General features: G+C 42.6%; 60 protein-coding genes, 1 other RNA gene, 1 pseudogene and 2 riboswitches (2 of these 64 cut by a window edge). Of the genes and pseudogenes, 11 read left to right on the top strand and 51 right to left on the bottom strand.

Translation table 11 applies throughout. The annotated features are described in order from the left end of the window. The 3 genes from ACPUYX_RS13865 to ACPUYX_RS13855 form a co-directional block, all read right to left on the bottom strand. A protein-coding gene (locus tag ACPUYX_RS13865) for a hypothetical protein (protein ID WP_426380230.1) crosses the window boundary here: on the bottom strand, positions 1-5 show its 5' portion. The gene continues 343 nt to the left of window position 1, outside the view; only the first 5 of its 348 coding nucleotides appear in the window; it begins with the start codon at positions 3-5; its stop codon lies off the left edge, out of view. 12 nt (positions 6-17) lie between these two features. Beyond that, positions 18-269 (bottom strand): hypothetical protein, encoded by a 252-nt coding sequence (locus ACPUYX_RS13860; RefSeq protein WP_426380229.1) that lies wholly within the window; start codon positions 267-269, stop codon positions 18-20. 654 nt (positions 270-923) lie between these two features. Next, positions 924-1,124 carry a hypothetical protein gene (locus ACPUYX_RS13855; RefSeq protein WP_426380228.1) on the bottom strand — a complete coding sequence of 67 codons (201 nt, stop codon included), beginning with the start codon at positions 1,122-1,124 and terminating at the stop codon, positions 924-926. A 430-nt stretch (positions 1,125-1,554) separates the two neighbouring features. On the opposite strand from ACPUYX_RS13855, the gene ACPUYX_RS13850 reads away from it, so the two are divergent. Together ACPUYX_RS13850 and ACPUYX_RS13845 are read left to right on the top strand one after the other, a co-directional pair. Next, positions 1,555-1,779, top strand: coding sequence for a DNA-binding protein (locus ACPUYX_RS13850; protein ID WP_426380227.1), 225 nt, complete (start codon positions 1,555-1,557; stop codon positions 1,777-1,779). Between the two features lie 35 nt (positions 1,780-1,814). Next, positions 1,815-2,003 carry a helix-turn-helix domain-containing protein gene (locus tag ACPUYX_RS13845; RefSeq protein WP_426380226.1) on the top strand — a complete coding sequence of 63 codons (189 nt, stop codon included), beginning with the start codon at positions 1,815-1,817 and terminating at the stop codon, positions 2,001-2,003. A 120-nt stretch (positions 2,004-2,123) separates the two neighbouring features. Here the strand turns inward: ACPUYX_RS13845 and ACPUYX_RS13840 are convergent, their stop codons facing one another. The 8 genes from ACPUYX_RS13840 to ACPUYX_RS13805 all read right to left on the bottom strand — a co-directional run bounded on the left by ACPUYX_RS13840 (position 2,124) and on the right by ACPUYX_RS13805 (position 7,441). Next, positions 2,124-2,828 carry a hypothetical protein gene (locus ACPUYX_RS13840; RefSeq protein ID WP_426380225.1) on the bottom strand — a complete coding sequence of 235 codons (705 nt, stop codon included), beginning with the start codon at positions 2,826-2,828 and terminating at the stop codon, positions 2,124-2,126. Between the two features lie 81 nt (positions 2,829-2,909). Continuing rightward, positions 2,910-3,404, bottom strand: coding sequence for a hypothetical protein (locus ACPUYX_RS13835; protein ID WP_426380224.1), 495 nt, complete (start codon positions 3,402-3,404; stop codon positions 2,910-2,912). Between the two features lie 410 nt (positions 3,405-3,814). After that, positions 3,815-4,192 carry a hypothetical protein gene (locus tag ACPUYX_RS13830; protein WP_426380223.1) on the bottom strand — a complete coding sequence of 126 codons (378 nt, stop codon included), beginning with the start codon at positions 4,190-4,192 and terminating at the stop codon, positions 3,815-3,817. Beyond that, positions 4,189-4,710: a putative metallopeptidase gene (locus ACPUYX_RS13825; RefSeq protein ID WP_426380222.1), complete on the bottom strand. Its 522-nt coding sequence runs from the start codon at positions 4,708-4,710 to the stop codon at positions 4,189-4,191. The genes ACPUYX_RS13830 and ACPUYX_RS13825 overlap by 4 nt, the downstream gene beginning before the upstream one ends. 404 nt (positions 4,711-5,114) lie before the next feature. Next, entirely contained in the window at positions 5,115-5,816 is a 702-nt protein-coding gene (locus tag ACPUYX_RS13820) for an ATP-binding protein (RefSeq protein WP_426380221.1), read from the bottom strand. A gap of 417 nt (positions 5,817-6,233) precedes the next feature. Then, positions 6,234-6,551 carry a hypothetical protein gene (locus ACPUYX_RS13815; protein WP_426380220.1) on the bottom strand — a complete coding sequence of 106 codons (318 nt, stop codon included), beginning with the start codon at positions 6,549-6,551 and terminating at the stop codon, positions 6,234-6,236. Between the two features lie 4 nt (positions 6,552-6,555). Next, on the bottom strand, positions 6,556-6,798 hold the full coding sequence (locus ACPUYX_RS13810) for a hypothetical protein (protein WP_426380219.1): 243 nt from the start codon (positions 6,796-6,798) through the stop codon (positions 6,556-6,558). A 319-nt stretch (positions 6,799-7,117) separates the two neighbouring features. Then, positions 7,118-7,441, bottom strand: coding sequence for a hypothetical protein (locus ACPUYX_RS13805; RefSeq protein WP_426380218.1), 324 nt, complete (start codon positions 7,439-7,441; stop codon positions 7,118-7,120). 92 nt (positions 7,442-7,533) lie between these two features. Here ACPUYX_RS13805 and ACPUYX_RS13800 point away from each other — a divergent pair, with 92 nt between their 5' ends. The 4 genes and pseudogenes from ACPUYX_RS13800 to ACPUYX_RS13785 form a co-directional block, all read left to right on the top strand. Continuing rightward, on the top strand, positions 7,534-7,785 hold the full coding sequence (locus tag ACPUYX_RS13800; RefSeq protein ID WP_426380217.1) for a hypothetical protein: 252 nt from the start codon (positions 7,534-7,536) through the stop codon (positions 7,783-7,785). Positions 7,786-7,893: 108 nt separating this feature from the next. Continuing rightward, complete coding sequence (locus ACPUYX_RS13795) at positions 7,894-8,307, top strand: ImmA/IrrE family metallo-endopeptidase (protein ID WP_426380333.1); 414 nt, start codon at positions 7,894-7,896, stop codon at positions 8,305-8,307. Between the two features lie 102 nt (positions 8,308-8,409). Then, the gene (locus ACPUYX_RS13790; protein WP_426380216.1) at positions 8,410-8,808 is read left to right on the top strand and encodes a recombinase family protein; all 399 of its coding nucleotides are present in this window, start codon (positions 8,410-8,412) and stop codon (positions 8,806-8,808) included. A 105-nt stretch (positions 8,809-8,913) separates the two neighbouring features. Further along, positions 8,914-9,402: pseudogene (locus tag ACPUYX_RS13785) on the top strand (recombinase family protein); the annotation flags it as partial. Between the two features lie 520 nt (positions 9,403-9,922). Here the strand turns inward: ACPUYX_RS13785 and ssrA are convergent. The 15 genes from ssrA to cbiE all read right to left on the bottom strand — a co-directional run bounded on the left by ssrA (position 9,923) and on the right by cbiE (position 24,090). Then, positions 9,923-10,273, bottom strand: a transfer-messenger RNA (tmRNA) gene (gene ssrA / locus ACPUYX_RS13780). Positions 10,274-10,692: 419 nt separating this feature from the next. Continuing rightward, positions 10,693-11,763, bottom strand: coding sequence for a threonine-phosphate decarboxylase CobD (cobD, locus tag ACPUYX_RS13775; protein WP_426380215.1), 1,071 nt, complete (start codon positions 11,761-11,763; stop codon positions 10,693-10,695). 7 nt (positions 11,764-11,770) lie between these two features. Beyond that, complete coding sequence (locus ACPUYX_RS13770; RefSeq protein WP_426380214.1) at positions 11,771-12,688, bottom strand: GHMP kinase; 918 nt, start codon at positions 12,686-12,688, stop codon at positions 11,771-11,773. Next, positions 12,688-13,245, bottom strand: a complete 558-nt coding sequence (locus ACPUYX_RS13765; RefSeq protein WP_426380213.1) for a cob(I)yrinic acid a,c-diamide adenosyltransferase — start codon at positions 13,243-13,245, stop codon at positions 12,688-12,690. The genes ACPUYX_RS13770 and ACPUYX_RS13765 overlap by 1 nt, the downstream gene beginning before the upstream one ends. Before the next feature lie 5 nt (positions 13,246-13,250). After that, positions 13,251-14,741, bottom strand: coding sequence for a cobyrinate a,c-diamide synthase (locus tag ACPUYX_RS13760; protein ID WP_426380212.1), 1,491 nt, complete (start codon positions 14,739-14,741; stop codon positions 13,251-13,253). A 287-nt stretch (positions 14,742-15,028) separates the two neighbouring features. Next, entirely contained in the window at positions 15,029-15,988 is a 960-nt protein-coding gene (gene cbiB, locus ACPUYX_RS13755; RefSeq protein ID WP_426380211.1) for an adenosylcobinamide-phosphate synthase CbiB, read from the bottom strand. Positions 15,989-15,998: 10 nt separating this feature from the next. Then, a complete protein-coding gene (locus ACPUYX_RS13750) occupies positions 15,999-17,567 on the bottom strand; it encodes a cobyric acid synthase (protein WP_426380210.1) in 1,569 nt (522 codons plus the stop codon). A gap of 51 nt (positions 17,568-17,618) precedes the next feature. Continuing rightward, complete coding sequence (locus tag ACPUYX_RS13745) at positions 17,619-18,245, bottom strand: precorrin-8X methylmutase (protein WP_426380209.1); 627 nt, start codon at positions 18,243-18,245, stop codon at positions 17,619-17,621. After that, on the bottom strand, positions 18,242-18,607 hold the full coding sequence (locus ACPUYX_RS13740; protein WP_426380208.1) for a sirohydrochlorin chelatase: 366 nt from the start codon (positions 18,605-18,607) through the stop codon (positions 18,242-18,244). Before ACPUYX_RS13740 ends, ACPUYX_RS13745 begins: the two co-directional genes overlap by 4 nt. Further along, the gene (gene cobK, locus ACPUYX_RS13735; protein ID WP_426380207.1) at positions 18,604-19,386 is read right to left on the bottom strand and encodes a precorrin-6A reductase; all 783 of its coding nucleotides are present in this window, start codon (positions 19,384-19,386) and stop codon (positions 18,604-18,606) included. The genes ACPUYX_RS13740 and cobK overlap by 4 nt, the downstream gene beginning before the upstream one ends. Next, positions 19,383-20,072: a precorrin-3B C(17)-methyltransferase gene (gene cobJ / locus ACPUYX_RS13730; RefSeq protein WP_426380206.1), complete on the bottom strand. Its 690-nt coding sequence runs from the start codon at positions 20,070-20,072 to the stop codon at positions 19,383-19,385. Before cobJ ends, cobK begins: the two co-directional genes overlap by 4 nt. Further along, entirely contained in the window at positions 20,069-21,337 is a 1,269-nt protein-coding gene (locus ACPUYX_RS13725) for a cobalt-precorrin 5A hydrolase (RefSeq protein WP_426380205.1), read from the bottom strand. Before ACPUYX_RS13725 ends, cobJ begins: the two co-directional genes overlap by 4 nt. After that, a complete protein-coding gene (gene cobM, locus ACPUYX_RS13720; protein WP_426380204.1) occupies positions 21,334-22,122 on the bottom strand; it encodes a precorrin-4 C(11)-methyltransferase in 789 nt (262 codons plus the stop codon). The genes ACPUYX_RS13725 and cobM overlap by 4 nt, the downstream gene beginning before the upstream one ends. Continuing rightward, positions 22,109-22,840: a precorrin-2 C(20)-methyltransferase gene (cobI, locus tag ACPUYX_RS13715; RefSeq protein ID WP_426380203.1), complete on the bottom strand. Its 732-nt coding sequence runs from the start codon at positions 22,838-22,840 to the stop codon at positions 22,109-22,111. Before cobI ends, cobM begins: the two co-directional genes overlap by 14 nt. Then, on the bottom strand, positions 22,837-24,090 hold the full coding sequence (gene cbiE, locus ACPUYX_RS13710; protein ID WP_426380202.1) for a precorrin-6y C5,15-methyltransferase (decarboxylating) subunit CbiE: 1,254 nt from the start codon (positions 24,088-24,090) through the stop codon (positions 22,837-22,839). Before cbiE ends, cobI begins: the two co-directional genes overlap by 4 nt. Positions 24,091-24,224: 134 nt before the next feature. Beyond that, a riboswitch (cobalamin riboswitch) is annotated at positions 24,225-24,404 on the bottom strand. 322 nt (positions 24,405-24,726) lie between these two features. Here cbiE and ACPUYX_RS13705 point away from each other — a divergent pair. After that, a complete protein-coding gene (locus tag ACPUYX_RS13705) occupies positions 24,727-25,149 on the top strand; it encodes a YtxH domain-containing protein (protein ID WP_426380201.1) in 423 nt (140 codons plus the stop codon). Positions 25,150-25,435: 286 nt separating this feature from the next. On the opposite strand, the gene cbiD is transcribed toward ACPUYX_RS13705, so the two are convergent. The 6 genes from cbiD to ACPUYX_RS13675 form a co-directional block, all read right to left on the bottom strand. Continuing rightward, on the bottom strand, positions 25,436-26,566 hold the full coding sequence (cbiD, locus tag ACPUYX_RS13700; protein ID WP_426380200.1) for a cobalt-precorrin-5B (C(1))-methyltransferase CbiD: 1,131 nt from the start codon (positions 26,564-26,566) through the stop codon (positions 25,436-25,438). A gap of 317 nt (positions 26,567-26,883) precedes the next feature. Continuing rightward, positions 26,884-27,696 (bottom strand): energy-coupling factor transporter transmembrane component T family protein, encoded by an 813-nt coding sequence (locus ACPUYX_RS13695; protein ID WP_426380199.1) that lies wholly within the window; start codon positions 27,694-27,696, stop codon positions 26,884-26,886. After that, positions 27,690-29,492: an ABC transporter ATP-binding protein gene (locus ACPUYX_RS13690; protein WP_426380198.1), complete on the bottom strand. Its 1,803-nt coding sequence runs from the start codon at positions 29,490-29,492 to the stop codon at positions 27,690-27,692. The genes ACPUYX_RS13695 and ACPUYX_RS13690 overlap by 7 nt, the downstream gene beginning before the upstream one ends. 26 nt (positions 29,493-29,518) lie before the next feature. After that, on the bottom strand, positions 29,519-30,034 hold the full coding sequence (locus ACPUYX_RS13685; RefSeq protein ID WP_426380197.1) for an ECF transporter S component: 516 nt from the start codon (positions 30,032-30,034) through the stop codon (positions 29,519-29,521). A 238-nt stretch (positions 30,035-30,272) separates the two neighbouring features. After that, on the bottom strand, positions 30,273-31,058 hold the full coding sequence (locus ACPUYX_RS13680) for an alpha-ribazole kinase (RefSeq protein ID WP_426380196.1): 786 nt from the start codon (positions 31,056-31,058) through the stop codon (positions 30,273-30,275). 53 nt (positions 31,059-31,111) lie between these two features. After that, positions 31,112-31,286: riboswitch (cobalamin riboswitch) on the bottom strand. A gap of 787 nt (positions 31,287-32,073) precedes the next feature. Beyond that, entirely contained in the window at positions 32,074-32,892 is an 819-nt protein-coding gene (locus ACPUYX_RS13675) for a flavodoxin family protein (protein WP_426380195.1), read from the bottom strand. A gap of 168 nt (positions 32,893-33,060) precedes the next feature. Here ACPUYX_RS13675 and ACPUYX_RS13670 point away from each other — a divergent pair, with 168 nt between their 5' ends. Further along, entirely contained in the window at positions 33,061-33,228 is a 168-nt protein-coding gene (locus tag ACPUYX_RS13670) for a DUF1540 domain-containing protein (RefSeq protein ID WP_426380194.1), read from the top strand. A 236-nt stretch (positions 33,229-33,464) separates the two neighbouring features. Further along, entirely contained in the window at positions 33,465-33,656 is a 192-nt protein-coding gene (locus tag ACPUYX_RS13665) for a PspC domain-containing protein (RefSeq protein ID WP_047810693.1), read from the top strand. Positions 33,657-33,793: 137 nt separating this feature from the next. Here ACPUYX_RS13665 and ACPUYX_RS13660 read toward each other — a convergent pair whose 3' ends face one another. From ACPUYX_RS13660 to ACPUYX_RS13595, 14 genes are all read right to left on the bottom strand, one after another. Continuing rightward, entirely contained in the window at positions 33,794-35,545 is a 1,752-nt protein-coding gene (locus tag ACPUYX_RS13660; RefSeq protein ID WP_426380193.1) for an ABC transporter ATP-binding protein, read from the bottom strand. A gap of 1 nt (position 35,546) precedes the next feature. After that, positions 35,547-37,301 (bottom strand): ABC transporter transmembrane domain-containing protein, encoded by a 1,755-nt coding sequence (locus ACPUYX_RS13655; protein WP_426380192.1) that lies wholly within the window; start codon positions 37,299-37,301, stop codon positions 35,547-35,549. A gap of 276 nt (positions 37,302-37,577) precedes the next feature. After that, positions 37,578-38,351, bottom strand: a complete 774-nt coding sequence (locus ACPUYX_RS13650) for an ABC transporter permease (RefSeq protein WP_426380191.1) — start codon at positions 38,349-38,351, stop codon at positions 37,578-37,580. Then, positions 38,348-39,103 carry an ABC transporter ATP-binding protein gene (locus tag ACPUYX_RS13645; RefSeq protein ID WP_426380190.1) on the bottom strand — a complete coding sequence of 252 codons (756 nt, stop codon included), beginning with the start codon at positions 39,101-39,103 and terminating at the stop codon, positions 38,348-38,350. Before ACPUYX_RS13645 ends, ACPUYX_RS13650 begins: the two co-directional genes overlap by 4 nt. A 15-nt stretch (positions 39,104-39,118) precedes the next feature. Further along, the gene (locus tag ACPUYX_RS13640) at positions 39,119-40,105 is read right to left on the bottom strand and encodes an ABC transporter substrate-binding protein (protein WP_426380189.1); all 987 of its coding nucleotides are present in this window, start codon (positions 40,103-40,105) and stop codon (positions 39,119-39,121) included. A 119-nt stretch (positions 40,106-40,224) separates the two neighbouring features. Beyond that, positions 40,225-41,370, bottom strand: coding sequence for a M20/M25/M40 family metallo-hydrolase (locus tag ACPUYX_RS13635; RefSeq protein ID WP_426380188.1), 1,146 nt, complete (start codon positions 41,368-41,370; stop codon positions 40,225-40,227). Positions 41,371-41,798: 428 nt separating this feature from the next. After that, positions 41,799-44,027, bottom strand: coding sequence for an S-layer homology domain-containing protein (locus ACPUYX_RS13630; protein ID WP_426380187.1), 2,229 nt, complete (start codon positions 44,025-44,027; stop codon positions 41,799-41,801). A gap of 516 nt (positions 44,028-44,543) precedes the next feature. Beyond that, entirely contained in the window at positions 44,544-45,299 is a 756-nt protein-coding gene (locus tag ACPUYX_RS13625) for a carbonic anhydrase (protein WP_426380186.1), read from the bottom strand. Between the two features lie 331 nt (positions 45,300-45,630). Next, positions 45,631-45,951, bottom strand: coding sequence for a hypothetical protein (locus ACPUYX_RS13620; protein ID WP_426380185.1), 321 nt, complete (start codon positions 45,949-45,951; stop codon positions 45,631-45,633). Between the two features lie 213 nt (positions 45,952-46,164). Beyond that, the gene (locus tag ACPUYX_RS13615) at positions 46,165-49,971 is read right to left on the bottom strand and encodes a phosphoribosylformylglycinamidine synthase (protein WP_426380184.1); all 3,807 of its coding nucleotides are present in this window, start codon (positions 49,969-49,971) and stop codon (positions 46,165-46,167) included. A 314-nt stretch (positions 49,972-50,285) separates the two neighbouring features. Next, entirely contained in the window at positions 50,286-50,735 is a 450-nt protein-coding gene (locus ACPUYX_RS13610; RefSeq protein ID WP_426380183.1) for a C-GCAxxG-C-C family protein, read from the bottom strand. A 338-nt stretch (positions 50,736-51,073) separates the two neighbouring features. Then, a complete protein-coding gene (locus ACPUYX_RS13605; RefSeq protein ID WP_426380182.1) occupies positions 51,074-51,418 on the bottom strand; it encodes a toprim domain-containing protein in 345 nt (114 codons plus the stop codon). A gap of 81 nt (positions 51,419-51,499) precedes the next feature. Further along, positions 51,500-53,449 carry an ATP-binding protein gene (locus ACPUYX_RS13600; protein ID WP_426380181.1) on the bottom strand — a complete coding sequence of 650 codons (1,950 nt, stop codon included), beginning with the start codon at positions 53,447-53,449 and terminating at the stop codon, positions 51,500-51,502. Next, complete coding sequence (locus tag ACPUYX_RS13595; protein WP_426380180.1) at positions 53,415-54,107, bottom strand: response regulator transcription factor; 693 nt, start codon at positions 54,105-54,107, stop codon at positions 53,415-53,417. The genes ACPUYX_RS13600 and ACPUYX_RS13595 overlap by 35 nt, the downstream gene beginning before the upstream one ends. Before the next feature lie 165 nt (positions 54,108-54,272). Here ACPUYX_RS13595 and ACPUYX_RS13590 point away from each other — a divergent pair, with 165 nt between their 5' ends. Next, positions 54,273-54,713: a DUF2680 domain-containing protein gene (locus tag ACPUYX_RS13590; RefSeq protein ID WP_426380179.1), complete on the top strand. Its 441-nt coding sequence runs from the start codon at positions 54,273-54,275 to the stop codon at positions 54,711-54,713. Between the two features lie 167 nt (positions 54,714-54,880). Here the strand turns inward: ACPUYX_RS13590 and ACPUYX_RS13585 are convergent, their stop codons facing one another. Next, entirely contained in the window at positions 54,881-55,075 is a 195-nt protein-coding gene (locus ACPUYX_RS13585; RefSeq protein ID WP_426380178.1) for an immunity protein, read from the bottom strand. A 105-nt stretch (positions 55,076-55,180) separates the two neighbouring features. Next, a complete protein-coding gene (locus ACPUYX_RS13580; RefSeq protein WP_426380177.1) occupies positions 55,181-55,660 on the bottom strand; it encodes a hypothetical protein in 480 nt (159 codons plus the stop codon). A 621-nt stretch (positions 55,661-56,281) separates the two neighbouring features. On the opposite strand from ACPUYX_RS13580, the gene ACPUYX_RS13575 reads away from it, so the two are divergent. Further along, the gene (locus tag ACPUYX_RS13575; protein ID WP_426380176.1) at positions 56,282-56,491 is read left to right on the top strand and encodes a hypothetical protein; all 210 of its coding nucleotides are present in this window, start codon (positions 56,282-56,284) and stop codon (positions 56,489-56,491) included. A gap of 64 nt (positions 56,492-56,555) precedes the next feature. Here the strand turns inward: ACPUYX_RS13575 and ACPUYX_RS13570 are convergent, their stop codons facing one another. From ACPUYX_RS13570 to ACPUYX_RS13560, 3 genes are all read right to left on the bottom strand, one after another. Then, positions 56,556-56,813: a hypothetical protein gene (locus tag ACPUYX_RS13570; protein WP_426380175.1), complete on the bottom strand. Its 258-nt coding sequence runs from the start codon at positions 56,811-56,813 to the stop codon at positions 56,556-56,558. 30 nt (positions 56,814-56,843) lie between these two features. Then, a complete protein-coding gene (locus ACPUYX_RS13565; RefSeq protein ID WP_426380174.1) occupies positions 56,844-57,164 on the bottom strand; it encodes a heavy metal-binding domain-containing protein in 321 nt (106 codons plus the stop codon). Between the two features lie 63 nt (positions 57,165-57,227). After that, positions 57,228-57,671, bottom strand: the 3' portion of a protein-coding gene (locus ACPUYX_RS13560; protein ID WP_426380173.1) for a DUF3786 domain-containing protein. It continues 360 nt past the right edge of the window; 444 of the gene's 804 nt are visible here — the last part of the coding sequence; the start codon falls outside the window, past its right edge; it ends in the stop codon at positions 57,228-57,230.

Here is a 57,671-nt window from a genome sequence, read left to right as displayed (position 1 = left end):
CCCAAATCATCACCTCCTTAGCAGATAATCACCGGCAAGTCATCAAATCCTCCACCCATATCCTCAAGCTCATTTTCAATACACATAGAATGAACCACGGCCATCCATGGGTCTGTCTTCCGGCTTTTCGCTTCAATCTTGGCATAATAATAATTCCCGGTATCTGTTCCCTCTTCACGACCGCGCCTGACCTTCTTCGTATTCCATGCGGCCCATCGAAGCGGCGGATAGTCTCCCCATATGAACTGTTGATTTGTAAATACGCTCATTGTTCATTTTATAAAGCAATGGGCAAAGACCAATTTATTTAATCGTTCCCTTTAAGACGTCTTCCGCCAACCGCAAATCATCGTCCAGTACTCCATCACGAACATAACCATTCTTTATGATCTTAAAAATTCGACTATGCTTACGCTTACCGAAACCGGACTGGAACACGCCGATAGTTTTTGCATTCTCGTATTCATGTTCTTCGTCAAAAATCAAACACGCCGAACGCTTACCATCTTTGGTACGGGCATTCGACGTGTTGAATTTAATATAGGACCTGGTATTGAGGTTTGTAATCTCAATCTTGGACTTATGAATGAATGAAGGTTGTTAGCGTCGATAAGACTTTGTATCCATTGACCAACTTCATCTTGATTGTTGATATTCAAATCTATGTCCCCTCGTAACACTTCTTGGACATACTGAATAGCATGTATTAGAAATCCATCTTGCACTTATGAAAGTCTAGAAATAAAGGAGTGAACTATTTGATTATAACAGCGTTAATAGTCATTATCGTCTTATTACTGATTATCATTGGAGAACTGCTTAGGCTTATAAGATTATCCAAACCACCTCATCCACCTTGCCCACCTCATCCATGCCTCTAAGATTATTTAGGAAACATTAGCCTAGGTTTAAGCCTAGGCTTTTTACATGAGCCCTTGAATCCCCTTATTCTTCCGCATCATCCAATCAATCGCCTTAAACCTCTCGGTCTCGGCATACAACTCATCAAGGATATAACGAACAGAACAACTCTCATTCTTCCAGTTCATACAGTTCCCGCAGTTAGGATTCAGCCCAGCCTTCCTGGGTTCAAATCCTACGCATGTGAAAGCTGGTTTCGTCAACCCAATCACCACCTTATAGAAATAGAAAAAGAGCCAATTGCTTAGCTCCTTTTGGAAAAAATACCACATTTATTCATTTTGCTACTTGACATTCGCATAGTATTATGGTATTATATTTAACAGAAGGGAGGTGAAAAAGTGAAAGACTTACTTAAAATCTTAGTCCTGATCCTGACAACCTGCAAGCTAATACAGGAACTAAGAAAAAAGTAAGCCCCACGGGGAGGAGAAATCCTCCCCCACCACTTACAATATTATACCACAACCACTGGGAATTTATGAATCTGATCAAAATAATCCTAATCGCTTTAGTTATCCTCAACATCATTGACGGAGACTTTATCAACCCAAGCATTTTGGACGTCGTTAAACTTGTCTTACTGATTGTTTGCTTCGTCCTAACGTTCATAGTTGAAAGAAGGGAATCTTAATGTATCATTTTGAAACCAAAGAAGAATTAACAAAATATCTTGCTGAAGAAATCATTAACACTGCCGAAGCTGTTGAAATCCTTGGATGCACCCGGCAAAACATTGACGATCTTGTTAAACGTAAGAAACTCGTTCCTATTAAGGTTTTTCCACGTGATCGAATCTTTTTTAAAAGTGATGTAATATCCAGGAAAGATTTATCAGAGGTTGAAAAGCCCAATTAATAGCTAATCATTAAGATCAAGAAAGAAGAATCGGTATGCAACTCAAGAAAATAAGATTAGACAAAGGATTAAGTATTCCTAAGCTATCAGAAGTCTCCGGGATTCCCGTCAGAACTTTGGAGGATATCGAAAGGCGTGGGGACTGTAGAGTCTCCACTGCCCTAAAACTTGCGCAGACATTAGAAGTTAGTATGGATGAATTATGCCGGCCAGGAGACGAATAAACTCCTGGCTTCTTTTTGTGCAATAGAAAAGCGCCCCTCTCGGAACGCCCTCTTTATATCATGTTACCATGAATAGCTAACAATAGAATGCGTGCTTTATGCCAAATAACTGCCAAATATTTAGTAATGATAACCACAATCTTTTATTTGTGTTATTAAATCTTTTTTTACAAATATCCTTTTATGATCCCTTTGATAAATCCCTAAAAAACAAACTAGTTGTTTGTTTTCACCTAATAAATATCCTGTTACTTCGTTCAAGTTCTGATTTTCATAAAATGCGATTTTCTGAAGTCTAACATTTTCTATTGACTTAACACATAAATGAGTTCCAAGGCATAGTAATGTAATGATATAAAAAATAACTATAATTCCCATTACGGAATAATCTATAGGAACTTTTTTCAATACTAATATACAATTCAAAAAAGATATTATTGATACCAAATAAAAACCGCATTTAGTCTTACACAATACCTTAGCATCAGAAGATGGTCCGCTTGAAAGAAATTTTTTTCGATATTTTATTGTTATCTCAGACATAAATAAATATATCATCATTACAATTATAACCGATATCAAAATAATTAAGCTTATTATTGGATGGAGTAATATTAAATCTACCGTTGTAATTTTTAGAATTATTGCGGCAAATGCGAAAGTCATTAGCCATATACCCGCATAGGTCTTTCCTTCATCTATTAGATCCATAGTACTTGATATTGTAACCAGTTCTCTTGTAGGAACAGCAATTGCTAAACCACCAGCTGCGATTAATACAGATAACAATGCAATAATTCCAGCAATTTGTTTAATTATTTCCAAAATCTCACCTCTAATTATTATTGTTTTAGATATTCGACAGTGTATTTATTCATCCTTCTATAAGTAACTAAATAATTATCTTCACCACTCTAACTCCTCAAAACTAATCTGCTCCCTCTTCACATACCCAAACAACTGTGCAGCCACAACAATCAATTCATCTTTGAGTCTGTAATAAGACCTCAAAGATATCCCAATTTCCCCAGCTATCCAAAAATCCTTATTAAACCTCTGCATATACTTGAGCACAATTAATTTTCTTTCCGTAGATCCCAGAGAATCAATAATCATATCTACCTCACGGATCTTAAGTCTTAAATCCCTGATTTCAATTTCAAGCTCTAATCTCCTCTCAGCATATCCCCCGGTTTGATTACTTGTACTTCCAATAGAACGGCCAGGACTTAGACTAAGCTGAGCCGTGTTGCTCGGAAATTCAATCTCAAGCTGTACAATAAGTATTTGTAAACGAAGTTTATCCTGCGTGTAAGTCATGAACCGGCGGATCGTTTGTCGGTACCATAACGGCTTTACACGCTTTTTCTTTTCTGATGTTACAATTTCAGCCTCGCCCAAGCCCTTTCCCTCCCTATTTTTTGAGTGAATACAGGACTTCTCCTTACCTCATAGAATAAAACATTACAAGGGAAAACGTAGAAAGGATGAATTAATACGGAAAATACATTCTTAATCTTTTTCATTGGATTAGCCGTGTTTATTGCAGTCATCAACTCTGTAAGACGCAGGCCAGACTCGTATCGTAACTTCGATACCTCGAATAACTCAGACTTTGTTTTTTGGGGTTCTGATGATGCTAATCATTCTCACCACCATGGACATGTTGATCACGGCGGGTTTTCAGATTTCTCTCATGGCGATTCTAGCTCTTGTGATTCAGGTGACTCTGGCGGAGGTTGCGATGGAGGCGGATGCGGTGGGTGCGACTAAAGAAAAGTTTCATATCTCCAGAAGAACATTCTCCTCACTCACATACTTGGATCCACTGAGCCAGACCTCTTGACAACCGTATTCCTCACGGCAAAATCTTGACCAACTTCCCACTCGCGAAAAATCCTAAACCAATCTTCTACATCCATACAAATTTTCCACTTCTCACGATTTCGGCGGAACGCTACAATTGGCATTTCGCCTTCTTTAGCATCCCTGCGACTTTGAATCATTGCCTCTTCAACATTCCGTTTTTCAACCCGTTTAACTTCAATATGAATCCCAGGGAGCCCAACGACTTCTTCCCCCTCGATCCCACTAAACTGTTGACCTCGCCTGCAGCTATATCCTTGATCTCGGCAGAGACGGGAAAACTCGCGCTCGCCTTCTGCTCCTTTTGCTCGACTGTTTATCATTGGGCCATCTTCATCTCCTGTTCACGTTCGGCATCATAGATAGTCATTTGGTAATCTGCTTTTCTTACGGCCTCAGCAAACTTCTCGATTCCATAATCCCAAAGCCCATGGCGATGAATGACATCTGAAAACTCCTCAACGTCGTGTTCACGAATATACCAGCTGTCGGGATCGCTTTTCTTGGCCCATTCCTTTCGAATAACTTTTCCTGTTTCCGGATTAATAACTTCCATTCCGGTTTTACGCTGAATGTGGCATAGTTCATGATCAACCAAAGCCTCAAGCCTGTCCATGGACCAATTTTCAAGGGTTGCATCGATAATAAAAACATGAAACATCATGCCCGTTAAGAAACGTTCAAAACTTGAGCATTTCTTGCATTTGCCTGCCCAATCCACTCCACTGTCATCACGGGTGTAATATTCTATAAGTTCCTTAGCATCCCTAAGATGTGGATGGTGTTCGTCAATAAGTCTCTCAACTATATCTCGAATTCGTGGTGATTTTTCGTAACCCATTGCATATCCTCCCTTACGTATAACACTTGTCCACTGTCATTCATAAGCTACTCTGAGGTGATGAAATGACAGTGATATTACGTTGTCCCAGTTGTCAGAGTACGAACTACTTAAGCAAATGGATCAACTGTACAGCTAGAACTTTGAAAATGGGCGTTCTTTCAGCTACTAAAAATCCTGCTTTCGTCTGCCCGAAGTGCAAAAGTCAATCACACCGTTCAAATATTCAACGCATTAATCATTAAAAGTTTAACTTAGCGATTTAACCCCTGCTCCATTATTCACTTCACAAATAGAAATTGTCATACTTGTCAGAGGGTTGCCTCGGAGGTTTATCTCCGGGGTCTTTATTTCGCTTGACTTTTCTGTTTCGCTGTAATCAATGCCAGCCTCACGGTTTAAAATCATAGTTTGCTCATCGATCCGGGAAGGTATATCGTCCTGCTGTTTTTTAGGAGCTTTAATCGCTCAGCAACGATTTTTTTAAAGGCATCAATCGACTTGCCATCAAGGGCGGTTTTAAGCCTTTGGAGTTCTGGATCAGAATTCAGGATTTCCTCATCCGAGAGCCCTCCAGCCATTTCCATAAGCAGTTTTCTACGCTTGTCCCAGGGGAAATATTTATCATTATTAAAGAAATATGGATCGGTTAGTAATCGAAATAGATCATCTTGGATGATGCCTGCAATTCTGGCCAGATATTCCTTTTGGTTCATGGATTCATCGTCTATCCAGTAACTTGTGGTATGTCCTGTCAGTTCTTTTTCAAGGGCTCCGTGTTTTTTCGTCCATTTCTCGGCATAAAGGCGCTTGAACTTAATCGACTTACTGTTAACCAAGAGTGCAACCTCGACAACATGGTCAATGCCATGGATCGGCTCGTTCGTGCCAGGCTGGAATGTTTCAATGTCAAACCCACCTTTACCCTCAGTTCGATTTTGACCATCCTTGCCTGCCAGGCACCATAGACATGCGTCTCTAAGGGTTGACTTTCCCTTGCCGTTTCTGGCAAAGATAAATGCATTTTTATCCTGGGTATCAAGGGTAAACTCTCTTATTCCTTTGAAATTCTTTATCTCCATTTTGGAGAGTAATATTTGTTTCATTCTCTTCTTATCTTTAAACAACTACCTTAATCGGCACATAAGCCCCGCAATTTGGCCGGGATGTACAGTAATCTCAATTTAGGAAACACGCTTCTTCACCACATACCAGTATGGCTAGACCTTCGCAATTTTCTTTCCAAGGCTGAGCGCAACTTAGGCACTTACAAGGTTGCTTGGCTTTCGTCCGAGAGTTTCGAGTTTTCCTGTTTGGCATAACAGAATTTTTAATTGTCATACCAAACACCTCTCAACATGATAATTACAAATACGCTTAGCCGCCGATCCTCTGCATTCGTTATAACAGTGATAAACTGTAGAGGGCAAATCAAGATGGCAATCCCCAAGGAATTTGCATTTAAAGCAAAGACAGTTTTTGCAATAAGGGCCAAGTTCAATTAAGGGAAAGGAGACTAACGGTTAAATTTTTGAGGAATCCATGTTACAATCTTGGTGAGAATATTGTTTAGCGGTCTCTGTTGGCGCAGAGGCCTTTTTTGTGTTCATGACGGCCATTTTTTCTTCCATCATCTTCTCTAATGCAACCCATTCTAGCGGAAATACTACTTTTCCGTCTAAGGCATGAACCACACAAAAATCACTTTCATCCGTTATTCGGACCTCGGGGAAGAGTTTTTTCTGAAGAGTAACGTACGAATAAACTTCGTTAGCGTCCTTAAGATCAACTGGCGGGCAATACTGCCCGTCTTTCTCTATGAAACAATAGCCCTTAAACATCCTTTCACTCCCTCTTTAAGCCAAATGGCCTAATAATCGTTGGATTGACACCAATATGACCAATCCTTTGCGTATCAAGATAGTCGACGATAACTTCAGCCTCTTTCTCATTAGTGCGAACAGAATTACTGATCCGCATAAACTCAGAGAACTTTTTTCGTTCCTGGCGCTTCTTCCATTCATCGCGGTAGAACTTAAGCTTACAGTGAATCAAGTTGCAGATTGACTTAGTGATCTTTTTAATCATCGTCTCCCTCCTTTTCCCTTTCTTTTGTTCCTTCTGGACATATACCGTTCATAGCGGCTTTGTTTCGTTTTGGTTGTTTGAGTAACGGATCTAGATGAGTACCAATAACCTTCTGGGCCTAGAACCCAAAGAGCGCCACATAAGCATTTTGTCTTGACTTCAGCATCTGGGAATTCCATGGGTAGACCACAGTAACATGTTTGGGATGCTTGCTTGAGTACCCTGGGGCTTACCTCCTTAAGCAATGACTCCGACTATCAAGAGAATGCGTTGAGCTTTTAAATAGCGCCTGAAGTCCGAAATGCTACCGCGAAAGCTGTCAGATCGGCACTCTGCAGAACCAACAGTTATTTGGGCATCCACGAGACGTAATTACATAACCTTTCTTGATATACATTCCTGGGATAAAATCCCCGCCTGGAGCGTCGAAGGCTGGTCCGCCAATCTTCACCGGTAACCCTGCTGCCTCCCATTGTTTAGCTAACCATTCTGCCTTAGGAACGTCATAGGTGAACGCCACCGAAATGTGAACTTCATCTATGTCCGGTATGAACATTGGAGGGCAATCATAGAAAGCTAGTTCATCGTTTGGGGTTGCTTTGGTGATTCGCGGGAATACACGTGCTACTTTTATCTTTCTCACCTCACTTTCGCTAAATATTTACAGGATAATTCCTTTTTTGCGTCGAAGTTGATATTAGACAAGCCAATCCATACAGGAAGGAGATGAAATCAATGAGTCTGATAGGCAACAATCTGTCCGATCCAATTGAACAAGATGAAAAAGGAAAACATGTTTATAAACAGGATTGTCATAATATCAATATCTGCAAGTCCTATGGGGAAATCAGCTTTGCATGTTTAGCAGGAGCTATCGCGAATACAAGGTGCTCATTAGGGGAAAAGATGCGGATAAGAGTATTGAATGACTCTAACCCAAACGCTACCTACAAGCCAAAGAAACCTAAACCCGAGAAACCAGATTAAGTCGCAAATTTAGACTGCATGATAATAAGTTCAGCACTTTTTAATATCGAGATTGCTCCGTTGAAGGTAAGTTGTTCTTGACAGAGAACGCTTACAAAATTTGAAGCAATCTCTTCTTTTTTTATACATACATTAATTCGTAAGTATAAAACCAACACCCCCTTCACCATTGCCGAACATCTAGGTGTTCATATCCGATATGCTGATCTTGGTGAACATACGCGTGGGATTTATTATAGTAAGCTCAGACGACGATTTATCGTGATTAACTCTAGCCTTAATAATCATTGGCAGCGCTTCATATGTGCTCACGAGCTGGCGCATGATAGGCTCCATAGAGGATTGAACCGATTTTTTATAGATGAATATTCATTTTTAAATGCCGATAAATTCGAAAGTCAAGCAAACAAATTCGCTGTTCAATTGCTTTTATTCAATGGAGATATAAACTCAGGCGAGACTATTGAGCAGTTTTTCCTTAAAAATAAAGTTCCAATTGAAATGACAAGATACTACTCATAAATGCATTAGAAAATAGAAATTTGCAGAACCCATCTGCGCCTATATTTTTTTACCCTTTTTATAGAACTTATGTTCTATAAAGCTAGAAAGGAGGCCAATTCAATGAATAGAATTATCCGTGCAGCATCTTATACCCGATATAGCAGTGACAACCAACGTGAGAAATCTATCGCGGCTCAAGAAAGAGCCATCGAAGAATACTGCAACAAAAAAGGCTATGTATTGGTCAAAAGATATGCCGATGAGGCCAAGAGTGCTACAACGGATAATCGTTCTAACTTCCAATGCATGATTGAAGAAAGTATGTTAGGGGCTTACGAGGTGTTGATTGTCCACAAGCTAGATCGTTTCGCAAGGAATCGATATGACTCAGCACATTACAAAAGAAAGCTAAAACTTAATGGGATCAGGTTAGAAAGCGTTTTAGAACAATTGGACAATTCCCCTGAGTCTGTTATTCTTGAATCTGTTCTAGAAGGCATGGCTGAATACTATAGCTAAAACCTCGCTCGTGAAGTTCGAAAAGGACTCAAGGAAAATGCGATAAATGCAACCCATAACGGCGGGCGTCCGGCTTATGGACTTAAGGTTAACCCGGAAACGCGTATGTATGAGATCGACGAAAAGAGATATAAGGCAGTTCAAATGTATTTTGAAGGCCTTGATGCTGGCTTAACGCGAGCTGAGATCGCTCGAAGGATAAATCACGCTGGATTTAGAACCTCCACGGGTGATGAGTTTAAGATTACAAGTTTTGATACGTGGGCGGCTAATCCCAAATACAAGGGAGATTATGCGTGGAATGTTAGCTCCTCCAAGGACGAATCAGGCAAAAGAAATACCCATCTAAAAAAACCTATTGAAGAGCAAATTATACTTAAAGGTGTTATCCCGGCTATCATGCCAGAGGATCTCTGGGAAAGGGTGAACGCAAAATTGAAGAAAAGAGAAAGCAATAGCGAAAAGGCCCGATTGAGGGCGAAAGAAGTATATCTTCTAAGCGGCTTAGTTTTCTGTTCTCAATGCGGTAGTCAAATATCTGGGGAATCTTATACAAGTCGTGGTAGAAAATATGCTTATTATAAATGCTCGGGTAAATGCGAAAACAAAGGAATTCCCAAAAAACTTCTAGAGAATGTTATCATTGAAAAATTAATTGATATTTGTTTTTCTCCTGAAGCAATCCAGCGAATCGTAGAAAAAGTTAAAAAGTTATATCGAGAAAAACAAGGCGAAGTATCTAATGATGCTACTCCAATTAAAGAGGAAATTACCGCTCTTGATTCTAAGATAAATAACTGGATCGATGTTATTGGGGATGGTATTCTTGATCGAAATATCTTGGCGTCAAAAATAAAAGAAGCCAATGATAAGAAGGATTTCCTTGCTTCTCAGTTGGCTCAAATTGAAGTTATTCAGCGAACTCCAGAAATTGATGATGCGGCAATTATAAAAGTCCTGGAAAATAGAAAAACCGACCTTCTGTCTGATAATCCAAAAGATCAAAAGGCGGTCATTCAGGAATATGTTGATATTATTAAAGTCTTCTTTTTCTCTGAAGATAAAAAGCTTGACATTAACATTAAAGTCAAGTTCGATATGTTAGGTGTGCCATTGGTGGAAGCGAGGGGAATTGCACCCCTGTATCGAAGAGCAACCACAAAAGCGTCTACGCGTTTAGCCTTTATTTTAAACTTCGCCGGTCATAACTCCTAAAGGCAAGGATTCATTTCAGGCTAGCTCGATGATCTTAGCTAATGTCTCCGAGCATTGACATTAGAGCGTCCTACTAATTTGACACCCTGACCCTTCACCGTAGGTCAGAAGGCAGGATGCTAGCGGCACTTAGGCAGCTAGAGCGAAATTATCTTCGTTAACTATTTGTGTCCACCGTTTAACGAGACCAGGTGGAATCTCGACGCGCAACCTTTGCTATCGCTTCCCCGAGCGAGTCTAAAACGCCCCCGTTTGAATGTTACTTGCACAGTATAACACATTTAAGCTTAATTCCAAGCTAAAGATTTATGGTTTTAAAACATTTTTATACCAATTAAACCATTTCATTTAAAAATATAATTATAAAGATTACTTTAAGCCCTATAAATTACGATACAAAATAAATAAGAATTAAAGATAAACGATTAATCTCAATTATGTAAAGAATCAGGTAAACAAAACATATTTTAAGTTTCTCAACCATTATTTAACGGAGAACAACCGTAGGCAGTTTACTTTAAAAATTAAGACCTTTACTACAAGTAGAGCTTAAACTCAAAAGAATACGTATCCAGAATAGGATAACAAAATCTTAAGGGTTTTTTCGCCTGTGATTCTTCCAAGGCATCTTAATTATTCGCTAGAACTACTATCACGGAAATCCTTTAACTATAGGTAGAAACCTTTAAGAGCTTCAATCAATTTCTGCATGGCTGAGATATCCTTAATAGCAACTCTGATAAAATCCCCCTTCAAACCGGCAAAATTGCGGCAATCGCGTACAAGAATTCCTCTCATCCCAAGATAAGGGATTAATTCAGAAATGGAAGAGTCTAGAACCTCAATCAACGCAAAATTCACTGTCGAGAGATAAATCCGCAGATAAGGGAAACAAGCCGCTTCAAATTCGTGATAAAAATAGGATCGGCTTTCTTCGATCTTATTTCGTACTTCTTCCGAATACTTCTGATCCTTAAGTGCTGAAATCCCGGCTTTTTGAGCAAGGGTATTAACCGACCAGGGATCGCGAAAGCCTTCAAATTGGGCTAACAATGATCGATCAGCAAATGCAGCCCCTAAACGCAATCCGGGGATGCTGTAGAACTTTGTTAAGGAATATAAAACAATGAGATGTTTATAGTTGGTCAAATAAGTGCGAGCAGAGGTATACTGCCCAGATGGTAGAAAATCAAAAAAGGACTCATCGAAGAGAATTTTACAATCAATCTCTGCGCACAGCTTAAGGATTCGTGCAAAGTGTTCCAGTTGCAAGACACTTCCGGTAGGATTATGAGGAGAACATAGAAATAATAGATCACAGTCCTTTAACGTTTCGGACCATTGTTCTTCAGTGAATTGACAGCCGTTCCAGCCTTCTGCTCCCAAAGTGATATAACACACCTCAGCTCCCACCGATCGAGCTGCTCGTTCGTATTCACTAAAGGTTGGCAGCGGGATAGCTACTTTGCGGGGCTTAAGGGCATTTACGATAGTAAAGATTAATTCCCCGGCACCGTTACCGACCATTATTTCCTCAAGAGGAAGCTCTAAATGACTTGCAAGGGCTGTTCTCAAGGCCAAACATTCTGGATCGGGATAACTTACAATTTCCCTTAGACCTTCTTTTAGTGACTCCCATACGCCTTGTGGAGGTCCAAAGGGGTTAATATTTGCCGACAAATCTATAAAGTCATGTGAACCATAGTTTTCCTGAGCTTTTCTAAGATTACCGCCGTGCACGATGATGTCACCCCGCATTTTCTGTATACTTTAGATTCTTGGTTATAATTCCTCCAGGATGGCTGTTAAAGACATCGAGATAAACAGGATTGAATCGTTGCTGAACTTCACGCTGCAGATGGCTGCGAAGTGCCCGATCAACGGATTCCGAGGCTGGGAAAACTCCGGCCAGCAACGTTCCGCTGTGAGCTGTTACCACGCCTAAGCCACCGTTTTGCAGAACCCAATCAAGAAACGGTTTAAATTGAGGTTTGGGATTTATCTCAAGATTGCATTGAGCACTTATTGTCCCGGATACAGCTAATTTTTCGATATCCCCCTGCTCAATTCCTTCCAAAGCTAATCTGTAGGCTCTTTGAATCGTACCTTCAAAGCGACGGTAATGTTCTCCGAGTCCCGGACGGGCATTAAAGGCTTTAGTATCGATTGAACCGCCCCAATCCAGAGCTAGAAACAAAGCGGGTATGGAAGATCCCAGAAAGCGATAGTTATGTCTTTGAACATGTTCAAGGGCAGTAATACCGGGAAACATCACACTGTCACTTGGCTCTATGCGCAAAGCTAATTTCATCACGTGCTCAGGAGCAGGATTTTGATCTAAGGCCAGTAAAAGAGCTGCGGCAGCAGCTGAAATATCAGCCGTTGAACTGGCCATTCCTTTCCCTTCCGGAAGCTGCTGAAGAAATTCGACTTGTCCACCTAACGTTTGCAAGCCCAAATCTTCCTTGAGCAATTCCAATACCTGAAGAACTTTCGTTTTTTGTATAGGGAGATCCCATTGGCCGCTAAGCGGGTTAAGGGTCACTTTGATCTCCGCAAAGCGATCGACAGGACAATCGACAAGAAATGGGACTCCATCGTGAGCCCCTTGCACCCATTCCCCGCATGTTCCCGGACACCGGGCTAAACCGACAGAGAAATTCATTAATATTCAATCCCCCTACGACTGTGTACCCCTTGAGCGAAAGGATGTTTAATTGAGTTTAAGTCCCACCAGGAATCTACCCAAGGTTCTATTGCTTCGGGCATTCCCCTGCCGGTTAGAATCCAGCGCATTTGAGTGTTAGCTGAAATAAGTTCCTGCAGTCGATTGAAGTTTAAAAAGCCTTTATTAAGAGCATGACTGACTTCATCTAAAATAATGAGATCATAGCAATTACTTTTAGCTTCTTTAATAACATAATCGCAGGCCATATTGACAAGTCCATTGGCGATCTCCGGGTCGCGATTTTGGCGAAAGCATTCACCACATCCTGTACAATGTTTCAGTCCGGTGCGAATCATTCCTGACCAACGACATCCTACACCGAACTGAACAAGAGGAATTCCCAACCGATTAAGAGCCATAAGCTCGCCGCTATACGTACTCCCCTTTAGAAATTGCACCATGAGAACCTTTTTACCTTCGGAATAGGCTAATAATGCGTCCCCGATCGCAGATGTAGTTTTCCCTTTGCCCTGACCCGTGTAGACTGTAATCATTTTTATCATCCCCTCCGTTGAGAGGTAAACCAATGCTGCATTAATTCAGGCTGTCCGGCAAAGTTGAGATGAAGGTAAGAAGCCATAAGATTATCCCGCACATATCCCTCCAGGCGATCCGGTTGTTCTCCTTTAAACAGTTCGTAAACTGTCGGAACTTCTGATTCGTAGGTAACTCGTGAGTAATGAAATTCATGACCCTGAACCACGGTTCCCCTGGGTCCAAGAAAATTATCTTCTCTGAAAACGCCTCTGCGATAACCTATACCTTGCAAGCGTTTTGTCATTTCTGCTTTCATGGGAATGAGACCGGCCATAGGGAGTTCTGTTCCTTCAAAACTTGTGATCGATTTCCCCAGGTACATATAGCCGCCGCACTCCGCATAAATGGGTTTCCCGCTTGCCGCAAAGCTGCGCAGGGAGTTAAGAAAGGGAATATTATCACTCAACTCTTGGAGATGCAGCTCGGGGAAACCACCTCCGAGAAAGAGCCCATCCAGGTCGTCCGGCAGAGCCTGATCATGCAATGGGCTAAAGGGTATAAGAGAACAGTTCAGGCCTTCGGCAAGGTCCAAAGCATCCTGGTAATAAAACAAGAAAGCCTCATCCCAAGCTAACCCTAAACGAAATTTATGGTCGGATACCTTCAAGTCCAAGTGACCCTTACGATTTGCGTATCCAAATTCGCCCTTATCCTGATTACTATTCTTAATCGTGCCGATATGGTTTAAGGCATCGATACCACGATTAAATCCAAAGGATAACTTATCTTTGTAATTATTAATGTCAGCTTGAATGGTTTCTGGAAAATCAGGAGCTTGCAGCATAATTTTTTCGATCTGCTCAAGATCAAGGTACTTTTGCATAAATTCGGAGAGGGACTCAATGAATCCTTCCAGCAAGCCACCTTCTCCAACAGGAATTAATCCCAAATGCCGCTCCGGCAGGTGAAGTGATGTTTCTTTGGGTAGGACTCCAAGTACAGGGATTTCAACTTCTAAAAGGGCCTCTCGAATTATTTTTTCCTGGGCCGGTGACTTAACACGATTCAGAATGACACCTTGAAGACTCACCTCAGGATCATAGGTTTTGAATCCATGCACCAAAGCTGCTGCGCTTCGGGACATGGAAGAAGCATCAATAATCAGTATTATCGGAGCTTTGAGGAGTTTCGCCACATCGGCGGTACTTCCAAAACCGGCGGTTCCGCTCATACCGTCGAACATTCCCATGACACCTTCGATCACTGCCCAGCGTTCCTGTGAACTTTGCAGAAAAACGGAAGGAAGACGGTCTCCCAGAAGCCAGCGGTCAAGATTGCGTGATGGTCTCCCGGTCGCAGCCGCATGATAACTGGGATCAATATAATCGGGGCCGATCTTATACCCTTGAATCGGACGCTGGCGTTTACTTAACGCTGCCATTAATCCTGTAGCCAGAGTAGTTTTGCCCACGCCGCTGTGTGTACCTGCCAGGACTATGCGAGGAATCTTCACGTCGCCGCCCCCTTTATGTTTAATTCTAAGAACTATTATAGTTCATGAAATTTAATTGCTGAATGACATCACTTGTCCTCTAGCATATTGGAGTAAATGTTAGGATTAACATTCCAAAAAGGATCTTTTCAGAAAGCCAACTGGATAAATTCCATCTTGATAGATCTTGATAAATCTTTATAAAAATGAATCCAAGCAAATTAGATGAGCTTAATGAAGGGCTTAAACAACTGTTCATCCGAACTTTGATTCGCACTTTGATCAGAAACTAACTGCTAATATTTCCGTTACCGTAACCAATAAGCTAAACCCAGTGCCGGAAGCAAGGACAACCAAGTCGCTGATCTGATAAGCTTTTGACAAAGGATAATGTCTTTAAAGTTCGAATCATGCAAGACATCCCCCATTTCTGCCCGGTGGTGCGGGCGGCCGTGATAGATATTGATGCCGCCAAGCTGTACTCCCAATAATCCGGCCACAATGCTTTCCGGGTTTCCGCCATTAGGGCTCGGATGGCCTGAGGCATCTCGCCGCCAGATTTTAAAGGCCCGTCTGACGGGAAGTCTCTGGAACCATCCTGATAAGAGCAGGAAGAAAACAGATAAACGTGCGGGGATATAATTGGCCCAATCATCTGTGCGGGCAGAAAACCAGCCGAAATCTTCATACTGTTCATTGCGGTATCCAACCATAGAATCCAAGGTACTGACCGCTTTAAAAGCCATTGCCAGAGGAGCCCCCCCCAGTGCCGCGTAGAAAAGCGGTGAGAGAATCCCATCGACGAAGTTTTCAGCCAGTGTTTCCAGCGTACCCCGAACAATGTCCTTTTCACTGAGATTGGATGTATCCCGGCTGACAAACCAAGACAGTTTGACTCGTGCCTCTTCCATCTTGCCTTGCTCTAAGGGGCTTAGAACACTTTGTCCCGCATCTGGGAGAGATTTGCCGGCCAGTGTTGTAAAAATAAAATAGGCGCTGATAACGAAGCCCAGCAGAGGATGGATTGCCTTTGCTCCATAAATAATGACCCATGTCACTAGATAGCTCCCGCTTACAACTAAAACTGTGAGCAAAACACCCTTTTTCCGCCTTGAGTTTCCAGGTCCATGATTAAGCTTTCCTTCTAAAAAAGCTATAATTTTGCCGATCATCACCACCGGATGAGGCCAGTTTGGCGGGTCACCAATCATTTGATCGCAAACAAAACCGAGAAAAACGGTAAGCGTGAGATAAGGAATTTCTGTCATCATCCTTCTCCTAGCTATTTCCTTTAGGGGATGATTGTTCAACTGGTGTCAATCCCATAATCCTGCGAATACGTTCAAGATCAACGCTTTGACGCACGAGATCTGCTAATTCATTGAAAGCCGATTCCCTCAGGGCTGCCTGAGACTCAGTCGCTGCGCAGGGGCGCGTGCGGTCTTTGCGCTGCCAAAGCCAATTCAGAAGAGACGTTCTTAAATGATCATTGTCAAAGATCCCGTGTAAATATGTTCCGTACCCATTCCTTGACTGTAATCCGTCGTCATATGATACCCCGTTAGACGTTAACTCAAAAAGCGGTTCCTGACCTTCATCGGGTATGGAACGTCCCATATGAATCTCATAACCTGCTACAGACTCTCCGGTACAACCTTGAAAAAAGCTCCTTGTGGATTGGATGTTTCCTTTACTTTGGACCGTATGTTTTTGAGGATAAAATTCAGTGACCATGGGGAGAATTCCCAGTCCGGGCACTTCTTCCAAATCGGATTCCGTATGGAGAGGGTCCTTCACCAAACGCCCCATCATTTGGTAGCCTCCGCAGATCCCGATGATGGGAAGATCCTCTTGCCAATCCTTATAGATCTGATTTCCTAGGCCGCTTTCGTGTAAAAAGCGCAAATCTGCGAGGGTGTTTTTACTGCCGGGAATAATGATTAAATCCGGACGGCCTAAATTGCCAAGTTCCGTAACATAACGGACGGAAACATCAGACTCGTCCTGCAAGGCATCAAAATCAGTGAAGTTAGAAATATAGGGCAAGCGAATAACTGCAATATCCAACTGATCAGCGGTGGACATGTGAGGCTTTTCCGCTGCCTCACTGATGGCTACGGAATCTTCATCGGGAATGCGTATTTTAAAATAAGGAACGACGCCGACTACAGGTATCCCTGTTCTTTCTTCAATGAAATCTAAGGCCGGCTGGAGAAGAGCCAGTTCCCCCCGAAATTTATTGAAAATAATTCCCTTAATCAAAGCCCGTTCTTCCGGTTCTATTAATTCTAAGGTCCCCACCACAGAGGCCAAAGCTCCGCCGCGGTCGATGTCAGCTACTAGCAGGACAGGGGCCTTCGCCTCCATGGCTACGCGCATGTTCACGATATCATTGGATTTAAGGTTTACTTCCGCCGGGCTCCCTGCCCCTTCGATGACAACGATTTCATAGTCATTGAGCAATTCATGCAGAGCCTTTTGGGCATGAGGCCAGGTCAAACGCTGGTATTCCCCATGATAGCGCAGAGCTGTCACATTCCCTTGGGATACTCCCATAATGACAACTTGAGAACCTTTGGGTCCGCTGGGTTTCAATAAAATCGGATTCATGCGTACATCGGGATCGACTCCAGCCGCTTGGGCCTGAACCACCTGCGCCCGGCCCATTTCTCCCCCAGCTGCGGTGACAAAGGAATTAAGCGCCATATTTTGGGCTTTAAAGGGACTCACCCGATAACCTTCTTGATAAAAGATCCGGCAGAAAGCGGCCGCTAACACGCTTTTTCCCACACTGGAGGAGGTTCCTTGGACCATGAGCCTGGCCGCTGTTTGTTTCTCTGGAGACATATCCTCACCCTCTTTTCTAAGGTGGTGTTTATTTCACGTTATCCCATTAACCTACCGTAAAGCAGTATAAATTAAGGCATTAACCACGGTTGCCGCCAGAGGGCTTCCCCCGCGGGTTCCGAGAACAGTTATTGAAGGAATTTCTTGGTGCTGCCAAAGCAAATCTTTAGATTCCTTGGCACCGACAAAGCCAACTGGAATGCCAATGATTAAAGCCGGACGCGTTTCGGGATTCTCAGCAAGACGAAGCACCTCCAACAGGGCTGTAGGAGCATTGCCGATTGCAACTATCGCTCCCTGCAATCGTTCGGGATGCATCCGAAAGGCGGTCATGGAACGAGTGATTCCCCATTCTTTGGCTTGTTGGGCAATTTCAGGTGCATTCAGATAACACTCAACGCTTCCGCCTAAAGATTTGAGTTTCTCTTTTGCTATTCCGGCACGTACCATTTCTACGTCCGTGATAACTCTTGCTCCGGTTTTTATAGCTCGAAGCCCGCAGTCAATGGCTTGAGGATGGATGGCAATATCCTGTTCCAACGATGGATCACCACTGGTATGAATTAAGCGTTCGACGACGGGATACTCTTTTTCCAGCCAGTTGCGGGTGAGACCGGAGCGAATGATACTCATGCTTTTTGCTTCAATTTGTTGGGGATCCAAAATAAACTCTGTCATCCAATAGCCTCCTTGATGCGTTCAGAGGCCAAGCCGGCAATACCGTCATCTGCTCCTAATTCTCTGGTATAGACGATCTCTACATCAGGATGTTGTTCGCGAAGTTCGCGAAGTTCTTCGTGAATATCGACGGTGACATGAATCCCGCGAAAGAGAAACAGCGGCATGATAATAATTCGGGAGGCACCTTCCTTGATCTTTTCCGCCACGGCTTCAGGAAGACTGGGCTTATCGTGAGCCATATAAGCTGGTGTAACGTGTTGGCCAAGTAATGAGCTTACTTTTTCAGCAACTACTAAAAGACCTTGATTCGCCTCAGCACGTCGGCTTCCATGTCCTAAAAGAATGATCTCAGTTTTCATAAGAGTTCCTCCATTTGTTTAAGAAATTGCGGTATTGAATGAGCCACTATTGTTTGGATTTCTGGATTATTTAAATTCGCCGGCGGCCGCTTTAATAAGACTAAAGGAATATTCAGCCTGCGGCAGGCATGGACTTTTTCCAAGGTTCCTCCAACTTTGCCGCTTTCCTTAGCAACCACAACGTCGATCTTCAACTGTTGGAACATGGCTTCGTCCCAGGCTTGAGAAAACGGCCCTTGAGCAGCAATGATCTGATTGGGCTTGAATCCTAAGGTTTCACAGCGTGTTAAAACTTGAGACGTCGGCAAGACACGAATAAAAAGGGTTTTGTTGTCAAGGCAGGACTGCGTCCTCCACTCCGGCAAAGAGTTGCTCCCGGTGGTAAGCAAGATGCGTTCCCCCAGGTCGGAGGCCTTTTGGGCAGCATCCGGGATATCCTCGGCCCAATGAATCAGAGGATGATCCTCAAGTTCCAGAGGTAAACGCTCCCAGCGCAGATAGGGTATTTTTAGTTCAGAACAAACGAATTGGGCCGTTTCCTTGACTTGTATGGCATAAGGATGGGTGGCATCAACGAGGGCTGAATAAGATCCGCTTCGTAGAAGGTCTGTAAGCTGCTTGGCATTTATTGCTCCAGAACGGGCGTCCAGCCCGGATTCTGCGGCTAAATCTGCGCCGTAAGCAGTTAGTGTCGATACTAAAACCTCATGTCCCCGAGTCTTTAAGGTTTCAGCCAGGTTACGTCCATCCTCCGTTCCTGCCAGGAGAAATAGCTTCACAGTTTATAACCTCGAGGAGTAACCATGTAAGGTCCCACAATACGGGTTTGAGAGTTTCCAACGATAACCGTTGTCAGCATATCGATGGGATGATTGGTAAATTCACCAAGGTTCGTAATCAGGACACTGGATTCGTCACCCCGTAAGGCTTCTCGAACAAGGCCGACGGGAGTATCCGGTCGGCGATATTGCAAGAGGATTTCCCGGACTGTTTCAATGTGTTGGGTACGGCCTTGACTTTTCGGATTATAAATTGCAAAAATGAAATCCCCTTCAGCTGCTAAACGAACTCGTTTTTCAATGACTTCCCAAGGGGTAAGCAAATCACTTAAACTGATTACAGCAAAATCATGCATTAACGGTGCACCAAGCATGGAGGCTGCAGCCGAGGCCGCCGTAACTCCTGGGATAATCTCCAGAGGCAGGTCCAAAAGCCCAGCCTGTTCCATACATTCAATGATAATTCCGGCCATCCCGTAGACTCCGGCATCACCGCTGCTTACAACGGCAACGCGATGTCCTTCTCCCGCTAAGCGAATCGCTTCCCGACAGCGATCGATTTCCTGCCGCATACCTGTGGCGACGACTTGCTGATGGGTTAAGAAAGGGCGAATTAACTCAATGTAAGTTTTATAACCTACAATGTATTCGACTTCGTTTAGTACAGATTGAACCCGTGCTGTCATGTGCTCGGGGTCTCCGGGGCCAAGTCCCACGACATAGAGCTTGCTGTGCTGATCGCCACCGTGACTCCCTGTCCCTTGGTCTTGGGCAGAATCAGATGCCCCATGTGTGCTCCCAGGATACTCGCTGCTTCGCATACTCCGTCCACTCCTATCTTTTCTTTTACAAAGTTTGAGCGCGTTAAATTTTCTTGGCTATTTACTGCTTGAAGTTCATCAGCTGAAAAGGTCCGCAAGGGAACCCCGAGGGATTTCGCCGCTTCCTGCAAACCTGCTTCATCAGCTTTTAAATCGATGCTATAAAGACCGGATATGGCCTTTAATGATGCCCCAATTTGTTCCAGAGCTGAGGTAATCGCATCTAAAACCACGTTACTGGAAATTCCCCGGCGACACCCGACTCCCACACTTAAGAACGGAGGGATTAGATAAATACAATCTTTTTTAGTATTGCCGCGAGGAAAGGCATCGATAATTACGTTTGGGTTATTTTGGTATTCTTTCAGAGCTGTTTCTTGAGATATACTGAAGCTCTCAGCGACCCCAGTAATCTTAGTATCCTTAGTATTTTTAATATCCTTTATATTCTTAATGTCCTTACCGTCCTTGGCATCTATAGGATTATCCAACCCAATCATAGGTTTAGCGAATCTTCTTATACAATCCCTAAAACGATAGTGAGGATCCTCCAACCAACGTTGATCAATCGAAAAATCAACTGGTTTAAGTACATTAAGATACCCTTGTTCCAAAAGCAACCGGTTAACAGCGGGCAAATGGTCAACAGGTTCAACCTTCCACCCAAACCTTCGGGCATATTCATCAGGTGCCGTAATTCCCCGGCCGTCTGTGGCTGTAGTGATAACCGCTTGGGCTTGGAGATGCTTGGCGATTTCTCTCGCCCAGGCGTTCGCTCCCCCTAAATGACCGGAAAGCAAAGGAATTACGAAATTTCCTGCCTCGTCTAAAACCAGTACGGCGGGGTCCCGGTCCTTCCGATCGATGAGTGGGGCAATCTGCCGGACCACAATACCTGAGGCCATGATGAAGATAAGTACTGAACAATCCTGCCATAAGGTTGGGACGAGATCACCTAAATGCTGAAAGGGTTGTAAAGGGATAGTCTTGGGGATTTTTCCTGAGCTTGCTGAAAGTGCTTTTGCATGAAGACAGAAGGTCGGTTGGGCCGAACCGGGGGGAAGATTTTCCCCAATGCGCAAGGCTGTTGCCAAACCTCGATCTGTTAAAGCCAGTAACGCTATCTTCACGTCTCTTTTCCCTGTCTGAATTCATGAGTAAATGTCGGGTCATAAAGCTTAGAACGGGCATATCCTCCTGCCGGATCCAGGAAATCTCCCACAAGGATTTGAGCCTGTTTGCGGATTCCGGCAGTATTCACTTTATCTGCAATGGTTTCCAAAGTTCCAACGACAATTTCTTCATCCGGCCAGCTGGCTTTAGAAACTACTGCAATAGGAGTTGAGACAGGGTAACCTCCTTCAAGCAAGGCTTCAACAACAGCCCCCATATCTTGTACGCTTAGAAAAATCGCCATGCTGGATTGATGCTGCGCTAAATGGGTTAAAGCTTCACGGTCCGGTACGGGTGTCCGTCCAGCCAAACGGGTAAGAATCAAGGTTTGACTGATATCCGGCAAGGTGAACTCCCGTTTGACTGCCGCCGCAGCGGCAAAAACTGAGCTGACTCCCGGAACCACAGTATAAGAAATTTCTTCTTGGTCTAAGCGATCAAATTGTTCTTTGATTGCGCCGTACATGCTAGGGTCTCCCGTATGGAGACGGACAATAGTTTCCCCTCTTTTTGTTCCTTCGATCATTAAAGCGGCCACCTCTTCCAGAGTCAAAGAGGCACTGTCGTGACAAGGCGTTCCCGGCCTGCAGAGCTTAAGCAAATCCGGGTTGACTAAAGATCCGGCGTAAATGACCCGATCTGCTCTCTCCAGGGCTCGGGATCCTTTGATGGTGATCAGTTCAGGATCTCCCGGGCCTGCACCTACAAAGATAACTTCTCCCTTAGGTTTATTTTCCCTCACCGTTTTCCCTCCCTAATAAATCCTTTTTGACCAAGAGCAGGCTAAGGTAATCGATCTTATTGGTTTGGAAATCTTCCGGCTTTGGTTCCCAACAAATTTGCTCTCCGTGCTGACCTAAACGTGTAAGCAAAACGGCTTTTCTGTCTCGCTCTTGGAGAAGGTTGAGAATTTCCGGAAGCCTGCGCGAAACTTTCATCAAAACTAAATTAGGAAAATCAAGATATTGGTCAACGTCTTCCGTACTCGGCAGGACCACTAAGGGCTCATCTCCCGTGGCAAGCGGCAAATTAATTTTCGCGGCCGCGGCTGCCATAGCTGTAATACCAGGAACAGTAGTAATTAATTCGGAAGGTAATTGCTCTTGAAGAAGGTTCAGCAGGTAACTGTAAGTACTATATAAGGAAGAATCACCTAACGTAATAAAGGCAATAGATTTACCTATCTTCAGCTCATGTAAGAGCATTTCTGCTCCGTCTCGCCAGGCCTTGGCTAAAACCTGTTGATCGGACGTCATGGGCATTTCCAGTTCCAGCAAACGCACATTAGCCGGGCAGTGGACTTTGGCAATGTCCCAAGCAACACTTTCTCTTTCCATTTTTGATTTTGGAATAGCCACCAAATCTACCGTTTGCAGGACATCGACGGCTTGCAGAGTTAGAAGGCGAGGATCTCCCGGGCCAACTCCGACTCCATAAAATTTACCCCATGTTGTTGTCATAATCTTACCCCTTTTCGTGCAGATAGTATAAAGATGGGATTTAAGGCTTGGGCCATATGCAGATTGTGAACGGGCTGCCAGCGGACAGCTTGAAGAGAAACAATATCAATATCCTGATAGTCCAGTTCTGAAAGTAATTTTACTCCCTGAGACATAGTTTCAAGGGTGACGGCTGTAATGACGATCCTGCCACCTTCAAGAAGCGGCACATTTAATAAAATATCCTCCAGCCGCCCTTTACTTCCCCCAATGATACAGACATTAACTGGTGGAAGTTCCGGAAAAACATCGGGGGCGCTTCCGGGAATTAAATGAAGATTTGAAACGCCAAACTTCTGCTGATTAGCAAGAATCAAGGCTTGGGCTTCAGGATTATGCTCAATGGCATAGACAACTCCCTCCGGGACTAAACCGGCAGCTTCAATACTAATACTCCCAGTGCCTGCGCCAATGTCAACAATACTGTCAGATCTGGAGATTTGGGCTTTAGCGAGAACTTGAACTCGGATCTCCGACTTAGTCATTGGAACATTTCCCCGCAAAAATTCCTGATCCGGTATCCCTATTCGTCCTCGGAGTACGTTATTCGCCGAATTATGTGCTGAATTCTTTGCCTGATCATCTATTACCGGATCTAGCTCCGGATGCAAAATAAGAATTGCATTCTTCAAGGAGGCACCTTCTTGAGCTAGATGCCTGGCGTCCATAGTTTGCCATAGCTCTTCAGGGTAAGCTAACGCATTCCCCATTGAAATATTCGGATTTTGTCCAAGATCAATATAAAATTGGGCGACTCTTTGCGGAGTGTTCGTCCCTCCGGTTAATACTCCCGTCAGACGTCTTATTTGGGTAGGAAGTACTGATAAATCCCGTCCGTGGACACTTACAAAATCAGCCTCTTGCCAAGGGAGTCCTGCTCGGGCAAAGGCAAATTGAAGAGAACTGATTCCGGGGTAGACTTCTATTTGCTCTCCCGGAAATTCCTTTTTTAGTCTGGGCAAAAGGCTGAAAAAGCCTGGATCACCCGAGACAAGAACTCCTATCTCTTTCTCAGCCAATAAGGCCGTTCTAATGACCTCAAGGCTGGCCTTAAGGTCTCCCGTTAAACAGTGTTGACCACCCAAGAAATCAGGAAAAAGCTTGAGAGCTCTAGATCCTCCAATTAAAACCTCACAGTTCATAGCCAGATCTATAACGGCCGGCGGCAGCCATTCTGTTCTTCCGGGACCGATTCCGATTACCTTCAACATTGATTTCCCTTCTTCCGTGGTTGACTAACGTTTTGCCAAAACCTTACTTGGAACTTTGGGACAATTAAAAAAGAGCCTGAGCGGCTCGTATGGTTTATCCTTTAATAAACACACACATCTCCTATCGCTCGTAGGTCTGTGAATTACTTAAGGAAGGTTTTCTGGCTTCAAATCATCATTCTCTTCCTATGTTTACAACAGATAAAGCAATGGAAGAGAACTCCTTGTTCACAGTGGCGGGACCGCGCCGGATTGTCACCGGCTTCCCCTCTTAGATCCTCGTTGCCTGAGGAACCTTAAGTATTTTATAAAATTGTAAAACCTAAATGAGATTTCATTAGATTATCCGAATATCTGAGTATTCTATAAGTATTAACAAAATTCCTCTTTTCAAAAAAATTTAAAATAAAGCTTTACTATCATTGATTAATACTATTTTATAGCTTATTTCTTAATTAGGCAATGTTAAGCAATTTGTTTTAAGCAATTCAAATGGTATTTGGTAATATCCTACAAAGATTATATAATTATTTTAACCATTTATGTTATATTATACCATAAAGCATTTGACACTTCACCGTCTATTAAAGAATAAGATATTTTGCATAGAGTGCAAAGAAAGGAGTTTTTGATAAGATGCCCGAAGGTAAAAAAACTGCGAGTATCGCCTCCGTCGCCATTGCAGCGCTAGTTGGCGGAGTGGCCGGCGCCGTTGTTGGTTTAATGGTCTCACCTAAGAGCGGGGAAGCATTACGTAAAGATATTCAAACAAAAGCAGAAAATCTTGCCGAGCAAGTTCAAGACTGCACAGTTCACCAAGCAGAGGCTTTAAAAGAAACGGGCTCAAACCTGCTCGACAAGGGAAAGAAAATTAAAGAAGATCTTCAAGTCCTCTGGCAGGATTTAAAACCCAAAAAATTAAATTCCATTGACATCGCCAGCTCGTCTGCGGTTGATATCCAGGCGGACTCAGAATCCGAGCCTGAAGTTGTTACGTACTCTTCTGAATCTCCAACTGTTGAAACCCCAATTGAAGATGATATTGAAACACTGCCCTAAACTACACGAATCCTTTACCTAGATTCCATAATAATCAAGAAGCCCTAAAATCGAGCACTCGACTTTAGGGCTTCTCTTAGTGAACTCGTTCAGCTAAAGCTGAACATCGGGGCTTCGGTGACGAAAGTGTCCTGTGGACACTTTCCCCAAAAGCGCCTAGCTCATAACAAATTCTATCGCGAAGGATGGACTCTACCCCCACCGAAGAAATCGAAGGAATAGTATAGCCCCCACTTATGAGGTGGGGGTCTTAGCTGGGGATAAAAAACGTATTACTCCCAGACCATTAAGCCTTACCGACGTTCCATTTCCACTGTTGTTTTGCAACGATCTCTTGAGCATTCATATCCCAGCCTACAGGCTGACCATTCAATAAGGTCATGATGGATCCCACTCGAAGACGGCCAAACGTAAAAGCTTGTGCCCGTTCGCCGGCTAAATGAGCTAAATGATGCAGCAATTCTTGGTGACCAAGGTTTAAAAGTTCTAGAGCAGCTCCCTCCGTTGTAGGGAACTCTGCTAGTGTTCTTAAGGTTTCGGCTTTAATTCCGAAGAGTGCAGCATGAGCCAGTAAAATTTCCGACCGTGCATCAGCCACGCGATTATGTGTGTGGAAGATACCTCCCGAAACTTTAATCAATTTGCCGATATGTCCTAATAAAACGACGTCTTCAATACCTCGGTAAACAGCTTCTTCCAAAAGGTAACCGACAAAATTGCTCATTTGAATAACAGCTTCGGTGGGAACATCAAAACCTTCTGTCGCCACACGAAATCCATAATGTCCTGGAGTTAAAACTATTGCTTTATGTCCGTAGGCCACTGCCTGGTCTAATTCCGGTAAAATCGAGGTTTTGAAGGCTTCTTCGGACATGGGACGAACAATCCCACTAGTTCCCAGAATTGAAATCCCGCCTACGATACCCAGACGGGGGTTTAGGGTGCGTTTTGCAGTCTCTTCGCCTCCCGGAACTTCAATGGTAATTTCAAGTTCTTCCTGGGGAAAGACTTCTCGAACTGCTTCGCGTATCATTCGTCTGGGGACCGAGTTAATAGCCTTTTCACCTACAGGCTGATCCAAGCCTTTTTTAGTGACTGTGCCCACGCCTTGTCCACCACGAATACGAATCTCTCCTTGAGCCGAAAGCTCGCGCACGAGGACACGAATCTCTAAGCCGTCAGTAATATCGGCATCATCTCCGCCATCCTTGATAATACTTGCAGTTGCCCTTGAATTTTCAAGGTTTCCGGAATGGATCGGCATCCCTAAACGAGCTTGATTGGGCAAAGGTATTTCGATTCGTTCCGGCAAACAATCTCCACCCAGGAGAAGGCAAGCTGCTTTGGCAGCACCTGCAGCACAGCTGCCTGTTGTATATCCCTCGCGCCAGGTATGTCGATCTTTGTTTCGCGCCATAGCTATCTCCTATTAGCAATTTATTAGAATCTCATTCAGAGAATTTTCATCTCTCTGCACTTTTTACGTTACGTTATGAGAAGTTATTGTTCTAGTCAGAAAAAATAATTATAAAGTTCGATGTCAGAGAAGTATTCTAATAATCCTAATCCTTTATTAAAATTTGCCAGATATTTATCTAAAGTATAAATGATAATATTTGTCAGTTCAACACTACTACCTCAGCGGACAAGTATTTCCCATATTAAGCATTTGGATAAAGCTAAATTTTCTGTAAGCAATCCAATTTGCCCATAGCCTATCAAACCATTAGATTCTTATAAGAGTCCAAGACGCCATTTGAAACGCAAAAATAAACATAAAAAAGATAAGAAAATAATAACCGTGACTGCCCAAAAATCTCTAGCCGCAATGGCTTTGTCAAGCTTAACCGTCCAAGTCCGAGATAGACCGTACCCTCTGTTCAGCATAGCCATAGATAGGGAATTAGCCATTATTATTGAGTTGATAAACAAGGGGATCATAATGGGGACATAGGAACGAATTGAACCTACAATTCCTTTTCCGTGCAGATTCATTCCTCGTGCCATTTGAGCCTCTAGAATAAGGGTTCTTTTTTTATCTAAGGTTGGAATAAAACGCAGAGCTGTCGTCAATATCATAGATACTTCAGCAGGAACCTTTAACCACTGAAAAAATTGAGTAAAATCCTCAAGGGATGTTGTGAAGGTTAAGATTGAAGAAGCAATCAATAGACTCCATATTCGAAGCAGAAAGGTCGTCCCCATTAAAAGTCCTCCGACAGTAGCCCCTAAGTGTTTCCCCGGAAAAAGATAAAAGAGAATTTTTCGGTTGGAAAGATGGTCAAAGTGCTGAGGTGAATAAGAAAAGCCTGTGATCAGGATGATGGAAATAACAATGGGCAGCAGAGGGATGATAAGGCCCGTAATCTTTCGCAGCGGGATATTTATCGCCAAGGCTAAAAAGGCTGTAACTGAGATGATTGCCAGCTGATAAATTGGATTTTGGAACGGGAAAGACAATATGATAATCACTAAAAAACCCAGCATCTTGCTTCGTACATCTAAACGATGAATTAAGGTATCTTCCGATGAAGAGGCAACTAACATTTTGTCTTTTCCCCTCTCTCGAACAGTGCCGTAAATTCTTCCGGATGGAGTAAGTTCTCTGGGAAGCCGACGTCACTCAAGCAGGCAGAAAGGCGGCAGAGCTGCGGAGGAATAATGGAGGCATCTGCTAATAAGTTTTCTTGAGCAAAGACTGCGCGGGGATGTCCATCAAGGAGAACACTGCCTTCTTTCAGGACGATAACTCGTTGAGCATACTGAGCTACAAGATCCATATCATGACTTACCATAATTATCGTCGTACCCCCATGATGAAGTTGGTTTATCAACCTCATCATGACCTGGACACCAGAATAATCTGCACCGGTTGTCGGTTCGTCAACAATTAGGATTCGAGGTTTCAGTACTAAGATTGAGGCTACGGCAATCATCTGCCTTTCCCCTTTTCCCAAAGTAAAGGGATGAACATGACGATAACCCTCTAAGCCGGTTTCCTTGAGGACCTGATTAATCTGTTCTTTGATTTCCGCCGTCGTTAAACCGGTATTTTTTAAACCGTATTCTAATTCTTTCTCAACGGTGGTGGAAAAAATTTGATGGTCCGGATTTTGGAAAACATAACCGATGGTTCTTGCCAAATGAGCAGTATCATACTTTTGAGTACTCATTCCGTGGACATGGACTTCTCCGCTTGTCGGTTTTAACAAACCATTTAAATGTTTTGCTAAGGTCGTTTTACCGGCCCCGTTTTGGCCAATCAGGGCGACAAAATCACCGCTGTCTATTGTTAGATTGATTCCTTGGAGAATAGAGTTTCCCGGTTGATATTGATAAAACAAGTCCTTGATTTCGATGGCTTTTTCCCTAGAAAACTGATGGTCTTTCCGATCGTGCTTTTTCGGCAGAAGAGGAAAATGCTTTACACCGTTAGCAAACTGTGTAGGGCTGGATAACAGTTTTTTCAAAAGGCGTGCTGCTGATGGCAGATCCAAGGGGATTTCGTCAAAGGTTATCCATCCCCTTTCATAAAAGTTCCACCCTACAAGACTAACAGGCAAAGGTTTTATGCCATACTGCTGTAATAAAGGAATGTCGCGAAAGAGCTGAGTTGGTTCACCACGCCAAACCAGTTGTCCCTGATTTAATACGATTACCTCATCCGCCCTGTTGATTACTTCTTCACTGGAATGTTCCGCCAATAAGATGGTCAAAGCTCTTTGTCGGCGCAAGTCATCAAGAGTTGCGTAGATCTCCAAGCGCCCTGCAGGATCAAGTTCTGATGTTGGTTCATCAAGTACTAAGATTTCGGGTTCCATGGCCAGGACTCCCGCGATGGCTAAACGTTGTTTCTCACCCCCGGATAATTCCTCGGTTAAACGCTGGTTATATCCTTTGAGCCGAACTTTTTCTAAAGAACGATCAACTCGGTCTTGAATTTCTTCTAAGGGAACAGAACTATTGCGGGGGCCAAAGGCCGTATCTTCTTCCACAGTACGGCCAAGAATTTGAGTTTCCGAATCTTGAAGAACAAGGCCCAATATTGTAGACATAAGCTGGACAGGAGTTTTTCTCACGTTTCTGCCTGCCACTTTAACCTCGCCGGTTAATTCCCCCTCGAAAAGCTGAGGTATCAGTCCGTTGAGACAGAGACTCATTGTTGTTTTCCCTGCTCCGGCAGCTCCCATCAGGACAACGAACTGTCCTTTGTTTAGGGTAACGCTAAGACCTCGCAAACTTGGTTCGAGAGAATTTGGATATTGATAGGAAACATTATTAAGTTCAATGGCTTTGTCATTTTCGTCGTTATTACGATCTCTTGCTGTTGTTTTGATTACCATTGTTCTTCTGTTTCCTCCTTATGAGCCTAAATGAGCCGCGTCCCTTTGATTGCTTTATAGGCTATCGCCGAAATAATTACATTAAGAGCTGAACCAATGACGAGGAAGGGCAGTACCCCAAGAGCTCCTCCCATTCCCATAATTGGCAGCATCGCAAAGGAGGATACCACTCCATTAAGGATTATTCCTGCAATAGCTGCCGGAATAAGGCCAAACGTTTTATTCACCCAACGATATACCACCGCCCATAAAGCCATTTGCACAGCAATATAAATATGAACAGGGATTGTCAACGGGAATCCAACAACAGCCGATGTTAATAAATGGCCAAAAGCAATGACTACTGCTCCCTCAATTCCTCCAAAGGCAATAGCACAGAAAAAGCCCGGCGCCGAATCCATACCGATGGTTCCCACCGGACTGGGAATCTTAATCAGTGCCCCCACATAACTCAAGGCCAGAAAAATAGCCATAATAGAGAGCCGTTTGACATTCCAGGCGGACAGCTTGACGTCCTTAGTTTCTGCGTTAAATTGACTCATCGAGTTTTTCCTCCCTATATTTCTTTATACTTCTTTAGACTTTAGACTTTAGACTTTAGACTTTTTACACTTTTACTCTTTTATGAAAAACAATTTCCATCCTACTCTGTGAACCGAAACAGTTCATGAATGAATAAAATATAAAATATTTCATGTTTTGTGTTTTTGCCTTTTATTCTTTATTGATATGTTCTAATACCTCATGTCCCTTGACATAGCGTTCATATTTCTTTTGCACTTATGTCAGCTCACCAATTTTAACCATCGTTAATTGATTTTGGTTCGAAGAAATATAATCTTTTGTCATAGCTGAAGATGCCGAGAAAACGAGACATGTCGACGGCCCGGCGGATTTACTCAAGTCTAAACCGCAGGATTGATTAATCTGCAATTGCCGCTTTGCGTTTGAAGCAAGCTGCTGGGCTTCTATTAAAATTCCTTTTGAGCCCACAGGAATAATGTCATGGATTCCGGGAGATGCCAAGAGTTTTCTTATCTCTTTGATCTGTACTATTTCCGGGTCCTCAGGATTGCTAAGTTCCGAGCCAACTTTCGGCAAACCTAAGCAATATACTTCATCTCCGGTTTGTGAGGTTCCAATACGCAGCTGATCTTTGGCAACGGTACCAATAACGCTGATACCAAGCCCAGTCTGCTGGGTTGGTATGTTTTTCTCAGTGCTCACGGCCATGGAAAGGGTAAGACCGGCAAAAGCTAATTCTTCTTTCACCCCCTTTAATAGCTCATCACCTGCTGGATCGGGTTCGTTAGAAATAGCAACAGTCATAATTTGAGGCTCCGCGCCCACAGCTAAGACTTCTAATAAGGCTACCCTCGTGGTCATTCTGCCTGTAACCTGCCAAGATACTTTAACGACATCGAAATCTTTCAGTCCGATTGCTCCACAGGAATCACAAGCTGCAATAAGATATTGTTCCGTATTAATTAAAACAGCTTCAATATCCCGTCCCTGATACCCCAACTCTTTATTCAACTCCTTTCCCTTAACAATCAAAAAGTTCACAGTCAAAAATCCGCCTTGAAAGACAGAATTTTGACCATGAACTTTGCCTTGATTCATGTTCTACATTATAGGCAGGTCTCCTGACTTAGAATCAACGACTTATACGCCTTCCCGGCTTCCCAGTGGCTTAAGCATAAGTCTCCTCGTTTACAGTGGTGGGTCCGTCTGGGATTCTCACCCAGTTCCCTATTCTCCCTTATTAAGGGCACCTATAATGTCTTTAATTAATCGTATTTTAATCCATAGAGCTTCAGATTACAAGAGTTTTTTGAATCTTCGACCTAACAAAAAGCCCTAATATCTCGGCAGTGAAATATCAGGGCTTTCCATATTCGAAATTTCCATTGTATTATCTCTAACTAGCAGAATACATTTCCCCATTAGCTAATTACCGCCAAAGTAGACCAATACTCCTTAGATTGAGTAATGTCTCCATTTGCTGATTTCTTAACATCAAGTACAACAGTTTTCTTACCTATTTCATTTTTTACCATCATTTTCACGACCCTTCTGGATTAATTTATAAGCCTATTGCGTTTTTCCATGGTCATTTTATTTCGCAGCATTATTGCTCAATGTTTTATTAGATTCTTTAACTTTAGCATATACAGGACAACCCATAATGTACATTAATAATTGTCTTTTCATTAGATGACACCTCCTTTTTAGGAGCAAGTTATTTGGCAATTCTTATCAAACAACCCTTTATTTTGCATCTCTTTCATCTCCTGGTCTCTGTAATCATTCTACGTCAATTTAACTTATAAGTAAAATATATAATTAGAATATCTATCATGACTATATGAGATTTTAAAACTCCATATGCATCCTCCACTTTTGTTGAGAACGAAGAAGATCTGCGAATGTTACTAAGTGTTAAAAAAGAGCAGCCAAAATTGATTGGCGGCTCCTATTTGACTTGTTCAATTTTCCATTTGCATTTCCAAACTACTTTTAACATTGCCAAAGATATTGCATCATCAGCCTTTGGAAAACAATCGCTTCCTGCTAAGCGTTACCTCCTATATTGATTTCTAATCAGAGCTAATTCTTTACGTCTCTTGACAAATTCTTGCACTTGACCTTTCAGCCAGACTTGGAAATGTTCCTTCAAATAATCTTTTGTAAAGCGGCCGCCGGAAGGACCAAACTCCCAATGCAAGGAATTCCCTTGATCCGAGGGCAAGATCGTCGCTTCTTGGCCACAAAAAGGACATAGAGCGTGATTGGGGGCTGGGAATTTCCAGAGATCAGACCAACAGGTAGGACATCGTCCGGTTTCCGGCTGATGAGAATTGCCGAACAAGGATTGCCCGAGTGCCTTAATTCGCTTTTTGCCCTCCGGATCAACTAAGGCTTCACCAGGGAGAGCACCGATAAACATATGGGCGTCTTTAACGTTCAACCCCAGAAAACGTGCATAAGTGATAAGGGCAGAAAGGGTATACCCTTCCCAACCTTTTATTCCAGCTGTCCCGATAATTACACAGGGCTTGCCCCAAATCTGATCAATTTGTTGAGCAAGAGCGATAATCCGGTCTCCAAAAAGTTTTGTAATTCCTGCGGGACCCAAAGCGTAGCAGGGCGATGAAAAAATGACTCCATCGGCTTCTTTGATCCGATCAAATAAGGAATACAAATCATCATCCAAGGGGCAGCGCTTATCCTGGCCTAAGCAGGCATAACAAGCTTTACACGGCAGCAGCTTTAACTCTGTCAACTTTACAAGGTCCAGCTGCACTTCCTCTCCCATAGAAGCAGCGGCTTCTTTAATTAGTATTTCCCCATTGGCTAATTTTCGTTGGGAAGCCACAATTCCCAATACTTTTCTCAAACAAATCTCCTCCTTTAATTGTCTTATCTTTAAATATCTATCAATCGCTATGTGCTAAATTATACCATCAATAATATTCTTATTACTGTCTTACAAGTATATGGATTCATTAAAACTCTAATTCTGGAGAATCTAATAGAGAATTAAATTTAAGGAGGAATAGCCCACATGAATGTTAAGAAAATGCCTCAACCTAATACCGGAATTAGATGTGTTGTTAATACCTGTCATTATTATGGTACAGGAGATCATTGCCATGCCGAGAAGATCGAAGTTCAATCCCCCGATGCCACAACCACTGAAATGACAGACTGCGCCACCTTCCTTCCCGAATAAAACTCAGTAAATTTTTTACCATGATTTTATCATAAATAAAAAAGTCTAAGGCTAGTTTTATCAAGACAGGCCTTAGACTTTTTTTATTTTTCTTAATGGGATCCCGCAGCAAAGCGGATATCACATTTTTTCACTTTCACCGTCTTTGTCACATCGTTACATCTTCATGCATATTAAAGTGAGAGATTATATTTTTTTATGCTAGAGAGACTCCATAAGGAAAAGGAGGAAATCTTATGTCGAGACGTTTGTATAGATCGAGTCAAGATCGCCAGCTTGGCGGCGTATGCGGTGGAATAGCTGAATACCTAGATTTAGATCCCAGTCTTGTTAGGATAGGTGCTTTACTTCTTCTCTTAGTAGGTGGGACAGGTTTTTTGGCCTATCTTGTAGCCTGGTTCATAATACCTAGTGACAAAAATATCTAAAATGAAGTGATCCACTCGAATTAATAACATATCCGATCGGTGAACAAAAAGGGCATTCCTTTAAGGACAAAAGACTAAAACAAAGCCAAAAATGGCAGATGAAATTATTGCTAATTCATCTACCATTTTGATTCAAATTATTCTTCTTTATCTTTGCTCCCATGCTGCAGAATAAACATCTTGTAATACAACCCTTCTTGAGCCAAGAGTTCAGCATGAGTCCCCCTCTCTACAATTTTACCATGGTGGAGGACTAAGATAAGATCGGCATCCTGAATCGTTGAAAGCCGATGGGCAATAGCGATGGTTGTTCGTCCCTGACGCATCTTTCCTAAAGCGTTTTGGATGGCCTCTTCTGTTTCTGTATCCACGTTTGCAGTGGCTTCATCTAAAACTAGAATCTTGGGATTACCGGCAATGGTCCGGGCAAAACAGAGAAGTTGACGCTGACCACTGGATAACGTTGCCCCCCGTTCACCCATCGGCTCTTGAAGTCCCTGGGGCAGCCTGCCAATAAAGTTGTCGGCTTGAACGAAAGAAACAGCGTCTCGTACTTCTGTTTCTTTAATTTCCGATCTGGAAAGAGCAATATTACTGGAAATAGTACCAACGAATAAAAAGGGATCTTGGGCTACAAGTCCAACTTTTGACCTCAGCTCCTGATCAGAGAGCTGAGATAAAGAAATTCCGTCGATGAGAATTTCTCCGTGAGTAACCGGATAGAACCGCATGAGCAGATTGGCAATAGTACTCTTGCCGCTGCCCGTATGCCCGACTAAAGCGACTGTTTGTCCCGGGTAGGCAGTGAAACTGATTGATTTTAAGGCCATTGCTCCCTTGGCGTCCTGATCATAAGAGAAACTGACATTTTTGAATTCGATCTTTCCTTGACATATGGCAGGTGAATCCAGCGCGGTGACCTTCGAAGTGATTCGTTGATCATCCAATAATTCAAAAACCCGTTCAGCAGCAACTAAAGATTGTTGAAATTGAGACAAACGCTGCATCATCATATTGACAGGTTCAAAGAAACGTTCCAGATAGTTGATAAAAGCATACAGTACCCCTATTTCAATTGGCCCCGTCAACGATTGTAAACCAAAATAATTTAAGACAATGATTAAGGCCAAGGTATAGATCAGATCAACAGCCGGACGAACAAACAGGCTTTCTAAACGGATGTTAGCCATTGCTTCCCGATAGTAATTGTTGTTGATGGTCTGAAATTCCTGGCGAAAGCGTTTCTCCTGACGCATTGCCTGGATAATAGACATTCCCTGGATAGATTCATTCAGTTTAGCATTGAGATGACTAAGTTCTTTGCGCAATCTTCGGTAAACCTTGGTACTGACTTTGCGGTAAGAAATCATGAGGATGATAATAATAGGAAGCAGGATCAGACAAAAAGAGGCCAGACGAACATCTAAGTAAAACATAGCCACGAAAACGCCAAGCATAAACACCACATTCTGGACAAAAGCAGCCAAAACCCCCACAAACAACTCTTTAATGGCTTCCGTATCATTAGTTATGCGGGAAATTAAGGCCCCGGCCGGAGTTTTGTCAAAAACCCTAAATTCCAGATGTTGTACATGACTGAAAACATCAATTCGCAGCTGCTGGACTATTTTAAGAGCTATTTCATTAAAACTGACTAATTGACGATAGTGTAATAGTGCCGACAGTATGTTCAAGCCGAGATAACTTGAAGCTAAGATGATTAGTGCGCCTCGATTGAAAGAACGCGGCACTAAGTGCTGATCGAGAAAAATCTTAACCAAAACAGGACCGATAACATCTGAAAAGGTAGCAAGAATCAGAAGGAACGAAGCAACCGTTAAAGCCTTTTTATGGGGGACAAGATAGTTAAGCAAGCGTCGAATCACCATCTTAATGTTCCGCCCCCTCTTCAAGCAAGGATTCCAGCTGCTGTCTTCGATAGGTGGCGGCATACCAGCCATTGAGTGCCATCAGTTCTGAATGACAACCTTGTTCGCTGATTTGTCCATCTTTAAGAACGATGATTAGGTCTGCCTCTTCGACGGCGCTAAGACGATGAGACGATATAAACGTGGTTTTTTGAGCCCGCTTTTTTCGCAGACTCTCCAGAATTGACTTTTCTGTTTTCGCATCAACAGCTGATAAAGAGTCATCCAAAATAAGAATTTCCGGTTCCAACAAAAGTGCTCTGGCAATGGAAATCCTCTGCTTTTGCCCGCCAGAAAGGGTAACCCCTCTGTCTCCAACCAAAGTATTATAACTCTCTGGAAAACTCAGAATATCTTCGTGAATGTCGGCAATTCGTGCCGCATTCTGGATTTCTGCAAAGGAGGCCTCCGGTTTTCCCATGGCAATATTTTCAACAATAGTGGTCGAGAAAAGGAAATGGTCTTGAGGTACATAGCCGATCTTACTGCGTAACGATTGGAGAGTTACATCATAAACTGAAGTTCCTCCTAGTTGAAGATCTCCATCATTAAGGTCAAATTCGCGCAGAAGAAGCCGCAAGAACGTTGTTTTCCCGCTCCCGGTCTTACCGACAATTCCCAGAGTTTGGCCCTGGCGTACCTGAACACTAACGTTTTGCAAAATGGGTGTTTTTCCTCCGGGATAGGTAAATGAAGCATTTTCAAAAGTGACGTCACCATTGTCGAATCCGTCAAGAGCTCCATCCTTTTCGTTTATCTTCTGGTTAATCTTTAATAAGGTATCGACTCGATCATAGGACGCTCTGCCCCGTTCAAGGATATTAAACAACCAGCCAAAAGCGAGCATAGGCCAGATAAATTGACCTAAATAGATAGTAAACTGAGTAAGCTGTCCGAAGGTTAATCTTCCGTTAATTACGTCAATTGAGCCAAAAATAAGAGCCAGAAAAAAGGAAATCCCGATAATAAGCTGGATTGTCGGATCAAAAAGAGCATCCACTTTGGCAACAGCAATGTTCTTCTCTACCACATCCTCAGATAAGCTGCGAAAAGCATCTAATTCTGCCTCTTCTTCTCCGAAGGCTTTGACAACTCTCATGCCGTTAATGTTTTCCAGCACTTTATCATTAAGATCGGAAAAGGCGGCTTGGGCTCGATGAAATCTCTCATGGAGCATTGTCCCATAACGACTCGTAGACCAAGCCATTAACGGCATGGGTAAAAGCGTAATCAGCGTGAGTTTCCAACTGATAAATAGGGCCATTGATAAAATCACTAATCCGCCGGTCGTTAAAGAATCCACCAGAGTCAATACCCCCATGCCGGCAGTCATTTCAACGGCTTGGATGTCATTGGTCGCATGAGCCATTAAATCACCGGTTCGCTGCTTTTGATAAAACTGCGGGGACATAAGGGTAAAGTGATCAAAAAGTTGCTTTCTCAGCAACCTGCTTAAACGGCTTGCCGCCCCGAAAATCATTAAACGCCAGGAAAAACGCAATGCATAGACCGCCAGACCAGTCCCTATAAGCAACAACGTCCAATGAAGCAGCGATATTGACGTTAGGACTCCGCGGCTGATTTCATCAATAATAACTCGAACTACATAAGGAGGAAATAAATTAAGAAAGGCGACGAGGACCAAGACAACTATTCCGGATATGTAGTTTTTTTTCTCCAGCTTAAAAAACCACATGAGATCTTTAAAAAGAAGCATATAATCTCCTCTCATTATTTATAACTGATAACTGACTGACGCTAAGAGGATGACAGTTTAAGGGGAAAGCTTAAGATAAACTAATGTCGGATCTCTAAAATTATAGCATATTAAGGATTGTCTGTTCTTATTTTAAGAGCTAGAAATAGATCTCAAATAATAAGAGGCCTCTCATTCAAAGAATGAGAGGTTTGGTTTTATCCGTTTACTAAACTGATGATGCCTAACATGGCAGATTTGTGTGGATACGCTCGGCCCATCGTCTCAAATTCTAAGTTAGTTACGATTATTGACATGCTGCCAACGGCATAAAAAAGTCTCCAGCAAATCAACAATGATAAATAAGCCAACCCCGAGGAAAGCCATCATAATGATCCCGGCAAACATTTCATCCGGTGCCGCCCGGCTCCAGGCATCCATAATAAAATACCCCAGCCCCTTTGTCGTAGCAAAGGATTCGGCAAAAAACAGTACGGCGATCGCTGTTCCCATACTGAGACGCAGTGAGGTCAGAACATCCGGTAAACTTGAAGGCAAGAGCACATAACGATAGATTTGCCCCCGGTTGCCTCCCAGCGAACGCAGAGAGGAAATTGTTTCCGATGGTATTTTACGGACAGCATCCCGTGTCGTTACAAGAATCTGAAAAAAGACGATCAAAGTAATGAGAAAAATCTTTGATTGGTCTCCCAAGCCTAGAAGCAAAAGAATTAAAGGGAGAAAGACAATTTTAGGGATTGGGTAAAGAAGGTAAATTAAGGGGGCCAAAAAGCGGTCAATCTTCTTCTCAAATCCCATCATCAAACCGAGGGGCAGTCCCAAACACAGGGAAATTAAGGTCGAAGCCAGAACTCGGTAAGTACTAATCCAAAGGTGTGCCCCGAGGTCTCCGTGCAATAGGCGCAGCGTTGCTCTAATGGCTGCGCCTGGTGTTGGTAAAAGTGGTGTCTTAAGAGCCCAGGCACCATACTGCCAAAGTGCCAGCAGAAATAACCCGGCTCCCAAATAACCCAAAAGTTGTTTTCGAACGTTATCCTGGCCTTGCTTCATTCTGCCGTTCCTCCTTCTAAGAGAGAACGGATGTAGGTTGCCTTTTGAAAGAACTCGGAGGTTTGCCGATAACCCTTTTGTCCAACTAAAGGATTATGAATTTCTCCTACTATTTCTGTTGGACGTCCATTTTTAAGCACTAAGATACGACTCCCTAGATAAACAGCCTCCTCAATACTATGAGTGACCAAAACCGTTGTCAGCCTCTCTTCCTGCCAGATCTCCAGTAAAAGTTCCTGCAGGCGCTCACGAGTAAGGGCGTCAAGGGCAGATAATGGTTCGTCCATCAAGAGCAGATCGGGTTTAAGAGTTAAGGCCCTTGCTAAAGCCACTCTCTGTTTTTGTCCGCCGCTTAATTGACTGGGAAAATGATGACGGACATCTGCCAGCCCCATTTTGGGAATTATTTCATCGACCAGGCTCTGGTAGACTCTTTTAGGTTGATGTCGTACCTTCAAACCAAGTCGAACGTTTTGCTCAACATTGAGCCAGGGAAAAAGGCCATACTCTTGAAGAATCATGGCGGTCTGCTGGCGTGTCCTTTTTAAGGGTTCTCCGCCAATTGTAATCTCTCCCCCCGTCGGTCGTAATAATCCCGAGAGAAGATAGAGCAGAGTACTTTTTCCGCAGCCAGAAGGGCCGATAAGGACAAGACTTTCACCAGTCTCAATGGTTAAGTTAAAATCACTATAAATCTTTACCGATGTTGTTCCTTGAACATAGGCAAGATTACAATTCGTCACTTCAATCACGGGCTGTGTTTCTCCTTATTCTTTAGGCACGAGGGTATTATCAACTAAATCGTTATAACTGTACGCTTGAGGAATCAGCTTCTTGTCTTCCATCCATTTCATGACACTATCTATTTCTTCTTGAGTAGGCAACTGCAGCTTAGAAAAAGTTGGTGTTTTGTAGCTCTGTTGAATAGCGGCGGGAACCTGAGCTTTCTCTAAAAACAGACTTCGGTATTGCTCAGGGTGATTGCTTAAAGCTTGGCCGGCTAAGCCGTAGACACGAACGGCAGCCTTTATACCCTCAGGATTATCCTGAATGCTTTTCGTGCGGAACAAAAGCACTGTTTGAGATATATTGCGATAGGTATCATCTGCAATTAAGTGCGCTCCTTTAGCCTGAGCCAAAGAAGCCAAGGGATCTGGCAGGCAAGCGGCATTAATTTGATCGGAAAGCAGCATATCCAGACGTACAGGCATTTTAGGAATGGACATCTTCTTGACATCACTTAGTTGTACACGTTTGTCCTTGAGCATCTGATCACTGACATAATCAATAATAGAGTTTTCGGAGATTCCCAAGGTAGCTCCTTTTAGGCCTTGGAGGTCACGAATATTGGATTTGGGTGACGACAAAATGGCAAAACGCCCTTCCTGCGGGGTGGCGCCAAGACCAATTGTCGCTATTTTTACATCTGTTCCAATTTTTTTTAGCAAAGCAACTGCAACCAGATCTGCAACTTCGCCATCAATTTGACCAGCCTGCAAGGCTGTATCGCGTTCAACAGCGCTTGAGAAACTAACTAATTGAACTTGAACCCCTTCTTTGGCAAAAAGTCCATCTTTTTCAGCCACATAGAAAGGAAGATTATCTTCAATCGGCAGCACACCGATTTTTACAGGAGTACTTGTCTTTGCTGATGGTTGTTTTGTTGTCGGCGATGCAGTTCCACACCCGGAGACAATTAAGGCTAACCCTAATAGAAATGGAATGACTTTAAACCACAGACTGCTTTTTTTCATACGTTCTCTACACTCCTCAAGTTAAGGCTCTATTTATAATTCTGTATATAGATTTCTATTAAACAATTTCTACTTATCTGCTATTCAGTCCAAAGAATTAGCTCCTTTTCCTAATATCTTTAGTCTTTTACTTTTAAATCTTTAGTTCTAAAACTAGTGGCTTTAATAATCTCCAGGACAAAACATGTAGTTCTTACCAGGTCTTCTTCCCTGATGTATTCATCCGTTGTATGAAGCTTTTCCATACCTGTAGATAATACAAGACAGGGAACACCGTAGTTATTATAATTGTTTGCGTCGCTGCCTCCTCCAGTGGCAATAAATTCCGGAGTAAGGCCGGCTGCTTCCGCTGCTTTGGCCGCTAAAACAGCGATTGCTGATTCTTTAGCCAGCTTAAACGGCGTATATAATCGTTGAACCTTAATTTCTGACTCAGCCCCCATCTCCTTCGCTGAATTTTGGAAGATTGCGCAGATTTCTGCAGACAGACGCTCAAGTTTAATTAAGTCACGACTCCTAGATTCACAAACAACCTCCGCATTTTCGGCCACAATGTTTGTCGCTATACCGCCTCGAATTGTACCAACATTTGAAGTTGTCTCCCCGTCAAGACGTCCCCAGGAAATTTTGGCTATGGCCTTAGACGCAGCTAAAATAGCGTTAATTCCTTCTTCGGGAACAATTCCGGCATGGGACGCTCTGCCTTTAATAGAGACATTAATTCTGTCCTGACCAGGAGCTTCAAGAATGATTTTCCCTGGTGTTCCCCCGGAATCTAAGACAAAGCCTAAATCTGCTTTCAGATTTGAGGCGTCAAGGTTCTTGGAACCATTAAGGCCGCCTTCCTCGGCAATATTAAAGATTACTTGGATATCACCGTGAGGAAGGTTTTCCTCTTTGATGACTCTTAGTGCCTCTAAAATTGGTACAAGGCCGGACTTATCATCTGCCCCTAAAATTGTTGCTCCGGCGGAGCCTATTATTCCTTCCTTCTGAAGAGGTTCAATGTTTTGACAGGGTTGTACCGTATCCATATGAGCAGATAGTAATAGAGTTGGGGCTTCCGGAAGATTACCTTTTAAATAGCCAAAGATATTTCCGCAGTTGCCGCCAACTGCCTCCCCGGCCTGGTCTTCGCTCACTTCCAAGCCTAAACCACTTAGACGCTCTTTAAGGATGTCAGCTATTTTTCTTTCCTGACGCGTTGGCGATTCAATTTTTACTAATTCCAGAAATTCAGCTATCAATCGTTGACGATTGGGCATTTAACATTTCCCTCTCTTTGATAGATTTGGTGATAGGATCTTTGTCGAATTATTGCTTGCTCTAGTTTCGCAAACATATTTATCTATTATTCAACAATTCTAGTTCAATTCCTTCTAAATCCTTGGGCTAATCAAGGCTATATATCTATTCGGCAATATAATACTTCAAGAACAGATCCCACAAAGAAAACTAGGCAGCTGTCAAACCTCTGGCACAGACGGCTGCCTAGTCACTTATAGTTAGAAAGGATACAACGCAAGCTTTTACTCAGCATATGGATGATAAATTTGATTACCCTGAGGTTTGGCGGAGCTCCCGCGCAAGCGAGTGGGCGAGCCTTGGAATGCTGAGTGAACGATGTGGGAGAAGCTGCCCGACTCGAGCGCCCTCTTTAATAGTTATACCGCATCAGTCACATGGGGTCTGATTAATTGCGCCAAGTCAGAGCTCTGAACAGATCAGCGGCAGCTTCAGCCCGGCTTACACCTTCGCTGGGAGCAAAATTCTGCCCTTTAACGTTGACAATTCCCGTGCTTGTCGCTAAGGCGACATAGCCCAAAGCATCAGGCGATATGTCCGCTGCATCCTGGTAATTTACTTGGTAGATATTTTTAAACTCGGCAAATTTATTAAGCTGGAGATATCGCAGAAAAAGTTTGCATAATAGTTCGCGGCTGACATAATCTCCTGACTGCAGGTTTTCTTTTAACCAGCCTTGTTCTTTGGCTTGGGTCAGAATATCCATGTCAGACAAGGAGGTATTGCCCATCACACCATAACGGCTTAAATACATAGCCCTTAAGAGTGAACCGAGAGTCATCTTATCATTAGGTTTAAAACTATTTCCATAATCAGTGAATAAGCCTGCATCTCCGAGGGCTGCGATTTCTTGCTCACCTTCAACTCCTGATATGTCGTTAAAGATGTAAGGCTTTGGTCCTTTATCAAGGGGTCGGCCTTGAAAATCAAGCAATTCTCCGCTCTTGGCATCAAGAACATTCGAAGTCTGAGAACTCTGATCCTCTTCCTTAGGAAGGTATACTAAGCGGACATCTCCAGGAATCCCATTGGAATAAATTCGCACATAGGTCAACGTCATGGGACGCAGATTTAAAAAATCCTGAACTGCTTGATCTTTACTTAATGTTCCTGTCGGATCAGGGAAAGCAGGTTCAGACCAGTTCAAATCGTAATTAACAATGGTCCCGTCAGTAGGTTCTACAGTAACAGTCATTACATTATTGAAAAAATCAATTCCGTTGACAATGCGATGGTAGGTGAAATTGTTCGCATTATAAAGTAAAACGGCTTTTTTAGCCTGATCACTATTGTCGTCCGCATCAAAAGTTACTTGACTAAAACGGCTTGGCTGAACTTTTTCAAGAAAATCCTCAGCTATTTTTTGCATGGCTGTATGGTCTAGTTTGGGTTCGCTTTTTTCTGCGGGTTGATAGCCACGATTAAAACTCAATAATTCTCCTGTTGCAGCATCGATTCTGGCGCTCAGATATTGAGCTTTACCCTCGGAGGTTTCCGGGTTGGGGGTGAACCAATCAAAACTCCAAACACTATTGTTTCCGTTGCGCCAGTCGGTACTTAAGTTCGCACTTCGCAGAGTTAAATTGTCCGGTATACTAAGCCAACGTTTTACATCTGCAATAGCTTCATCCTGTTTTATGAGTTTCGCGGTCTTATCTACCTCTTGCTGTTCCTGAGGAGTCAAGCTCTGTGAACTGTGAAAAGCAGAACTGGTACTACTCGCTTTATCTCCCATGCCGCCATTCATTGAGTTCTGAGAAATCCAGTCACCGGGATTTAGCTTAAAAGGTTCACCTGTCATTGCATCAATCGCTCCACCACTCGGGCTGGATAATTGATAAACGAGTTTTGCATCTTGCTTTTGCCCCGTTGTCAGGATCCGGTAAGGAGTGGGCATCCAATATTGAAGTTTAAAAAACGGTGATGAAGCGAAAGCTTGCTTCGCTTGAGCTTCACTGATCACATTTTTATTCTCCGGGAAGTTAACATCACTCCAATTTAGCAGATAGGAAATGATGTGTCCGTCACTGCCGGAAACTTGAATATCTACACCATTGCCCGCAAAAGGAACATTGTTAACCAGTCTCCGATAATGAAACATATAGGTAACCGGTCCGTAATTATTAAGAGGTACAACCTCTTGGTCATTAGTTATTTGTTTGATCTCTTTGGCCCGCTCTGGCAAGAGCCGGGTCAAAAGCGAATCGCAGATTTTTTGGGCCTCAGCTTTGGAAACCTTCGGAAGGCCTGAACTTGACGCCGGGTCATCATTTTTCCAATAATTAATACTCAAAATATCCCCATTAACAGCATTTACCTCGGCTGAAAAATCTCCTCCTTTATCCGCATTATTCCAATGAAGGGACCAAGATTGTCGCTCGTCATTGGTACTGTAATTAGATGTAAAGTTTGATAAATCACTTGGTATGTTAAAATTTGCTTTTACAATCTGAAGAGCTTTTTCTAGCGTGATTTCAGGCGATGTCACTCCAACGGAAACGGCTGTTGTCGAAGAAGCGGAAGTCTTTTCAGCTGCCAAAACGGGAAATGAATACATTTGGAATAAAAAAACCATCGTCACAACCCCTGCCAAAGCCTTTTTATAATTTCGAATCATCCTTATTCCTACCTTTCTTCAGTTCTCTTAAAACTAATAATTGATTACCCTCCTTTTGAGATAATTTTTTCATAACTAGCAATTGTTTTCCAGATCGAATCAGTTCCTTGCTCAGATAATAAAGCTTGCTTCATATTTCTTATTATAAAATATAGAAAGTTGGAACATCGGCTTTTCTAACAGAAAATTTTCCGACACCAATTTACAATAATCGCATTGCATATTTATCCAGTTTTTAGACCCCCACTTCACTCCTAAACATAATTTACTCTTTATAATTCCTTTGAAATAATTAACTCTTTTTTTGAACTTTACCTCTGACAGAAAGGCATCTTCAAAGAAGGTGCATTAATGGCCGGTTTTCAAGTTGGCAAGGGCGCGATCACCTGATTCTGCCATAATTTAGTGGATAGTTTCATAAATATAGGCAGTAACAATCGAAGTTTGATCATTACTGCCTATGGTATGAATTATTCTTTAATTCAGTTTTATTGAACTTTCTTGAAAGACGTTGCCCTAATTCAGAATTGATACTCCCCCTTCGTCCAAATCATATTTCGATCCAATAATTTGAAGCTGTTTTTTCTCGAGCGCTTCTTTTAAGATTGGACTCTTTTTAAGGTCTAGAACAGAGCTCTGAATATTCAAGTTCACACATTGTTCGATCAATGGGTTTCCCGCTAGGTTATCTGACTTTGCTTGAATAACAGAAGGGGTAATTTTAGCAATCACAGCAGAAATGCTTCCCTTCGTTTCTCCTCCTTCTACGGCAGCTGTGACCGCCCCGCAGCTTTCATGGCCAAGCACAACGACTAAAGGTACCTTTAGATGTTCAACGGCATATTCAACGCTCCCCAGTTCAACCGGTGTTATGACATTTCCTGCCACGCGAATGACGAATAAATCACCCAGAGCTTGATCAAATAACATTTCTGGAGGGACTCTTGAATCAGAGCAGCTGACAATCACTGCAAAGGGGTGCTGCCCATTCCGCAGTAAGTCAGTGCGTCTGGTTATACTAATATCTTTATTTAACACCGTTCCTGATTTAAAGCGCTGGTTTCCTTCCAGAAGAAGCTCCATTGCTGCTTCTGGAGTGGTAACCTTTTCCTTTCGCTGATATACTGGAATTCCAGAGGTTGCTTGAACAGAAGCACTGTTCGTGTCGGCTGAAGGAATCGCTGGCGTTGGAAATGAGGACCGATGACATCCGCTTAGAAGAATCAGCAGACCTAAAAGGGTTACGCAGATATAGGAAGATGACCGGTTCATGAGAATCTCTCCTTAATCTTAGATAATTTTCTATCTCCAGTGTAACCCAAACAAGCCTGGTACTAATCAGTCTTAAGTAACTATTAAAGTGGTAATACTGAAAAGAAAATCTCAAATTATATATATGGATTGCAAATAAAAATATACCCTATAGATTGGCCTGCACAGCGTCTTTTCTGTGTCCAACTACAGGGTATCGCTTAATATTTCTGTTTCTTATTTATTCTATCCTTTTAAACTGGTCAGGCATTTAAAATGAGAACACTTTTGATTCCGCCGCCAGATCGATTAGCTTGCCGGCGGTTGCCAAAGATAGGGAGATCAAATAATCTTATGCATCCTCCGCCTCTTTGGTCGGGCAAGTCTTGCTGAGATCTATTTCTGCAGTTATTTCTTTCCAATCAGCTTCTTTAATGTTGATGGATTCCAGTAAAAGTATTAGATCTGATCTGCCAAAATAAGCCGGATTTCCTTGGGGGTCGAGTGTCATAAGGACAACCGGCATACCAGGAAATACGGGAAGCATAGCTTTAATAATCATAATCGCATTATCTGAGTCACGGAAGATGGGGCGTTGAACCGAAATCACCGCTATAGATTTACCTTGTACTGTCACGACAGCTGCTTCAAATTTACTTTCCAAGTCATTCATCTCCTAATTCTTATGTTGATTCTCGTGTTTGAAGATCTGTGTAAATTTCAATATCTGTACAATAAATTATGCCCTTTAGAAATCGACTAAACATATGTCTTCGACATACAATTCTGAAACCCTGCAAAAGAACGCTATCTCAAAATATTACTGTTTATCGTCCTGCCTTAACTTACCCATTTCAGTGGCTTTGCCTGTGGAAATACTTGTAATTTATCCTCTAAAATAATTCACACCGCCGGCAAAAATCGGCTGATATTTATCCCCGGGAATATTAAGTGCCACTCCATAGCCCGTTCTTTCAGAATGAGCCATCTTGCCTAAGATTCTTCCATCGGGACTGGTTATTCCTTCGATAGCCCCGTATGAACCATTTGGATTATACTCAATGCGGTTACTTGGGTCACCATTGAAATCTACGTACTGGGTCGCAATTTGTCCATTGGCTTCCAACGTCTCAATGACCTTTGGACTGGCAACGAAACGCCCTTCTCCATGGGATACAGGGATTGTATGAATATCACCAAGGGAAACCCCGCTAAACCACGGCGATAAAACGGAAACAATTTTGGTTTGAACCATACAGGAAACATGCCTGCCAATCTTATTGTACGTCAGAGTCGGCGCTTCCGGGGTTAAATCTATAATTTCTCCGTAAGGTACTAAGCCGAGCTTGATCAACGCTTGGAAGCCATTACAAATTCCCAGCATAAGTCCGTCGCGCTTGTTTAAAAGCTCCGAAACCGCCTCTTTAATCCGAGGGTTTCTGAACATTGTGGCAATAAATTTACCGGAACCGTCAGGTTCATCCCCAGCGCTGAAACCACCTGCCAGCATGACGATCTGGGCTTGACCAATCTTTTTCGTCAATTCCGAGATGGACTGTTCTACGTCGGAAGGCGTTAAATTGCGGATAATTAGGGTTTCTACAGCTGCTCCAGCTTTCTCAAAGGCTCTTGCTGAGTCATATTCACAGTTGGTACCGGGAAAAACAGGGATCAAGACTTTCGGTCTGGCAATTTTTAAGGATGGTTTTTGCGTATTGCGTGAATTAAAATGTATTGATCTTGGTTCAGACATGATTCCAGTCCGAGTAGGAAAGACTTTCTCCAAAGGTTGTTCCCAGGCCTGTTGGGCTTCTTCTATCGCAAGAGAAACCCCATTAACTGTAAGCATCGAATTATCTTGGGTTGTCCCGAGGAATTCATAGTCAACATCCCCAAAGATCTGATCCAATTCCAAAGAGCCTTGAATTTCGAGAATGAGTGATCCGTAATCAGCGCTAAAGAGTCTCTGAAAGTCCATTGGTTCAGTAATCGTTAACCCTAGGCGATTCCCGAAGGACATTTTACTGACAGCAGCAGCAAGCCCGCCCATGCCGACGGTGTGTGAAGCCAAGACGTGTCCTGCTTGGATTAGTTCAGAAACTTTACGATAGTTTTTAGCAAGCTTTTCAAAGTCGGGAAGTTCTTGGTTATCGCGCAGGCAAGAAATTAAGGCCACCTTGCTGCCAGCTTTTTTGAACTCTTGGGATACCACCTTGTCCACATCAAGAACATTAACGGCAAAAGCTACTAAGGTGGGTGGCACATTTAAATCCATAAAGGTCCCTGACATGCTGTCTTTCCCACCGATAGCCGGTATTTGAAGTTTTTTCTGAGCATAAAACCCTCCCAACAAAGCACTGAAGGGTTTTCCCCATTTTTCCGGATCAGAACCAAGTTTTTCAAAATACTCTTGAAGGGTTAAACGAACGTTACGGTAGTCTCCTCCTAAGGCGACGATTTTAGTAACAGCATGAACAACTGCATAGAGAGCTCCATGGAATGGACTCCATTTGGCCAGCTGCGGATTATAGCCATAGGTCATTACTGTGGCAGTCTTTGAATCACCGCTCTGCATCGGAAGTTTAGCAACCATTCCCTCGGCGGGTGTCGCCTGGTATTTTCCGCCTAAAGGCATTAACGCCGTCGACATGCCAATGCTGCTGTCAAACCTCTCCACAAGACCTTTCTGACTGCATACATTCAGATCCTGTAAGTTCGTAAGCCATGCCTTGACAAGCAGATTGGCGTCCTTCGTCTCAGTGTTGAAGGAACTAAGAGCAGCAGGCAACGTTTTGAAATAGTTGTTGGATGACTCCGGCAGAATCACTCGTACTTTAGTCGTTTGTTTAATACCATTGGTATTCAAAAACTCTCTGCTCAAATCAACGATGGTCTCACCTCTCCAAGACATTTTAAGTCTTGGGTTAGAACTCACATGTGCTACTAAGGTCGCTTCTAAGTTCTCCTCCCGTGCAAAGGCAATAAAGGGTTCTAAATTTTCCGAACTGATGACGACAGCCATACGTTCTTGAGATTCAGAAATCGCCAGTTCTGTACCATCCAGTCCTTCATATTTTTTCGGAACTGCGTCGAGATTAATCTCTAAACCCTCGGTTAATTCTCCGATAGCGACAGAAACTCCGCCTGCTCCGAAATCATTGCAGCGTTTGATCATTGTGCTGACCTCCGGCTTACGGAACAAGCGCTGAATCTTACGTTCCGTGGGAGGATTCCCCTTTTGGACCTCTGCCCCGCAGGTTAACAAAGACTCCGAGGTATGCTCTTTAGACGAACCCGTCGCCCCGCCGCATCCGTCACGGCCGGTTCTTCCGCCGACCAGAACGACAACATCTCCCGGTTGTGGAACCTCTCGGACCACATTTTTGCGGGGAGCTGCAGCTATAACTGCCCCGACTTCCATCCGTTTCGCCATAAAACCTTCATCATAGACTTCGGCAACTTGTCCAGTTGCCAATCCTATTTGGTTGCCGTAAGAGCTATAACCGGCGGCTGCGCCCCGTGTAATTTTTCGCTGAGGTAATTTTCCTTCTAAGGTATCTTCCAGCTTGCTTCTGGGATCGGCGCTACCTGTTACGCGCATGGCCTGGTAGACATAGGTCCTGCCTGACAGAGGATCGCGAATAGCTCCTCCCAAACAAGTTGCCGCGCCCCCGAAAGGTTCAATTTCTGTAGGGTGATTATGAGTTTCATTTTTAAACATGACTAACCACTCTTCTGACTGGCCATCATGGTCTATGTTAACAACTATACTGCAGGCATTGATCTCCTCGGATTCATCGAGATCATGAAGCAGCCCTTTCTTTTTCAACTCTTTCATTCCTATAACCGCCAGGTCCATAAGGCAGATATCGCGATGGTCTGTCTTTTCAGCATAGACGAAGTCGCGAGATGCAAGATAGTCTTGATAGGAATTAATCAGAGGGTCAGAAAAATCCCCTGAAGGGATAATAACTTCTTCTATTTTGGTATTAAAGGTAGTATGCCGGCAATGATCAGACCAATATGTGTCAATGACTCGAATTTCCGTAAGCGTTGGATTCCGCTTCTCGGTGTCACGGAAATAGGACTGACAAAACATCAGATCCTCAAAACTCATAGCTAAACCCGCTTGATGAAAAAATACCCTCAGGTCCTCCGGTGATTTTTGCATAAAATTAGAAATCACCTCTACATTGGGCGGTAGGACGGATTCAAATTCCAGAGAATTGGGCTTAGCTAAAGAAGCTTCCCGGGATTCCACCGGATTGATGCAATAATGTTTAATGGCTTGGAAATCTTCTACTGTTAACGATCCTGTTAAAATAATAACTTTTGCGGAAGCAATCGCCGGCCGTTCTTTCTGCGTAAGAATTTGAAGACATTGAGCAGCTGAATCCGCCCGCTGGTCATATTGACCTGGGAGGTATTCCATGGCAAAAACTTTGTCTTGGGCCGAAATATCCAGACGTTCATCGTAAATTGAATCAAGAGGCGGCTCAGCAAAAATAATTGAGCGGGATTTTTGGTATTCTTCATCGGTAATTCCGGAAATATCGTAGCGATTGATAATCCGTATACCTGACAAAGAATTGATGCCTAAGTTTTCGCGCAGATCGCTTAGTAATCCTTGAGCCTCGATATCATAGCCGGGTTTTTTTTCAACATAGATCCTCTTGACAGTTTGTGATTCCATACTTACCTCCAACCTTCATTCGCCTTAAATTTAAGATTTGTTTATAGATTAATTGCTAAAAAATATGTTTAAGGCCATAGCGCTTTGTCTATGACCTCGTTGCCAAGTATTCTCACTTCATCGTGTCAAAAATTGTTATAGCTTTGCTTGCATAATACCATGATTCGAGCAGAAATAAAAGCCACTCCCTGAAGTGGCAACTTTGAGAAAAGTGTGACTCATTCCTTCATTGAGTCCCCAATTTTGCTTGCCTAGTCATTAAGTGAATAAAGGCGTTCTCACTTACTATACTAGTGAAGCAAGAACGCCTTTGGTTATTTCTTCTGTAATGTCAGCTTTTTTTCTAAAATGAACTCCATCAAAAGTTTGGCAGTTCCTCCCGTTAGTTTCAAACAATGCCTTAAATGCTCCGGGGAATCAAAATCGTGGGGATTTAAAACTCGACAACAGGTTCCTCCAAATTGGTCGGAAAAGCGGTCATGAAATTCGTGGGCGAGATTATAGAGCGGTTCCCGATCTTGTTGGGGATTGATGCGTCCTTGGTAAAGCCCCAAAACCATAACCGAACTTGTCAAGGCACCGCACATGCAGCCGGCATGCCCCAGGCCACCTCCAAACCCAGTCGCCATCTTCAAACTCTCGGAATTCAGGGGGTTATTAAGCAGCTCGTTGAAGGTATGAAGAATTGACTCTGAACAATTAAGTCCTTCCTTAAATTTGTTTCCAGCTCGCGAACGAGCCTCTAAAGCCATATCATCGTTCATAGGTAACCTCCTTAGCGTAACTTAATCTAATTAGAGCTTACCTAATAGTTCTAGATATATCTTAATATTCCTACTATTTAGATTAAAAAATTCTCTGGGTACGTATGGAAATACCCAGCAGCTTCAATACAAATTGCGCTCTTACAGATATCTGATTCCTATCCAGATAGATCAGTTAAACTGAATAACAAAATTTCAAGGAATGTATTGATTTTAGAAACAATCGGTTTTTTTTCATGATCTGATGGTACTCCCTTGAGATGAAAGGGTGTTAATAAAAACGATCGTAACGAGGGTATATCGTTACGGTCGTTTTATCTTACACTTCAGCGATAAATCTAATTATCCTCTAAGTCCTCCGGGGATTTTACTATAAAGTGGGCTCCCTCAAGGATTTGAGCTAGTACATGATAGGGAGTTGTTGCAACTTCACGGTACATCCTATGGGTATATAAGTGGCGCACATTGGGAAAGTCCTGTTTAAATAAACGCCTGACTTTGTCCCCTGAATAATCTGCGTCCAACAGGACAAAGACCTCATCCTCACTATACTCAGAGAATAATTCTTCCAATTTATCCTCACCTATGGTGCCATAGGTACATGCTATTTCTACAGGTTCATCCAGAATTTGTTGTAACCGCTGCTTGTCTGTTTTTCCTTCAACAATAATCACTTTGCCCATGAATCCACCTTAACTTTCCTATCTTGATTTTTGGCTTTTGATCTAGCGTCTGCGCTTTACTCAGGAAATATTCCGCAGAGCTCAGTCGACCAGCGAGGAAGAGGGAAATTGAAGGGGAATCTTTATAGTTACCTGAGTACCTTGCTTCAATTCGCTCTGGATCTCAATCTTACCTTCCAGCAATTCGATTATGGCCTTAGCAATGGCTAAACCAAGTCCTGTCCCTTTACTGTTTCGCGATTGATCTCCTTTGTAAAAGCGTTCCCAGATGTGCGGCAGCTGATTTGCAGCAATGCCATACCCTTCATCCTTTATCAGGAGTATCAAAGCATTCTTATCCTCCAAATTGGCCGCAATGTAAACACATTTATTAGTGGGGGAATGAGTGATGGCATTGTCCAGGAAAATAATAATAAGCTGGCGTAATCGATTGTAGTCTCCCAGAAAAGGAGGGATTTCTTCTCCCATTGAATAGCTTAATTTAATAGATTTTTTAGCAGCCAGAGTTTGCAGATTTTTAATGGTATCTTCAAGCAGGCTTGGAAAATGAATTACTTCCTGGCTTATCGATATTTTTCCTGATTGAAGCTGAGAAAGTTCCAGAAGATCTTTAACCAATCGTTCTAAGCCATGAGTTTCCTGGAGCATTTGGTGGTAAGTATGCTGAAAATCCTGTCGCGAATCCAGAGTTCCATCGACCATTGCTTCCAGATACCCTCGAATGACTGTCAAAGGGGTACGAAATTCATGGGATACATTAGCAACGAAATCTCGGCGCAATTGTTCGAGACGCTCATTTTCGCTGATATCCTGAACTGAAGCAACACACCCAGTAATGGTATCATGCTTATCAATGATAGGGGAAATCGTAAATCGCAGTACCTTATCCGACCAATTGCGGAGAATCTGCAAAGTTTCCTTGGTTTTCAGCACTTGATCCATCTTAGGTTTAATCTCTAACTCCTGCAGATCTCTGTCAACATCGTCTAAGGAATATGGGGCGTTCCTATTCATGATGGCTGCGAGAGCAAAATTAATACTTACAGGCTCGAGATTACAATTAAATGCGATAATTCCTTCAGAAATGCTGGCTATAATATCTTTGAGTTTTCCCTTTTCCTGAAAGAGTTGATTAATCGTTGAACCAAGTTCTTTCGCCAAAAGGTCGAGAGAATTCCCAAGCTGACCTATTTCATCGCCTCGTTTGATGCCTGTCTTTGCCTGATAATTCCCCTTAGTAATTTCAAGAGCCGTCCGGTTCATTGCTTTGAGAGGACGAGTAAAAAGAATAGAGTACATGACTCCCAGCGCAGCTGCTAATAAAAGCGCTGCTAATAGACTGACAGCTAGAATACTGACTGCCTTGTCTAAAACACTGGTAACCCCTGTCACAGGGGTATGTAAAAGAACTGTCCCTATGACCTTATGCTCATGATTGAAAATCGGAACGCCAATAGTAATCGTGGCTTCATGATACAGACTGCTAAAACTTTCACTGGTAGATTCCTGGCCTTGAAGAACATCCTGAATTACTCTTTCGGCCTCTGGAGGCAGCGGACCTGCATTCGTCAAAATACCTTGTCCGGCTCCGCTTCCCATAGGCCCTCCCTGTCTTGCTCCATAACCAAATCCCCGGCCTTGTCCCATTCCTTGACCTTGCAGGCCGCCGGAAATTATAGTGGGGTTCCCTTTGTTATCCGTAATCCAAACCTTGGACTCAGTTATGGTATCGAGAGAACGAAGATAACCGCCAAAACCTCTCAGGGGATTATTCGGGCCTGCTGTCTTGCCTTCAGAATCGCCCATCACTTCAGCCGCCATGGTAGCGATGCTTCTCGCACTTGTAACCATTGTTTTCTCTCGACTCTCAAAGGCATATTGCTTAAAAAGCTGCATAAATAAGGCACCAATGGCAATCATACATATAGTGATTATGACGATAACACTTAAGGCCAATTTTACTGCCAGTTTGTTTTTAATTAAGTTAACAATTTTGTCAGCGATTCTGAGACTCGAACTTATAACCAACACCCCATATCGTCTTAATATCCCAAGGAAGTTTGGCAGGAATGTTCATTTTCGATCTTAGTCTTTTAATATGAGTATCCACGGTACGTGCATCGCCAAAATATTCATAGCCCCAAACACTGTTGAGAAGGTTGTCTCTCGAAAAAACTTTTCCCGGGTTCGAGGCTAAAACCCATAAAAGTTCAAGTTCCTTTTTCGTTAAGGAAATAGACCGTTCCTCAATTAGTACTTCGTAATCTGAAAGATTAATAACAAGCCCAGGGTACCGAATCACGTCGCTGCTTTGTTCCTCTGAAATATCAAGCCTTCTCAGAACGGCTCGGACTCGGGCCATGACTTCACCGGGGCTGAAAGGCTTGACAATATAGTCATCTGCACCGATATCCAAGCCCATGATTCGATCCCCATCTTCCCCTTTTGCGGTAATCATAATAATAGGCACCGTTGAATTTTGACGGATTTCCTGACAGACTGTAAAACCATTCTTCTTAGGCATCAGAACATCCAGGAGAATCAGCGCGGGTTGATACTCGGCAAATTTTAGGAGCGTTTCTTCCCCATCACGGGCAACGATGGGGTTATAGCCTTCTTTACTCACATAGGTTTTTAAGATATCGAGGATACCCTCATTATCATCGGCAATTAGAAGAAACTTCTTCATAATATCCCCCCCTACTCTAAATTAATTTTACCATTAATTCGTTTCATGATTGTGACAAATTTGTGGCACACTTAATGTCAAAACGGGTTCAAAGTTTTGCCACAATTTTGCCACAATTTCTTTGTAAGCTAAAACTGTAATAAATTATTGAAAGGATGTGGATTGATGAAAATCTACAAAAAGCTTGCAGTTTCCCTAACTGTGTTGGGAATGTTGGGGATTGCCGGGACAGCTTATGCCGCTGTAAATCAAACACCTGCGGACATAGCGGCAAGTGTCACGGGACAATCAATCACTGCTGTCAATCAAGAAAGAGCTTCAGGTAAAACTTATGGAACTATTGCTAAAGAAGCCGGAAAGTTGGAAGAATTTCAAGCTCAAATGTTAGAACAAAAAAAGGCCATACTTGATCAAAGAGTTAAGGATGGCCAATTAACCCAACAACAGGCGGATCAACTTTATACAGCAATAAAAAGCAATCAAGCCTTATGTGATGGAACCGGCAATTGTTCCGGACTCATGGGAGGACAAGGTATGGGACGCGGCTCAGGAAATAGAATGGGAAGCGGTAAGGGAATGGGTTGCAGGCTTGGTTTATATCCTTAAACGGTTTACACGTTAATATTGACGCTGTCTGAAGACCAATCAGGCAGCGTTTTATTATTTGGAAAATATGCAATTGACGAACTGTGGGTTACTCAACTATATTATGAATGAATATCAAAATAACCCACGGCCAAGGGTTGCCCATCGGGAAACCCTTAAGCCGTTCATTAATCTTTAACGTTCTTAAAAATCTCAATAAGCATATTAATTTGTTCGATTTTTTGTTTATCCAACTCAATTTTTTTCTTCATATATTTTAATACACTCACAAAAAAGAAAATCGCGAAAATGATTACCATAAGAGAAATAATAGCGGGGGGCGTTTCTCCAGCATTTGGACCTACACCAAAACCTATATTCATTTTTTGCACCTCTTCTTATACCTATTATTAGGAATTTATAGAATACAAAAGCTTAAACAAGTCATTCATAGACTTTATGAATGACTTGTTTTCTAGTTTCTCTAATTATAATTCATTAAAGTAACCGCTACTTGTGTTATTCGCGACATTTACCCAAAGTCCAATTGTTGCGTTGGCATAACGTATTCCTATGTCTTTGTAGAAAAAACCATAATGTACGTCACCACAAGTGTTTACAGTGTTAGTACCAACGCCCCAAGCCATTTTACCGTCCCATTCAGTAGTAACTGTGGGGTTAAGGTTTATCGATGTATAAGCATCGTAACCTTGAATTTCTTTAATTGTAGTACCATTGTAAACATATTGAACCCAATTTGTTGTTTGAAACACTTCAATACCAAATTCAGTTACAGTACGCTGGTAGGTAGCCCTCTTTACTATATCACCAGAAGCAGAAATGTTGTTGATACCAGATACGGGAGCTAATTTAGATTCAGTTACTTTAGTTGCAGACACAACAATATTTCCATTAGAAAAGCTCTTTGATTGTCCGGGGTTTACGTCGGTAGTCAAAACAGCAGCCAATGTGTAAATGCTCCTCTCCAATATTTAAATTAGTAAATTATAATAGATAAACCGTTACAATAATCCTATATATTTAAAATATTCCATACATCCTCTTTGTTTCCTTTATTTATTAATAGTTATATTTATTTGTGGAAATCTTTAAAATACTGCAGATCAATAACATATACAAATAACAACGACGGCTACGACTTTGATTTTATCAATACCACCTTAACCCCTATCCACACCGTGCATAAAAGTTGCTTGCTACACAGCGTTCCATCACACTCAAAAAAGACCACCGCCAGCATAGGCGGAGGCCAAGGAAGGACGCAGTCTTAGCACAACCTTCACATTTTTTTCTATTTGAGAAAATACCCAAAACTGAAGCCCTTGCTACAGGCGCATTCAGAGTGTCTGTTACTTAATCTTCTGACAGTCTCCACGTGGGTTGATGTGATAATATTGAGTCACAATAAAGTAACACCGACATGCGTGCGATGATTCACCTTTCAATAAATCTCGGAAATTTTAATGATTAATCGTAAAAGTCAGTTTACTAATTTTGCTATACGAACATGATATTAAAACAAACACACCGCAAATGGCATATATTGGTTATTGAAGGAGGTGCCAAAAATGTTTCTTGGTAGAAATCGGGCGTTAAATCAAGGTGGAGAACTCGGAGGCCAGGATGCGGGAGGAAATACTGAGTTCTTAAATCAATCTAATCGAGCGATGCCTTACGGTATGCAACGCTTCTTAGCTAAAAAGGGGATTAATTCCTATGAGGACCTTGGGAGCAGATTTCAATCAGCTCCGCGAATGCCTTTTAGAAGGGCACGTTAATGGTTACTGAGACGATTCAAAAACAGCCCCCTCATTGCGAGGAGGCTGTTTGCTATGACTATGGCTATCGCCTTAACTTTAAATGAACATTATACGCTGAGGACTTCGGTGTAATATCTATGATTTCACCAGAGGCAAAATGATTGTGATTGTTATGCTTGTTAAAACTTCGGTAATGTTTTCTTTTCCAATAAAGACGTAAAATCCCTATTGTTCCGACAAGAAGAACACCCATTAATAGAATTCCCATGGTGAAAGCAGCCATTGTAATGACAAAGACCAAAATCGCCAAATACCAAAGAACTTTATAAAATTTTGCCATATATCCTCCTTTTAGGGACAATGTAATAAACTATTCAACATGTACGGCTGTACCAGAAGCACTAACCATTAGCATACTGCCATTTTGACCAATCACTTCATAATCCAAATCAATTCCGACGACCGCATTAGCCCCTATTCGTGCTGCCCGCTCTTCTAACTCTCTTAAAGCTACACTTCGCGCATCCTGCAGTTTCTCTTCATAAGCACCTGAGCGTCCGCCAATAATATCCGTAATACTGGCAAATATATCTCGCATAATGTTGGCACCCATAATAGCTTCTCCGGTTACAATACCTAAATACGAGGTAATATGATGTCCTTCAATAGACGGGGTTGTCGATAAAATCATAGATTTTCCCTCCCATATAGTAATCGTTTATCTCATTGCTGAAATTTTAAATCTTAGCTTTCTTTAAGATTTTAAATGTCGTAAGGCAATCTTTTGAAACATCACTAAAAGGCCAACACACAACCTATAAATTGAATCCAGCTGGAGATTAACTTCTGCAGTCTCATCGAAAAATACATTTAATTTTGATTCAATGTCCTCTGTTGGTTTCGTGTAACAAAGGAGTAAAGGAACTTTAGGCAAGGGATACAAGGCAAGAGAAATATCTGCTTCAAAACTTGTTGGAACAGGTTTGCCGCTGAAAATATGAATCATATCTTCAATCAGGTCTGGATGATCATCGGTAAGTTGTTTTAAAGGTTTTTCAAAACGTTGCTCAAAGAATGTATTCCATACAGTCTCTTTACTTAGTTCTCTGAAATGAACCCAATTCCCGGTAGGAACTTTCCCGGCACTGTAAATAGTATAGTTGAGCAAAGGCACTATTACCCAGACATTAATATGACA

The sequence above is a fragment of the Desulfosporosinus sp. SYSU MS00001 genome (assembly GCF_049943955.1).
Classification (GTDB): Bacteria; Bacillota; Desulfitobacteriia; order Desulfitobacteriales; family Desulfitobacteriaceae; genus Desulfosporosinus.
Note: the sequence above shows the minus strand (reverse complement) of the source record. Positions and strands in the feature narration are given on the sequence as shown.

Excerpts from the sequence above, each read along its gene's own strand:
- cbiE (WP_426380202.1), bottom strand. The coding sequence starts at position 24,090 with ATGTTGAAGGTAATCGGAATCGGTCCCGGAAGAACAGAATGGCTGCCG.
- ACPUYX_RS13695 (WP_426380199.1), bottom strand. The coding sequence starts at position 27,696 with ATGTTAGTTGCCTCTTCATCGGAAGATACCTTAATTCATCGTTTAGAT.
- ACPUYX_RS13565 (WP_426380174.1), bottom strand. The coding sequence starts at position 57,164 with ATGATTTTATCGACAACCCCGTCTATTGAAGGACATCATATTACCTCG.
- ACPUYX_RS13765 (WP_426380213.1), bottom strand. The coding sequence starts at position 13,245 with ATGATTACAGTCTACACGGGTCAGGGCAAAGGGAAAACTACATCTGCG.
- ACPUYX_RS13815 (WP_426380220.1), bottom strand. The coding sequence starts at position 6,551 with ATGTTTAAGGGCTATTGTTTCATAGAGAAAGACGGGCAGTATTGCCCG.
- ACPUYX_RS13820 (WP_426380221.1), bottom strand. The coding sequence starts at position 5,816 with ATGAAACAAATATTACTCTCCAAAATGGAGATAAAGAATTTCAAAGGA.
- cobI (WP_426380203.1), bottom strand. The coding sequence starts at position 22,840 with ATGACAACAACATGGGGTAAATTTTATGGAGTCGGAGTTGGCCCGGGA.
- ACPUYX_RS13650 (WP_426380191.1), bottom strand. The coding sequence starts at position 38,351 with ATGAAGCAAGGCCAGGATAACGTTCGAAAACAACTTTTGGGTTATTTG.
- ACPUYX_RS13685 (WP_426380197.1), bottom strand. The coding sequence starts at position 30,034 with ATGAGTCAATTTAACGCAGAAACTAAGGACGTCAAGCTGTCCGCCTGG.
- ACPUYX_RS13770 (WP_426380214.1), bottom strand. The coding sequence starts at position 12,688 with ATGAATTTCTCTGTCGGTTTAGCCCGGTGTCCGGGAACATGCGGGGAA.
- cbiB (WP_426380211.1), bottom strand. The coding sequence starts at position 15,988 with ATGACAGAAATTCCTTATCTCACGCTTACCGTTTTTCTCGGTTTTGTT.
- ACPUYX_RS13660 (WP_426380193.1), bottom strand. The coding sequence starts at position 35,545 with ATGGTGATTCGACGCTTGCTTAACTATCTTGTCCCCCATAAAAAGGCT.
- ACPUYX_RS13635 (WP_426380188.1), bottom strand. The coding sequence starts at position 41,370 with ATGCCCAATCGTCAACGATTGATAGCTGAATTTCTGGAATTAGTAAAA.
- ACPUYX_RS13800 (WP_426380217.1), top strand. The coding sequence starts at position 7,534 with ATGAGTCTGATAGGCAACAATCTGTCCGATCCAATTGAACAAGATGAA.
- ACPUYX_RS13705 (WP_426380201.1), top strand. The coding sequence starts at position 24,727 with ATGCCCGAAGGTAAAAAAACTGCGAGTATCGCCTCCGTCGCCATTGCA.
- ACPUYX_RS13590 (WP_426380179.1), top strand. The coding sequence starts at position 54,273 with ATGAAAATCTACAAAAAGCTTGCAGTTTCCCTAACTGTGTTGGGAATG.
- ACPUYX_RS13860 (WP_426380229.1), bottom strand. The coding sequence starts at position 269 with ATGAGCGTATTTACAAATCAACAGTTCATATGGGGAGACTATCCGCCG.
- ACPUYX_RS13630 (WP_426380187.1), bottom strand. The coding sequence starts at position 44,027 with ATGATTCGAAATTATAAAAAGGCTTTGGCAGGGGTTGTGACGATGGTT.
- ACPUYX_RS13810 (WP_426380219.1), bottom strand. The coding sequence starts at position 6,798 with ATGATTAAAAAGATCACTAAGTCAATCTGCAACTTGATTCACTGTAAG.
- ACPUYX_RS13825 (WP_426380222.1), bottom strand. The coding sequence starts at position 4,710 with ATGGGTTACGAAAAATCACCACGAATTCGAGATATAGTTGAGAGACTT.
- ACPUYX_RS13830 (WP_426380223.1), bottom strand. The coding sequence starts at position 4,192 with ATGATAAACAGTCGAGCAAAAGGAGCAGAAGGCGAGCGCGAGTTTTCC.
- ACPUYX_RS13640 (WP_426380189.1), bottom strand. The coding sequence starts at position 40,105 with ATGAAAAAAAGCAGTCTGTGGTTTAAAGTCATTCCATTTCTATTAGGG.
- ACPUYX_RS13620 (WP_426380185.1), bottom strand. The coding sequence starts at position 45,951 with ATGAATGACTTGGAAAGTAAATTTGAAGCAGCTGTCGTGACAGTACAA.
- ACPUYX_RS13690 (WP_426380198.1), bottom strand. The coding sequence starts at position 29,492 with ATGGTAATCAAAACAACAGCAAGAGATCGTAATAACGACGAAAATGAC.
- cbiD (WP_426380200.1), bottom strand. The coding sequence starts at position 26,566 with ATGGCGCGAAACAAAGATCGACATACCTGGCGCGAGGGATATACAACA.
- ACPUYX_RS13790 (WP_426380216.1), top strand. The coding sequence starts at position 8,410 with ATGAATAGAATTATCCGTGCAGCATCTTATACCCGATATAGCAGTGAC.
- ACPUYX_RS13615 (WP_426380184.1), bottom strand. The coding sequence starts at position 49,971 with ATGGAATCACAAACTGTCAAGAGGATCTATGTTGAAAAAAAACCCGGC.
- ACPUYX_RS13740 (WP_426380208.1), bottom strand. The coding sequence starts at position 18,607 with ATGAAAACTGAGATCATTCTTTTAGGACATGGAAGCCGACGTGCTGAG.
- ACPUYX_RS13670 (WP_426380194.1), top strand. The coding sequence starts at position 33,061 with ATGAATGTTAAGAAAATGCCTCAACCTAATACCGGAATTAGATGTGTT.
- ACPUYX_RS13665 (WP_047810693.1), top strand. The coding sequence starts at position 33,465 with ATGTCGAGACGTTTGTATAGATCGAGTCAAGATCGCCAGCTTGGCGGC.
- ACPUYX_RS13610 (WP_426380183.1), bottom strand. The coding sequence starts at position 50,735 with ATGAACGATGATATGGCTTTAGAGGCTCGTTCGCGAGCTGGAAACAAA.
- ACPUYX_RS13750 (WP_426380210.1), bottom strand. The coding sequence starts at position 17,567 with ATGTCTCCAGAGAAACAAACAGCGGCCAGGCTCATGGTCCAAGGAACC.
- ACPUYX_RS13605 (WP_426380182.1), bottom strand. The coding sequence starts at position 51,418 with ATGGGCAAAGTGATTATTGTTGAAGGAAAAACAGACAAGCAGCGGTTA.
- ACPUYX_RS13655 (WP_426380192.1), bottom strand. The coding sequence starts at position 37,301 with ATGCTTCTTTTTAAAGATCTCATGTGGTTTTTTAAGCTGGAGAAAAAA.
- ACPUYX_RS13575 (WP_426380176.1), top strand. The coding sequence starts at position 56,282 with ATGTTTCTTGGTAGAAATCGGGCGTTAAATCAAGGTGGAGAACTCGGA.
- ACPUYX_RS13850 (WP_426380227.1), top strand. The coding sequence starts at position 1,555 with ATGTATCATTTTGAAACCAAAGAAGAATTAACAAAATATCTTGCTGAA.
- ACPUYX_RS13570 (WP_426380175.1), bottom strand. The coding sequence starts at position 56,813 with ATGGCAAAATTTTATAAAGTTCTTTGGTATTTGGCGATTTTGGTCTTT.
- ACPUYX_RS13585 (WP_426380178.1), bottom strand. The coding sequence starts at position 55,075 with ATGAATATAGGTTTTGGTGTAGGTCCAAATGCTGGAGAAACGCCCCCC.
- cobJ (WP_426380206.1), bottom strand. The coding sequence starts at position 20,072 with ATGACAGCACGGGTTCAATCTGTACTAAACGAAGTCGAATACATTGTA.
- ACPUYX_RS13845 (WP_426380226.1), top strand. The coding sequence starts at position 1,815 with ATGCAACTCAAGAAAATAAGATTAGACAAAGGATTAAGTATTCCTAAG.
- ACPUYX_RS13625 (WP_426380186.1), bottom strand. The coding sequence starts at position 45,299 with ATGAACCGGTCATCTTCCTATATCTGCGTAACCCTTTTAGGTCTGCTG.
- ACPUYX_RS13745 (WP_426380209.1), bottom strand. The coding sequence starts at position 18,245 with ATGACAGAGTTTATTTTGGATCCCCAACAAATTGAAGCAAAAAGCATG.
- ACPUYX_RS13595 (WP_426380180.1), bottom strand. The coding sequence starts at position 54,107 with ATGAAGAAGTTTCTTCTAATTGCCGATGATAATGAGGGTATCCTCGAT.